This is a genomic window from Pseudomonas sp. PvP100, from assembly GCF_017833055.1.
Lineage (GTDB): Bacteria > Pseudomonadota > Gammaproteobacteria > Pseudomonadales > Pseudomonadaceae > Aquipseudomonas > Aquipseudomonas syringae.
This window is the reverse complement of the sequence record NZ_JAFIBO010000001.1, coordinates 4,154,837-4,212,507: the sequence shown is the minus strand read 5'-3', so window position 1 is coordinate 4,212,507 and position 57,671 is coordinate 4,154,837. Positions and strand designations below refer to the sequence as shown.

General features: G+C 58.1%; 48 protein-coding genes and 2 pseudogenes (2 of these 50 running past the window's edge). 18 read left to right on the top strand and 32 right to left on the bottom strand.

Translation table 11 applies throughout. The features are described from left to right. Positions 1–355, top strand: partial view of a sulfonate ABC transporter substrate-binding protein gene (locus tag JOE39_RS18080; protein ID WP_032623924.1) — the 3' end only. 581 nt of this gene lie to the left of the window's left edge; 355 of the gene's 936 nt are visible here — the last part of the coding sequence; its start codon lies off the left edge, out of view; the stop codon is at positions 353–355. An 81-nt stretch (positions 356–436) separates the two neighbouring features. After that, a complete protein-coding gene (mgrA, locus tag JOE39_RS18075) occupies positions 437–1,474 on the top strand; it encodes an L-glyceraldehyde 3-phosphate reductase (RefSeq protein WP_003426913.1) in 1,038 nt (345 codons plus the stop codon). A gap of 147 nt (positions 1,475–1,621) precedes the next feature. Here mgrA and JOE39_RS18070 read toward each other — a convergent pair whose 3' ends face one another. The 7 genes from JOE39_RS18070 to glnA form a co-directional block, all read right to left on the bottom strand. Next, complete coding sequence (locus JOE39_RS18070) at positions 1,622–3,415, bottom strand: amidase (protein WP_210078526.1); 1,794 nt, start codon at positions 3,413–3,415, stop codon at positions 1,622–1,624. A gap of 105 nt (positions 3,416–3,520) precedes the next feature. Further along, positions 3,521–4,957: a nitrogen regulation protein NR(I) gene (gene ntrC, locus JOE39_RS18065; protein WP_003413458.1), complete on the bottom strand. Its 1,437-nt coding sequence runs from the start codon at positions 4,955–4,957 to the stop codon at positions 3,521–3,523. After that, positions 4,954–6,039, bottom strand: coding sequence for a nitrogen regulation protein NR(II) (gene glnL / locus JOE39_RS18060; RefSeq protein WP_002555720.1), 1,086 nt, complete (start codon positions 6,037–6,039; stop codon positions 4,954–4,956). The genes ntrC and glnL overlap by 4 nt, the downstream gene beginning before the upstream one ends. Positions 6,040–6,321: 282 nt before the next feature. After that, on the bottom strand, positions 6,322–6,954 hold the full coding sequence (locus JOE39_RS18055) for a DUF4124 domain-containing protein (RefSeq protein ID WP_017278277.1): 633 nt from the start codon (positions 6,952–6,954) through the stop codon (positions 6,322–6,324). Continuing rightward, positions 6,951–7,487, bottom strand: coding sequence for a DUF4124 domain-containing protein (locus JOE39_RS18050; RefSeq protein ID WP_003343821.1), 537 nt, complete (start codon positions 7,485–7,487; stop codon positions 6,951–6,953). Before JOE39_RS18050 ends, JOE39_RS18055 begins: the two co-directional genes overlap by 4 nt. Before the next feature lie 77 nt (positions 7,488–7,564). Beyond that, positions 7,565–8,122, bottom strand: a complete 558-nt coding sequence (locus JOE39_RS18045) for a chorismate mutase (RefSeq protein ID WP_003343819.1) — start codon at positions 8,120–8,122, stop codon at positions 7,565–7,567. A 164-nt stretch (positions 8,123–8,286) separates the two neighbouring features. Continuing rightward, a complete protein-coding gene (gene glnA / locus JOE39_RS18040) occupies positions 8,287–9,693 on the bottom strand; it encodes a glutamate--ammonia ligase (protein WP_003343817.1) in 1,407 nt (468 codons plus the stop codon). A gap of 336 nt (positions 9,694–10,029) precedes the next feature. Here glnA and thiI point away from each other — a divergent pair, with 336 nt between their 5' ends. Next, positions 10,030–11,484, top strand: coding sequence for a tRNA uracil 4-sulfurtransferase ThiI (gene thiI / locus JOE39_RS18035; protein WP_003396871.1), 1,455 nt, complete (start codon positions 10,030–10,032; stop codon positions 11,482–11,484). Between the two features lie 142 nt (positions 11,485–11,626). Continuing rightward, a complete protein-coding gene (gene typA / locus JOE39_RS18030) occupies positions 11,627–13,447 on the top strand; it encodes a translational GTPase TypA (protein ID WP_003316380.1) in 1,821 nt (606 codons plus the stop codon). A 98-nt stretch (positions 13,448–13,545) separates the two neighbouring features. Here typA and JOE39_RS18025 read toward each other — a convergent pair whose 3' ends face one another. The 3 genes from JOE39_RS18025 to JOE39_RS18015 form a co-directional block, all read right to left on the bottom strand. Next, positions 13,546–14,370 (bottom strand): DeoR/GlpR family DNA-binding transcription regulator, encoded by an 825-nt coding sequence (locus JOE39_RS18025; RefSeq protein WP_003316379.1) that lies wholly within the window; start codon positions 14,368–14,370, stop codon positions 13,546–13,548. Between the two features lie 130 nt (positions 14,371–14,500). Further along, entirely contained in the window at positions 14,501–15,274 is a 774-nt protein-coding gene (locus JOE39_RS18020) for an L-iditol 2-dehydrogenase (RefSeq protein ID WP_024664979.1), read from the bottom strand. A gap of 39 nt (positions 15,275–15,313) precedes the next feature. Continuing rightward, positions 15,314–16,630 carry a sugar ABC transporter substrate-binding protein gene (locus JOE39_RS18015; RefSeq protein WP_024664978.1) on the bottom strand — a complete coding sequence of 439 codons (1,317 nt, stop codon included), beginning with the start codon at positions 16,628–16,630 and terminating at the stop codon, positions 15,314–15,316. Between the two features lie 282 nt (positions 16,631–16,912). Here JOE39_RS18015 and JOE39_RS18010 point away from each other — a divergent pair, with 282 nt between their 5' ends. Continuing rightward, positions 16,913–17,812, top strand: a complete 900-nt coding sequence (locus JOE39_RS18010) for an AraC family transcriptional regulator (protein ID WP_024664977.1) — start codon at positions 16,913–16,915, stop codon at positions 17,810–17,812. Here the strand turns inward: JOE39_RS18010 and JOE39_RS18005 are convergent, their stop codons facing one another. Together JOE39_RS18005 and JOE39_RS18000 are read right to left on the bottom strand one after the other, a co-directional pair. After that, positions 17,813–19,072: a sodium:proton antiporter gene (locus JOE39_RS18005; RefSeq protein WP_003396859.1), complete on the bottom strand. Its 1,260-nt coding sequence runs from the start codon at positions 19,070–19,072 to the stop codon at positions 17,813–17,815. 279 nt (positions 19,073–19,351) lie between these two features. Beyond that, on the bottom strand, positions 19,352–19,681 hold the full coding sequence (locus JOE39_RS18000) for a DUF2790 domain-containing protein (RefSeq protein ID WP_003343803.1): 330 nt from the start codon (positions 19,679–19,681) through the stop codon (positions 19,352–19,354). A 218-nt stretch (positions 19,682–19,899) separates the two neighbouring features. Here JOE39_RS18000 and JOE39_RS17995 point away from each other — a divergent pair, with 218 nt between their 5' ends. Together JOE39_RS17995 and JOE39_RS17990 are read left to right on the top strand one after the other, a co-directional pair. Continuing rightward, the gene (locus tag JOE39_RS17995; RefSeq protein ID WP_003343801.1) at positions 19,900–20,121 is read left to right on the top strand and encodes a hypothetical protein; all 222 of its coding nucleotides are present in this window, start codon (positions 19,900–19,902) and stop codon (positions 20,119–20,121) included. A gap of 472 nt (positions 20,122–20,593) precedes the next feature. Beyond that, positions 20,594–21,919, top strand: a complete 1,326-nt coding sequence (locus JOE39_RS17990) for an OprD family porin (protein ID WP_024664976.1) — start codon at positions 20,594–20,596, stop codon at positions 21,917–21,919. A 63-nt stretch (positions 21,920–21,982) separates the two neighbouring features. Here the strand turns inward: JOE39_RS17990 and JOE39_RS17985 are convergent. The 13 genes and pseudogenes from JOE39_RS17985 to JOE39_RS17920 all read right to left on the bottom strand — a co-directional run. Continuing rightward, positions 21,983–22,601 (bottom strand): annotated as a pseudogene (locus JOE39_RS17985) (type IV secretion protein Rhs); the annotation flags it as partial. A gap of 210 nt (positions 22,602–22,811) precedes the next feature. Continuing rightward, complete coding sequence (locus JOE39_RS17980) at positions 22,812–23,180, bottom strand: hypothetical protein (RefSeq protein ID WP_210078527.1); 369 nt, start codon at positions 23,178–23,180, stop codon at positions 22,812–22,814. An 8-nt stretch (positions 23,181–23,188) separates the two neighbouring features. Further along, positions 23,189–23,596, bottom strand: a complete 408-nt coding sequence (locus JOE39_RS26570; RefSeq protein ID WP_348635361.1) for a hypothetical protein — start codon at positions 23,594–23,596, stop codon at positions 23,189–23,191. 350 nt (positions 23,597–23,946) lie between these two features. Next, entirely contained in the window at positions 23,947–24,378 is a 432-nt protein-coding gene (locus tag JOE39_RS17970) for an NTF2 fold immunity protein (protein ID WP_210078528.1), read from the bottom strand. Position 24,379: 1 nt separating this feature from the next. Beyond that, positions 24,380–24,706 carry a DNA/RNA non-specific endonuclease gene (locus tag JOE39_RS17965; protein ID WP_348635360.1) on the bottom strand — a complete coding sequence of 109 codons (327 nt, stop codon included), beginning with the start codon at positions 24,704–24,706 and terminating at the stop codon, positions 24,380–24,382. A gap of 97 nt (positions 24,707–24,803) precedes the next feature. Continuing rightward, positions 24,804–25,181 (bottom strand): hypothetical protein, encoded by a 378-nt coding sequence (locus JOE39_RS17960; protein WP_024664553.1) that lies wholly within the window; start codon positions 25,179–25,181, stop codon positions 24,804–24,806. Between the two features lie 340 nt (positions 25,182–25,521). Continuing rightward, positions 25,522–27,204 (bottom strand): annotated as a pseudogene (locus JOE39_RS26375) (RHS repeat-associated core domain-containing protein); the annotation flags it as partial. Between the two features lie 462 nt (positions 27,205–27,666). Then, positions 27,667–28,110 (bottom strand): DUF6386 family protein, encoded by a 444-nt coding sequence (locus JOE39_RS17945; RefSeq protein ID WP_016569225.1) that lies wholly within the window; start codon positions 28,108–28,110, stop codon positions 27,667–27,669. A gap of 11 nt (positions 28,111–28,121) precedes the next feature. Continuing rightward, positions 28,122–32,369, bottom strand: a complete 4,248-nt coding sequence (locus tag JOE39_RS17940) for an RHS repeat-associated core domain-containing protein (RefSeq protein ID WP_210078529.1) — start codon at positions 32,367–32,369, stop codon at positions 28,122–28,124. 112 nt (positions 32,370–32,481) lie between these two features. Continuing rightward, a complete protein-coding gene (locus JOE39_RS17935) occupies positions 32,482–33,069 on the bottom strand; it encodes a hypothetical protein (protein ID WP_044312474.1) in 588 nt (195 codons plus the stop codon). A gap of 290 nt (positions 33,070–33,359) precedes the next feature. Then, a complete protein-coding gene (locus JOE39_RS17930; RefSeq protein ID WP_210078530.1) occupies positions 33,360–36,512 on the bottom strand; it encodes a CusA/CzcA family heavy metal efflux RND transporter in 3,153 nt (1,050 codons plus the stop codon). Positions 36,513–36,536: 24 nt separating this feature from the next. Beyond that, entirely contained in the window at positions 36,537–37,790 is a 1,254-nt protein-coding gene (locus JOE39_RS17925) for an efflux RND transporter periplasmic adaptor subunit (RefSeq protein WP_210078531.1), read from the bottom strand. Between the two features lie 67 nt (positions 37,791–37,857). After that, entirely contained in the window at positions 37,858–39,084 is a 1,227-nt protein-coding gene (locus tag JOE39_RS17920) for a TolC family protein (RefSeq protein ID WP_017279666.1), read from the bottom strand. Positions 39,085–39,335: 251 nt separating this feature from the next. Between JOE39_RS17920 and JOE39_RS17915 the strand changes: the two genes are divergently transcribed. From JOE39_RS17915 to JOE39_RS17905, 3 genes are all read left to right on the top strand, one after another. After that, positions 39,336–40,010: a heavy metal response regulator transcription factor gene (locus JOE39_RS17915; protein WP_003420115.1), complete on the top strand. Its 675-nt coding sequence runs from the start codon at positions 39,336–39,338 to the stop codon at positions 40,008–40,010. After that, the gene (locus JOE39_RS17910) at positions 40,007–41,398 is read left to right on the top strand and encodes a heavy metal sensor histidine kinase (protein WP_210078532.1); all 1,392 of its coding nucleotides are present in this window, start codon (positions 40,007–40,009) and stop codon (positions 41,396–41,398) included. The genes JOE39_RS17915 and JOE39_RS17910 overlap by 4 nt, the downstream gene beginning before the upstream one ends. 115 nt (positions 41,399–41,513) lie before the next feature. Beyond that, positions 41,514–41,915 carry an MAPEG family protein gene (locus JOE39_RS17905; RefSeq protein WP_003316365.1) on the top strand — a complete coding sequence of 134 codons (402 nt, stop codon included), beginning with the start codon at positions 41,514–41,516 and terminating at the stop codon, positions 41,913–41,915. A 46-nt stretch (positions 41,916–41,961) separates the two neighbouring features. Here the strand turns inward: JOE39_RS17905 and JOE39_RS17900 are convergent, their stop codons facing one another. The 4 genes from JOE39_RS17900 to JOE39_RS17885 form a co-directional block, all read right to left on the bottom strand. Next, a complete protein-coding gene (locus JOE39_RS17900) occupies positions 41,962–42,378 on the bottom strand; it encodes a DUF1090 domain-containing protein (protein WP_003316364.1) in 417 nt (138 codons plus the stop codon). Positions 42,379–42,418: 40 nt separating this feature from the next. Beyond that, complete coding sequence (gene ligB / locus JOE39_RS17895) at positions 42,419–44,104, bottom strand: NAD-dependent DNA ligase LigB (RefSeq protein ID WP_210078533.1); 1,686 nt, start codon at positions 44,102–44,104, stop codon at positions 42,419–42,421. Positions 44,105–44,563: 459 nt separating this feature from the next. After that, the gene (gene metK, locus JOE39_RS17890) at positions 44,564–45,754 is read right to left on the bottom strand and encodes a methionine adenosyltransferase (protein WP_003372639.1); all 1,191 of its coding nucleotides are present in this window, start codon (positions 45,752–45,754) and stop codon (positions 44,564–44,566) included. A 20-nt stretch (positions 45,755–45,774) separates the two neighbouring features. Continuing rightward, on the bottom strand, positions 45,775–46,770 hold the full coding sequence (locus JOE39_RS17885) for a metalloregulator ArsR/SmtB family transcription factor (protein ID WP_024665666.1): 996 nt from the start codon (positions 46,768–46,770) through the stop codon (positions 45,775–45,777). A 258-nt stretch (positions 46,771–47,028) separates the two neighbouring features. On the opposite strand from JOE39_RS17885, the gene tkt reads away from it, so the two are divergent. The 7 genes from tkt (at position 47,029) to fba (ending at position 53,472) form a co-directional block, all read left to right on the top strand. Then, positions 47,029–49,026 carry a transketolase gene (gene tkt / locus JOE39_RS17880; protein WP_003427014.1) on the top strand — a complete coding sequence of 666 codons (1,998 nt, stop codon included), beginning with the start codon at positions 47,029–47,031 and terminating at the stop codon, positions 49,024–49,026. Between the two features lie 119 nt (positions 49,027–49,145). Then, complete coding sequence (gene epd / locus JOE39_RS17875; RefSeq protein ID WP_003316356.1) at positions 49,146–50,189, top strand: erythrose-4-phosphate dehydrogenase; 1,044 nt, start codon at positions 49,146–49,148, stop codon at positions 50,187–50,189. 22 nt (positions 50,190–50,211) lie between these two features. After that, entirely contained in the window at positions 50,212–51,375 is a 1,164-nt protein-coding gene (locus JOE39_RS17870) for a phosphoglycerate kinase (RefSeq protein ID WP_096134005.1), read from the top strand. A gap of 27 nt (positions 51,376–51,402) precedes the next feature. Further along, positions 51,403–51,633 carry a lipoprotein gene (locus tag JOE39_RS17865; protein WP_003316354.1) on the top strand — a complete coding sequence of 77 codons (231 nt, stop codon included), beginning with the start codon at positions 51,403–51,405 and terminating at the stop codon, positions 51,631–51,633. An 84-nt stretch (positions 51,634–51,717) separates the two neighbouring features. Then, a complete protein-coding gene (locus tag JOE39_RS17860) occupies positions 51,718–51,915 on the top strand; it encodes a hypothetical protein (RefSeq protein WP_003316353.1) in 198 nt (65 codons plus the stop codon). A 52-nt stretch (positions 51,916–51,967) separates the two neighbouring features. Next, positions 51,968–52,294 (top strand): MliC family protein, encoded by a 327-nt coding sequence (locus JOE39_RS17855; RefSeq protein ID WP_003320832.1) that lies wholly within the window; start codon positions 51,968–51,970, stop codon positions 52,292–52,294. A gap of 113 nt (positions 52,295–52,407) precedes the next feature. Further along, on the top strand, positions 52,408–53,472 hold the full coding sequence (fba, locus tag JOE39_RS17850) for a class II fructose-bisphosphate aldolase (protein WP_003316351.1): 1,065 nt from the start codon (positions 52,408–52,410) through the stop codon (positions 53,470–53,472). A 385-nt stretch (positions 53,473–53,857) separates the two neighbouring features. On the opposite strand, the gene JOE39_RS17845 is transcribed toward fba, so the two are convergent. The 3 genes from JOE39_RS17845 to JOE39_RS17835 all read right to left on the bottom strand — a co-directional run bounded on the left by JOE39_RS17845 (position 53,858) and on the right by JOE39_RS17835 (position 56,541). Beyond that, a complete protein-coding gene (locus tag JOE39_RS17845) occupies positions 53,858–54,805 on the bottom strand; it encodes an IS110 family transposase (RefSeq protein ID WP_024648092.1) in 948 nt (315 codons plus the stop codon). 850 nt (positions 54,806–55,655) lie between these two features. Further along, a complete protein-coding gene (locus tag JOE39_RS17840; protein ID WP_003316349.1) occupies positions 55,656–56,075 on the bottom strand; it encodes a DUF3010 family protein in 420 nt (139 codons plus the stop codon). A gap of 55 nt (positions 56,076–56,130) precedes the next feature. Next, positions 56,131–56,541, bottom strand: a complete 411-nt coding sequence (locus JOE39_RS17835; RefSeq protein ID WP_024665614.1) for a lysozyme inhibitor LprI family protein — start codon at positions 56,539–56,541, stop codon at positions 56,131–56,133. 227 nt (positions 56,542–56,768) lie between these two features. Between JOE39_RS17835 and JOE39_RS17830 the strand changes: the two genes are divergently transcribed. Then, positions 56,769–57,671 carry the 5' portion of a dipeptidase gene (locus JOE39_RS17830; RefSeq protein WP_003316346.1) on the top strand. It continues 75 nt past the right edge of the window, so the window shows 903 of its 978 coding nt (coding positions 1–903); the start codon lies at positions 56,769–56,771; the stop codon falls past the right edge of the window.

Genomic DNA, 57,671 nt, shown 5'->3' with positions numbered 1-57,671 from the left:
CACTCGCCTGCTGGCCAACGGCGAGGGGCTTGGATTGTCCGGGCCGTTCTATACCGCACGGCGAGCGTTTGCCGAGGAAAATGCAGCGCTCGTGCAGCAGGTGCTCGACGAACTGACAATTGCCGATGGGCTGTCGCGCTCGCAGCGTGCCGAGAGTATTCAGATACTGGCGCGCAGCATGGGCTTGTCCGAAGCGGTCATGACTCAGTATCTTGACCATCGGCCTGTATCACCCAGCCTGCCGATCACGCCGGAGATCGTACGCGCGCAGCAGGCGACCGCTGATCTGTTTTACGACAACCACTTGATACCCAAGCGGGTCGACATTCAGCAGGTTGTCTGGCAAAAGCCATGATTCCGGCGTTGCGAACAGGCGTCGCCTGTTCGCAAACGCAATCAAGACGCCTCGAATATCCCCCAGACAAGAGAGGATTCAATGACCTACATCGCTGCCGAAAATCGTTACGAAGACATGCCTTATCGCCGTACCGGCCGCAGCGGGCTGGTGCTTCCGGCACTGTCTTTGGGCTTGTGGCACAACTTCGGTGACAGCACGCCGATCGACACCCAGCGCGCCATGCTGCGCACGGCGTTCGATCTGGGCATCAATCATTTCGACCTGGCCAACAACTATGGCCCGCCGTACGGCAGCGCCGAGATCAACTTCGGCCGTCTGCTGCGCGAAGACTTCAAGCACTACCGTGATGAATTGATCATCTCCAGCAAGGCCGGCTGGGACATGTGGCCAGGGCCGTACGGGCAGGGCGGTGGTTCACGTAAATACGTGCTCGCCAGCCTTGATCAGAGCCTGCAACGTATGGGCCTCGATTACGTCGACATCTTCTATTCCCACCGTTTCGACCCGGACACTCCGCTGGAGGAAACCGCCAGCGCGTTGGCCACCGCGGTTCAGCAGGGCAAGGCGTTGTACATCGGTATCTCGTCGTATTCCGGGGCCAAGACCCGCGAAATAGCTGCGTTACTCAAAGAGTGGAAAGTACCGCTGCTGATTCATCAGCCTGCCTACAACCTGCTTAACCGCTGGGTCGAGAAAGACTTGCTCGACGCTACCGAAGAGCTGGGCGCTGGCGTGATCGCGTTTACTGCGTTGGCCCAAGGGCTGCTGTCGGACAAGTACCTGAACGGCGTGCCCAAGGATGCGCGGGTCAATCGTCCGGGGGGCGGCTCGCTGCAGGCTTCGCACCTGTCCGAGCAGAACATCGCCCACGTGCGCGCGCTCAACGAAATCGCCCAGCGTCGCGGTCAGAGCCTGGCACAAATGGCCCTGGCCTGGACGTTGCGCGATCCGCGCGTGACCTCAGCGTTGATCGGTGCGAGCCGTCCCGAGCAGATCATTGAAAACGTCGGCGCGCTGAAGAACCTCGCGTTCAGCCCCGAAGAACTGACCGAGATCGACAGCTTTGCGGTGGAAGGCGGGATCAACCTGTGGGAAAAGCCGTCGCTGGCTGAGTAAGCACAGCCGTTTCCGGGTAATAACTCAGACCTTGCGTGGGCCGCCATCGGACGTTGAAAAATGCGTCTGGCGGCTCACTCGCCTGCGCGGGCAGCAACGCCGGGTTGTTCAGTGGCTTCCACTGAATAACAAAGAAAGAGGTCTGACTCATGATTTTTTCCTTCTGCCCTCGGCAATGACCAGCGGATCGGCTGAGTATTGCCAAGGAATCTCGTCCAGTGTCCAGAGATGAAACGCTACAGGCGAGGTGAAATCCGGGTCTGGCGGCGCTTTGGTGTGATACTCGGAATAGTGCGTCTGAAAGTCGATGGCGGCTTGCACGAGCAGTGGTTCACTGAAGCGCCTGCCCCAGAACGCCGCCGTAACGGGTAATTGCTTTGGGACGCCGGTCGCGCCATGGCCGATGGGCAGTGTCAGCATGGGCCAGGCCAGCGCGTTGGGCATATCGAAGTACGTGCGCTGTACCGGTAGTGTCCTCACCAGTGCGTCTGCCCGCTCGCCGACGTGAGCACCGAGCGGCAGCACCATCATGAAGTCAATCTGATAGTCATTCAGGGCCTTTTCAAAATGCCCCTGCTGTAGACGGCGTCTGTTCTCTGCTTCGAGTCTGATCCCCACTGGAATCAGTGAGGCAACCTGATCGAATAACTCCGGGTATCTTCGTAGCAAATAGTCTCTGTCGTCTTGATTCTCCAACACGTCTGCAAAGTCACGTACGGCCGACCAGTGCCGGGTTTCCAGTTGGTTGGCGTAACTGGTCACGGCTTGGGCGTTGACTCTCATCAGAATGCTGCCGTCACTGTCCAGCACGTCATGAATGGGTTCTGGCGAGGAGTAAGGAATGTTTTCAAGAATTTCAGCATCCAGCCAAGGAAAGTCGATGACCCGTGCACCCAGCGTCTCAAGCTGATCCTTGAACCTGATAAACGCTGCGCTGTAGTCCTCGTCGTAAGACTGCGCAGGGGGTTGACCGGACGACGACATCCAGTCCGTCTGCGGAATGCCGATGGTCAGCCCTTCCAGAGGAAGAGAACCGGGGGTCGGGGTAATGGAAAGCTGCTCGCCTATTGATGGGGCCGACAGACTTTGCGGGTCGTTTTCTCCATCAGGGCCGGCAATTATGGACAGTATCAGCGACGCATCGCGGATCGAACGGGCCATGGGGCCGACCACGTCCCAGCCGCTTCGCAGGGGCATCACACCGGCGCCAGACACCAGTCCCAGAGATGGTTTTATTGCGCTGGCGCCATTCGCAGCCGCAGGAATGATAATCGAGCCGGCCGTCTCTTCGCCCAGCGCTGCGGCGCACAGCCGTGCAATCGGGGCGACCCCCGAGCCCTGACTGGACCCGCCCGGCGTACGTATCGGGTCCCACGCGTTCCCGGCAAACTGGCCGACCGTGTGGGTCGAGAGTTCGGAGCAGATGGTATGACCGATAATAAGAGCGCCCTGAGCCCTCAGCCGGGCTACGCATGTCGCATCACGTAATGCCAGGTTGCCGGAAAAGGCCTGAGTGCCGTTTTTGCTTTCAAGGCCCTGAATGGCGAAAGAGTCTTTTATACCGAAGGGAATTCCGCACAACGGAGGCGCCGGGCCGCGTTGATCGTCTGGAGTCGTCAGCCATTGATCGGCGAGTCTTGCCTGCTCCAACAGTGTCGAGAAATCTTCCAGCCGCACAAAAGCGTTGTATTTACCGTTATCGCCGTAGGTTTCTTGCGGGCCGTTGAACCGAGTGATGCGGCTCCAGTATTCGACCAGCACCTGCTCGGCGGTCAGTCTTTGCGGGTTGCCTTCGCGCAGCAGTGCGGCGAGTTCGACGATTTCGTAGTCAACAATCCGCTCGCGTCGTTCAATGCCTGCACCACGCGGCAGTGCCGCAAGCAAACGTAAATTGTTGGCGTGCTGTCGGGCGTCAGGTTCGCCGAGTAATGCACTTTCCATATTGATCAGCTCCTTATGACTCCTCGAGTGGAGTCAAAAGAAGCTAATCATTAACGGGCGTTGCGGGTAACTGTCAGAAATGGCAGTGAATGTCTTGAGGACGGCTCAGCCTTCGTCAGCCTCGTCGTCATCCCCGCCATCGATCTTCATGCCCAGTTCCTTGATCTTGCGGGTCAGGGTATTGCGGCCCCAGCCCAGCAGCACGGCGGCATCGCGGCGGCGGCCAGCGGTGTGCTTGAGGGCGGTTTCGATCATGATCCGCTCGAAGGTCGGCACGGCGCTGTCCAGCAGGCTGGACTGACCGCGAGACAATGCCTGGTCGGCCCACTGGCGCAGCGCCTGTTCCCAGTTGGTGACCGGCGCGGCGTCCTGCGGCAGGCTCAGCAGCTCCGGCGGCAGGTCGCTGATGTGCACTTCACGACCCGACGCCATGACCGTGATCCAGCGGCAGGTGTTTTCCAGCTGACGCACGTTGCCAGGCCACGGCAGATGCTTGAGGTATTCCTCGGTCTCGGCCTTGAGTAGCTTGGGTTCGACCGCCAGTTCCTGAGCCGCGCGGCTGAGGAAGTGCTTGGCCAGGGTCGGGATGTCTTCGCGACGGTCTGACATGCGCGGAATGTGGATGCGGATCACGTTCAGGCGGTGAAACAAGTCCTCGCGGAACTTGCCGGCCTGCACCAGGGTTTCCAGATTCTGGTGGGTGGCGGCAATGATGCGCACGTCGACCTTGACCGGCGTGTGACCGCCGACCCGGTAGAATTCGCCATCCGCCAGGACACGCAACAGACGAGTCTGGGTGTCGGCGGGCATGTCACCGATTTCATCGAGAAACAGCGTGCCGCCGTCGGCCTGTTCGAAGCGCCCACGACGCAGGTTGGCCGCGCCGGTGAAGGCGCCTTTTTCATGCCCGAACAGCTCGGACTCCATCAGGTCCTTGGGGATCGCCGCCATGTTCAGCGCAATGAACGGCGAGGCCGAACGCGGGCTGTGGCGATGCAATGCGTGAGCGACCAATTCCTTACCAGTACCCGACTCACCGTTGATCAACACCGTGATGTTGGAGTGACTCAGACGGCCGATGGCGCGAAACACTTCCTGCATCGCTGGCGCTTCGCCAATGATTTCAGGGGTGCGGGTCAGCGTCGGTGCAACGTCCAGGCCCTGTTGTTCCTGAGCGTGCTGATTGGCGCGCTTGACCAGCGACACGGCTTCATCGACGTCGAACGGCTTTGGCAGGTACTCGAACGCGCCGCCCTGATAGGACGCCACGGCGCTGTCCAGGTCCGAGTGGGCGGTCATGATGATCACCGGCAGACGCGGATGCTGCTCGCGAATCCGCGCCAGCAGGTCCAGACCGCTGGCACCCGGCATGCGGATGTCGGAAATGATCACGTCCGGTTGCTGACGGGCCAGACGGCTCATCACCCCGTCGGCGCTGTCGAAGCTTTGCGTGGTCATGCCTTCCTGTTGCAAGGCTTTTTCCAGTACCCAGCGGATAGAACGATCGTCGTCTACGATCCAGACAGTTTCACTACGGCTCATGTCGAAGCTGCTCCTTGTTCCAGCGGCAGGAAGATCGAGAACGTGGTGTGGCCGGGATGGCTGTCACACTCGATCAGACCCTGGTGCTGGCTGATGATGTTCTGGGTAATGGCAAGACCTAATCCCGTACCGTCCGGGCGGCCACTGACCATGGGGTAGAAAATGGTTTCCTGAAGCTCGGCCGGAATACCGGGACCGTTGTCGATGATTTCGATCTTGCTCACCAGTCGATGGCGAACGTGGCCGATGGTGAACTGGCGCATGGCGCGGGTACGCAGGGTGATCCGGCCAAGGCGCAATTCGTTCTGGCCGCTGATGGCCTGCATGGCGTTGCGCACGATATTGAGCACGGCCTGGATCATTTGCTCGCGGTCGATCAACACGTCGGGAATGCTTGGGTCGTAGTCGCGCACCAAGGTGATGCAGCCCTGGCTTTCGGCCTCGACCAGGCTGCACACGCGCTCGAGCACTTCGTGCACGTTGGTCATCGCCAGCGATGGCAGCTTGTTGGAGCCGAGCATGCGGTCGACCAGATTACGCAGGCGGTCGGCCTCTTCGATGATGACGTTGGTGTAGTCCTTGAGGCTTTCTTCAGGCAGCTCGCGGGCCAGCAATTGTGCGGCCCCGCGAATGCCGCCCAGCGGATTCTTGATTTCGTGAGCCAGGCCACGCACCAGCATTTTGGTGGTTTCCTGCTTGGACAGCTGGGCTTCTTCCTTGGTGATGCGCAACAGCCGGTCACGCGGGTGTACTTCAAGCAACAGCAGGGTATCGCCCTTGCTGAGGATAGGCGTCACCGCATAGTCGACCGTCAGAGTCTGACCGGTCAGTGCGGTGAGCATCGCTTCGCGTTTGGTAAAAGGATGAGCCTGCTCGACTGCCTGACGCAGCGAACTCAATGCTTCGGCCGACTCGGTGAACAGCTCGCTGATGAATTGCCCATGGCTGCGCTGCCCGCTGATGGCCAGCAGCATTTCCGCCGCCGGGTTCATGTACTCAAGTCGCAGGTCAGCGTTGAGCAGAATGGTGGCAGTGGTCAGGTTATCCAGTAACAGTCTGTGCAGCGCATCGCTGATAGTCATGAATCGTGTTGACCTCTTTTGGCACATTGCAGTCGCGCAATGCGGGTGCTGGTTGGTCTGCACCAGCAGGAGCAAGGCCACCAATACGGTGCTATGTCAGTGAAGTTGCAAAAAACAAACCAAGGCTCCGAAAAGAAGCGCTTTATCTGCAAAATCGGGCCGTTTTTGTAAAGAGTGCCCGCATACGGCGCTACCCGGCCAGGCTTCCTGAACCAGATTGGGCTGTATTGTTGCGCAAGCAGACATTGAGCGCACCAAAAAGGTGCTGACGATTTGGCGAGGTCAGAAGAAGGGCAGGATGCTGCTTTTTGGTTCGGGCTTGTCCTTGAGCGGACACTCCGGACGCACGCCGTAGTCATCCTCCTTGCAGGGATGAGTCGCGCGCTTTTGCGCCAGGGAAATGCGCTGTACGTGAAACGGCTGGTTCGGGGTTTTTTCCAGAACACGGCCGAGCTCGTCGAAAATCTCTACCGACAGTTGATGCGTGCCGCGATCCACATTGCTCAACGGAAACACCGGACTGCGGCCGGCCTGGCCCACGGCAACGCCATCCAGCATCAGCCGGTAGCTGTGGCCCGCCTGTAACACCGGTTCGCTGGTGACGGTAACGATCAGGTCGCCGCTGGGATTGACCAGGGTGGCGTCCGGTTCGGGCACCAGGATTCTCAGCAACTGGTAATGAAACATCGGTTGTACTGCCGGTTTGGCAGGGTGGGCCTTCAAGGTGCGGGTCGGCGGTGTGCCGGTCATGTTGTTGCTGGGGGCGATGTCGACGCGGGTGGCGTTCTTGCGCGGCTGGTCGGTAAACACCCGATTACCCTGCGCGTCGATATAGGTGTAGACGTCGGCCACTGCGGGCAGCGTCAAGAGCAGCAACAGGCAGCTCAGCAGACGGCGCATCGTGTATCTGCTCATGGCTTGCCGAGGTGTACGCGCTGTACGGTCAGGGTGATGGTTTCGCTCTGCTGAATGATCCGCTCGCCGTCTTTCACGACCACCGCGAAACTGTGTTCACCGCGATCTACGTTGACCACCTGAAAGCGCGGCAGGTTGGAGGGCTGCCCGTACAGGTTGCCGTCCAGCAGCAATTGCAGGCTGTGAGTCGGTTGCAGGCGTGGCTGGATCTTCACACCGATGATGAACGTGCCATTGTTGGCGCGTAACGCTTCGTCGGTGGGCAGGTCTTTCAGTTCCAGCACGTCGTAGGTCGTTTGTGGCTGCGATTGTGGCGCCGCAGGGGTCGGCTGCGGCGCACTGTTGACGACCGGTCGGGAAGGCGTCTGCGTTTCGATGCTGTTGAGTGGCGGCAACTCGACCACTTCGGTCTTGGCCCCGTTGGGCGGCTGGTTGCTGAACGCAGTGTTACCGTTTGCATCGGTGTACTTATAGATCTGCGCCAGCGCGGGCAGGCTGATCAACAGCAGCAGGCAAATCAGACTTTGACGCATGAGACTCTCGACGGCAGGGCAAGATTGGCCGTCAGCATAGAACACATCGTCCTATGCTGCGCTATCCGCCTGATGTGTCAGAGTTTCGCAGGGCAAAGGTCGGCTGTGGCCAGTACCAGCGCCTGATCGTGAATCGGGTCGGTCTGATAACGCTTCAGCGCCGCATCCAGTTGCATCTGGCAGGTTTCCGCCTTGCGCAGTGGCTGGAAGTCCGCGTAGGCCTGGAGCAACTGGGTTTGCAGGCGATCCAGCTTCGGACGTATGTCATCGACCAGGCTGAGCCTGACCGTGTCGGGCGCCTTGCCTGCCGCGTGCCACTGGGCGAGCAGGGCGTTCTGCACCTGTTTATTGGCTTCGATCTGGGCGCGGAACAGGCGTTGAACGTCATCGGGGTTGAGCTTGAACTCGGCAGCGCGGGCCTGGGCGGCGCTGATCACTTGCAGCTCGCGCGGCGGGTCCTCGACGGCCTTGCCGCTGTCCCACTTGCTCAGGGCAACTTGATCGGCGATGGTCAGGCGCTCGCTGATCGCTTGCAGCAGAGGTTCAAGTGCAGAAGGCTTCTGCTCGGCAGTGAAGGCGAAACAGGTAGACATGAACGTCATCGTCAGCAGGGAAGTGGCCAGAATAAGGCGCATGGCAGTTCCATCTCGGTTCGGTTGGGAGGTGCAGATTTAACTCCAGGCGACCGGGCAGAGCCAGTGTTGCAGGGTGAACAAAAGTTCACGCGGTAAAATCCGGGCAAAAAAAAGACCTCCCGAAGGAGGTCTCCTGTAACGCCAACAATGCTGGCGTTGCTGGATCAGCAGCTGTAGTACAGCTCGTATTCCAGTGGGTGTACGAAGGTGCGAACCTTGATTTCTTCTTCGCTTTTCAACTCGATGTAGGCATCGATGAAGTCGTCGCTGAAGACGCCGCCCTTGGTCAGGAACGCGCGGCCCTTGTCCAGTTCTTCCAGGGCTTCTTTCAGGCTGCCGCAAACTTGTGGGATCTCTTTGGCCTCTTCAGGCGGCAGGTCATACAGGTTTTTGTCAGCTGCGTCGCCAGGGTGGATCTTGTTCTGGATGCCGTCCAGGCCAGCCATCAACAGAGCAGCGAATGCCAGGTACGGGTTGGCTGCCGGATCCGGGAAGCGTGCTTCGATACGACGGCCGCGTGGGCTGTTGACGTAAGGAATACGGATCGATGCGGAGCGGTTACGCGCCGAGTAGGCCAGCATGACCGGAGCTTCGAAACCTGGGACCAGACGCTTGTAGGAGTTGGTCGACGGGTTGGTGAAGCCGTTCAGAGCCTTGCCGTGCTTGATGATGCCGCCGATGAAGTACAGGGCGGTATCGGACAGACCGGCATAGCCTTCGCCTGCGAAGGTGTTCTTGCCATCCTTGGAGATGGACATGTGTACGTGCATACCCGAGCCGTTGTCACCGTACAGTGGCTTGGGCATGAAAGTAGCGGTACGGCCGTAAGCGTCGGCAACGTTGTGTACACAGTACTTGAGGGTCTGAACTTCGTCAGCCTTCTTGACCAGCGTGTTGAATTTCACGCCGATTTCGTTCTGGCCGGCAGTCGCCACTTCGTGGTGGTGAACTTCAACGGTCTGGCCCATTTCTTCCAGAGCGTTGCACATCGCGGTGCGGATTTCGTGGTCGTGGTCGACCGGTGGCAGCGGGAAGTAACCCCCTTTGACGCCCGGACGGTGGCCCTTGTTGCCGCCATCGACGTCGCCGTCGGTCATCCAGGAAGCCTGTTCGGAGAAGATCTTGAACATGGAACCGGAGATGTCGGACTTGAACTTCACTTCGTCGAAGATGAAGAACTCTGGCTCCGGACCTACGAATACGGTGTCGCCGATACCGGTCGACTTCAGGTATTCCTCGGCGCGGTGGGCAATGGCGCGCGGGTCGCGGTCGTAGCCTTGCATGGTCGAAGGTTCGATCACGTCGCACACCAGAACCAGGGTCGGCTCTTCGGTGAACGGATCGAGCAGGGCAGTTTCGTCATCCGGCAGGAGAATCATGTCGGACGCTTCGATGCCTTTCCAGCCAGCGATGGAGGAACCGTCGAACATTTTGCCGACTTCGAAGAAGTCGTCTTCCAGTGCATCGCGCGCAGGCATGGTGACGTGCTGCTGCTTGCCCTTGGTGTCTGTGAAGCGCAGATCAATCCATTTAACGTCATGATCTTTGATGAGTTGAACCGACTTCGACATGGTGTCCTCCGGGTGGCTAGAGACCGACTTGATAGAGTTATGGTCCCTTGAATTTGGGTGATGCCGGCGCAGATACTCTGCCAAGGCAACCTGCCTCACAAGGGAGCAATTTGCATGCCAGTGCCCCGTGTTGGGTTTTTTGCCTCAAACGCAGGTTTTCAGGGGGCGAAAACGCACCACACGGGAAAAACACGCACCTTTATGGCGCTACAATTTGGTGCGACGACTCTTTTTGGTGCGTCGTTGATTGCGTGTACGATAACTGGTTAAACCTTGAGCAATTTCCGCTATAATCCGCGCCCCCCTTTTTTGGTCGGCACCTCACGCTCCGTTTCCATGAAACTAATCGTTAAAGTTTTCCCAGAAATCACCATCAAAAGCCCGCCGGTGCGCAAGAAGTTCATCCGGCAACTGGGCAAGAACATTCGTACCGTGCTCCGTGAACTGGACGCGGACATTGTCGTGGGTGGCGTATGGGACAACCTTGAGGTCGAAACCCGGCTGACCGACCCTAAAGTGCTGCAGGGCATCAGGGAACGGCTGAGCTGCATGCCGGGCATCGCCAACTTTCTGCAGGTCGCCGAGTACCCGCTGGGCGATCTGGATGACGTGGTTGCCAAGTGCAAACTGCACTACGCCGACCTGTTGCCTGGCAAGATGTTTTCAGTGCGTTGCAAGCGCGCCGGCCGACACGACTTCAGCTCCATGGACGTCGAGAAATACGTCGGCAGCAAGCTGCGCATGCAGTGCGGCGCCGCCGGAATCGAGCTGAAAAAGCCCGATCTGGTCGTGCGCATGGAAATTCGCGACCAACGGTTGTTTGTGGTTCATGACCAACATCAGGGCATGGGCGGTTACCCGCTGGGCGCGCTGGAGCAGACCCTGGTATTGATGTCCGGCGGGTTCGATTCGACCGTTGCGGCCTACCAGATCATGCGCCGCGGCCTGATGGCGCACTTCTGCTTCTTCAATCTGGGCGGACGAGCCCATGAGCTGGGCGTGATGGAAGTCGCGCACTTCATCTGGAAGAAGTACGGCAGTTCACAGCGCGTGCTGTTCGTCAGCGTACCGTTCGAGGAAGTTCTCGGAGAAATTCTGCAGAAAGTCGATAACAGTCATATGGGTGTAGTTTTGAAGCGTATGATGTTACGCGCTGCATCTGCCGTGGCTGATCGTCTTGAAATCGATGTGCTGGTCACCGGCGAAGCGATTTCACAGGTTGCCAGCCAGACGCTGCCCAACCTGTCGCTGATTGACGCGGCAACCGAAAAGCTGGTCCTGCGGCCGCTGGTTGCCACCCACAAGCAGGACATCGTGGACCTGGCGACTGAAATCGGCACCGCTGATTTTGCCCGGCACATGCCTGAGTATTGCGGGGTGATTTCGGTCAACCCAAAGACCAACGCCAAGCGAAATCGCGTTGAGTACGAAGAAAAACAGTTCGACATGGCGATTCTCGAGCAGGCGCTCGAACGCGCGAAGCTGGTTTCGATCGATCGGGTCATCGACGATCTGAGCCGCAATGTCGATATAGAAGAAGTCAGCCAGGCGCTGGCCGGTCAGGTGATCCTCGACATCCGTCACCCGGATGCCCAGGAAGACCAGCCGCTGCAAGTCCCTGGCGTGGAGATACAGACGTTGCCGTTCTACGCATTGAACAGCCGTTTCAAGGCACTGGATGACACGCGCCAGTACCTGCTGTATTGCGACAAAGGCGTCATGAGTCGCCTGCATGCCCACCATTTGCTCAGTGAGGGACATGCCAATGTGCGCGTATATCGACCGAGCTAAGTGCCCGGGGCTGTTTGCCTGTGGCTTGCGTCACCGGCCCCCCGACACCTGTCGTCATGCCGTTACGGCTTTTGCCGACTCAAAATAGTAATCGCTGTCCTTAACCAGTCAGCAGACCGAATCCTCTGATCGAGATACACAAGTGATCGAAAATCTACGTAACATCGCCATCATTGCTCACGTTGACCATGGTAAGACCACCCTGGTAGACAAACTCCTGCGTCAATCCGGCACTCTGGAGCGCGGCGAGCTCAACGATGAGCGCGTGATGGACTCCAACGACCAGGAAAAAGAGCGCGGTATTACCATTCTCGCGAAGAACACCGCGATCAACTGGAATGGCTACCACATCAACATCGTGGACACCCCGGGCCACGCCGACTTCGGTGGTGAAGTAGAGCGCGTGATGTCGATGGTCGACTCCGTACTGCTGCTGGTCGATGCCCAGGACGGCCCTATGCCGCAAACCCGTTTCGTGACCAAGAAGGCTTTCGAAGCCGGCCTGCGTCCAATCGTGGTCATCAACAAGGTTGACCGTCCAGGCGCGCGTCCGGACTGGGTTCTGGACCAGATCTTCGACCTGTTCGACAACCTGGGTGCTACCGAAGAGCAGCTGGACTTCAAAGTCGTCTACGCCTCGGCCCTGAACGGCATTGCCGGTCTGGAACACACCGACATGGCTGAAGACATGACCCCGCTGTACCAGGCGATTGTCGATCACGTCCCTGCACCAAAGGTTGACCGTGACGGTCCGTTCCAGATGCAGATTTCCGCACTGGACTACAACAGCTTCCTGGGCGTCATCGGTGTTGGCCGTATCGCTCGTGGTCGCGTCAAGCCGAACACCCCGGTGGTTGCCATCGACGTCAACGGCAAGAAGCGTAACGGCCGTATCCTGAAACTGATGGGTCACCACGGTCTGCACCGCATCGACGTTGAAGAAGCAGCTGCCGGCGACATCGTCTGCATCAGCGGCTTCGACCAGCTGTTCATCTCCGACACTCTGTGCGACCCACTGAACGTCGAAGCGATGAAGCCGCTGACCGTCGACGAACCTACCGTTTCGATGACCTTCCAGGTTAACGATTCGCCGTTCTGCGGTAAGGAAGGCAAGTTCGTCACCAGCCGTAACATCAAGGAGCGTCTGGACAAGGAACTGCTCTACAACGTTGCCCTGCGCGTTGAAGAAGGCGACACCGCCGACAAGTTCAAGGTCTCCGGCCGTGGTGAGCTGCACCTCTCGGTACTGATCGAAACCATGCGTCGCGAAGGCTTCGAAATGGGTGTTGGTCGTCCTGAAGTGATCATCCGCATGGTTGACGGCGTCAAGCACGAACCGTACGAAAACGTCACCATCGACCTGCCTGAAGAAGCGCAGGGCGCGATCATGGAGCAAATGGGTAACCGTAAAGGCGACCTGACCAACATGGTTCCGGATGGCAAGGGCCGTGTACGCCTCGAGTACAACATCCCGGCACGTGGCCTGATCGGTTTCCGTAACGAGTTCCTGACCCTGACTTCCGGCGCAGGCATCCTGACCAGCATCTTCGACCGTTACGACGTGATGAAGTCTGGCGATATGTCCGGCCGTCAGAACGGCGTTCTGGTTTCGGTTGCTACCGGCAAGGCGCTGACCTACTCCCTGGAAACACTGCAAGCCCGTGGCAAGCTGTTCCTGGGTCATGGCGAAGACGTGTACGAAGGTCAGATCGTCGGCATCAACAGCCGCGACAACGACCTGGGTGTAAACCCAACCAAAGGTAAGAAGCTCGACAACATGCGTGCTTCCGGTAAAGACGAAACCATCGCTCTGGTTCCGCCTATCCGTTTCACTCTGGAACAAGCGCTGGAATTCGTACAAGAAGACGAACTCTGCGAAGTGACTCCAAAGTCGATCCGCCTGCGTAAGAAAATCCTTGGCGAAAGCGAGCGTACTCGTGCTGCCAAGAAGTCGGGCAACTGAGTAATCGGTTAGTCGGCTAGACACAAAAAACCCGGTCGCGAGACCGGGTTTTTTTATGCCTGCTATTTGCCTCTGGTATCAGCCAGCCTTGAGGCAAACTACTTCGAACGGCCGCCCACTGGTGCCAGCAGCAACTCGATACGCTGCTTGCGAATCCCGTCGGCAGCCGCTTCGGCCAGGGCCGCGTCGGTGATGATGGTATCGAACTGCTCGAGCCCGGCGACCTTGTACATACCGAAGGTGCCGTATTTGGAACTGGTGGCGATCAGCACGGTTTGCGAGGCGGATTGCATGGCGGCCTGCTTGACCTCGACCTTCAGCGCCGACGGTGTGGTGGTGCCGCGTTGCAGGTCCCACGAGCTGGTGGACATGAAGGCCACATCGGTCGCCAGCTGGCGCAAGGTTGCCGCTGCCAGGCCGCCAACGCTGGAGCGGTTCGGATGATCGAGCAGCCCACCGGTGTGAATCACATCCACATGCGCAGCATCGGCCAACGCGTTGACCACGCCGAAATCATTGGTGACCACGGTCATGCCCGACAGCGCGATGATGTGCGGGACGATTTCGAGTGTGCTGGTGCCTGCGTCCAGATAGATCGTCATGTCCGGGTGCAACAACCCCGCTGCGAGCCGCGCCATGCCCTGCTTGTGCGGCAACTCCACCACCGCCTTGGACTGGTGGCTGGGTTCGCTGTGGACCTGGCTGGCGATGCGCACGCCTCCGGTGACCGAGTAGGCACGACCTTCCTGCTCCAGCAGGGCGATGTCGCGGCGGATGGTCATGTGCGAGCAATCGAACATCTCCATCAACTGATGCACGCTGAGCACCTGATGCTTGCGTAACTGACGCAGCATCAGCTCCCGGCGCTGATCAGGGATCATAGGTGTACCGCCGGAAATGGCGATCTCCTCTTCAGTGGACATTCGTACTCCTGTACATCAATGAGCCGTCTCAGGCAGCAGACGGTCCGCGCATCTTAGCCAATCGCTTCGGCAATGGAAGCGGTTGCAGGCTTTTTTGCGCGGTTCGGCTCATCTTTACCGCCGTCGCACGTCAACTCATCCAGTTGCCACCGTCGACGTTATAGGTCTGGGCGACCACGTACTCGCTGTCCGCTGAAGCCAGGAAAATGGCCATGCCGGTCAAATCGTCCGCTGTGCCCATGCGCCCGAAAGGCACTTGCTCGCCTACCAGCTTTTTCTTTTCGCCCAACGGCCGGTTTTCGTGGCGGGCGAACAGCGCATCGACGCCGTCCCAGTGTTCGCCATCGACCACACCCGGCGCGATGGCGTTGACATTGATGCCGTGCCTGATGAGGTCCAGCCCGGCCGATTGGGTCAGGCTGATTACCGCAGCCTTGGTCGCGCAATACACCGCCACCAGCGCCTCGCCCCGGCGCCCGGCCTGGCTGGCCATGTTGATGATCTTGCCGCCGTGCCCTTGGGCGATCATTTGCCTGGCTGCTGTCTGCAAGGTGAACAGCGTGCCGCCGACATTGATCGAAAACAGCCGCTCGTAGCTGTCGCGGGTGATGTCGACGATCGGCGCCAAGTCGAACAGCGCGGCGTTGTTGATCAGGATATCCAGCTTGCCGGCCTGGGCGACCACTGCGGCGATGGCCTGATCGATGGACGACTGATCCGTGACGTCCATCCGCACCGCATACGCGTTGGGTCCCAGTTCTGTCGCTGTCGCCTGTGCGCGTTGCAGGTCGATATCGGCAATCGCCACACGAGCGCCTTCGTGAATGTACGCCTGCGCAAACGCCCGCCCGATGCCTCGCGCCGATCCGGTGATCAGCGCGCTTTTACCTTCAAGTCGTTTCATGGGTTCATCGTCCGTTCAATACAGTTGAGGGCTGGCGGTCTATTTCGGATAGCCGGCACGTTTCATCTCGCGTTCGGTCACCGCCTGCGCGGCTGTGAGCGCCTGTTCAGTGGTGGTTTGCCCGGTCACCGCGGCAGAAAACAGCTTGCCGACCGAGGTGCCGATGGCCTGAAACTCGGGAATGGTCACGTACTGGATACCAACGTAGGGCATGGGTTTGGCCGACGGGTGCGCCGGGTCGGCGTGTTGCATCATCTGCAGCGTGACCTTGGCGAACGGCGCAGCTTTCAGGTAAGCCTCGCTGTAGGTGGAGGTGCGGGTGCCAGGCGGTACGTTGCTGATGCCGTCTGTCTCGGCGACCAGCTGGATATACGCCTTGGACGTTGCCCAGGTGATGAACGCCTTGGCTGCATCCTTGTGTTTCGAGGTAGTCGGTATCGCCAGCGACCAGGCGTAAAGCCATGACGAGCCCTTGTCGGTCACTTCAACCGGCGCAGGTGCAAACCCGACGCTGTCGACGACCTTGCTCTGCGCCTTGTCGGTGGTGAACGAGCCGGCCACGCTGGCATCCACCCACACCGCGCATTTGCCGCTGTTGAACAGCGCGAGGGTTTCGTTGAAACCGTTGCTCGACACGCCCGGCGGGCCATAGTTTTTCAGGGTGTTGACGTAGAAATTCGCAGCCTTGCTCCATTCCGGGCTGGTCAATTGCGATTTCCATTGCTCATCGAACCAGCGCGCGCCGAATGCGTTGGCCATGGTGCTGAGCAGGGCGATGTTCTCGCCCCAACCGGCCTTGCCGCGCAGGCACATGCCGTAAACGCCCTTGTCGGGCTGATGCAGCTTCGCGGCGAATTCGCCCAGCTGCGTCCAGGTCGGGTGTTCGGGCATGCTCAAGCCAGCCTGCTTGAACAAATCGGTGCGGTAATAAGTGATGGTGCTTTCGCCGTAAAAGGGCAGGGCATAGAGCGTGTCCTTGACTGACAAGCCTTGGCGCACGGAGGGAAAGATGTCCTGCAGATCGTAGTCCGGCGCAAGATCGGTGACTGGCTCCAGCCACTGTTTGGCACCCCATAGCGGGGTCTCGTAGGTGCCGATGGTCAACACGTCGAACTGGCCACCCTGCGTGGCGATATCGGTGGTCAGGCGCTGACGCAGGACGTTTTCTTCGAGCACTACCCAGTTGAGTTTGATGTCCGGATGCTGCTGCTCAAAGGTTTTCGACAGGCGCTGCATGCGGATCATGTCGCCGTTGTTCACCGTGGCGATGGTCACGGTTTCGGCAGCCTGAACGGTCAGGTTGAAAAGGGCGGCGGACACGCCTGCGGACAGGAAAAGCGTTTTCCGAATGTTCATCGTAGTGCTCTCCACCCCGCGCCTCGTCTGGCGGGAGTCATTGTTTTTGTTGTTGGCCACGGTTGAGTCACCCTGGTGGACGGCTCGATTACAGCAGCCCTCAGAGGGCTGAACAAACGCAGCGCGGATCATCGACTGATACTTTTTTAACCGAGCGCGCTCCGGCGGTCCGAAAGCAAAAAAGTATCAGTGCCGGTTTGATCGCGGGCTAGCCTTGGCTGGGCGCGAGGGCGTATGTTCAAGCGTCCACAGCGCATTCATAACGATAAAAAGGGGCATCCCGTGCCTGACAGCCGAGCCGCCTTGCTCGAGCAGCGCCCTGCCGAGCTTGAGGTTATCCTCCCGCAGCCCGACCATTGCTTTCGCTGGTACGAGCACGACTATCCCTACGCACTGGCGCGCTGGAACCATCATCCGGAATTCGAAATTCATCTGATCCGCCAGGGCAGCGGCAAGCTGGTGGCCGGTGATTACATCGGTGAGTTCGCAGCAGGGCATGTGGCCCTGATCGGTCCGGATCTGCCGCATGACTGGATTGGCGATCTGGCCCCCGGTGAGCATCTGCCCGGGCGGGACGTGGTGCTGCAGTTCGACGGTGCAGCGTTGCTCGCCTTGCGCGGCACGCTGCCGGAAATGGGTGACTTGCAGCGTCTGTTCGAGCAGGCGCGACGCGGCCTGGAGTTCACCGGTGCGACAGCGGTGCAGGCTGCACGCCTACTTGAAAAGATTGGCCCTGCTCAGGGGCTGGAGCGGCTGATTCTGTTCCTGCAACTGGTCAACACGCTGATGAAAGCGCCTGCGCAGGAGGTTCGCCTGCTGGCCAGCACCTGGTATGCACCGACCCTGGATGCGCGCAGCTCCGAACGGATCAACAAGGCGTTCGACTATCTGCTGACCGAATTGACCAGCGATATTCGCCTGTCCGTCATCGCGCAGCGACTGGACATGAGCGATCCGGGGTTTTCACGCTTCTTCAAGCGCACCACGGGCCATTGTTTTATCGATCTGATGCGCAAACTGCGGGTCCAGCGGGCCTGCCGGTTGCTGCTGCACAGCGAGATGTCGGTGTCGGACATCTGCTTTGAAGTCGGCTATGCCAACCTGTCCAACTTCAACCGACACTTCCGCGTGGAGATGCAGCAGACGCCCAGTGAATACCGGCGCGCCGCCGCATCGGTCTGATCAATGCTCTGCCGGCTCTTTCGCCTGCGGGGCGCGGGTAACGGCATTCACCAGCTTGCCGATGGTCAGGCCCTGCAGAAGGATCGACAGCAACACCACGATGTAGGTGATGCTCAGCAGCAGATCGCGTTCCGGCCCGGTCGGCAGGGCCAACGCCAGCGCAACCGAGACACCGCCGCGCAAGCCGCCCCAGGTGAGGATGCGGATCGTGCCGTGCGGCACCTTGCGCCAGCGACGCAGGAGCAGGATGGCCGGGGCGACGGTGACAAAGCGCGACAGCAGAATCGCCACGGCCAGCAGGCTGGCCGCAATCAGGTGCTGCCACGAGAACGGCAACAGCAACAGCTCCATGCCGATCAGCGCGAACAGCAGCGCGTTGAGCATGTCATCCAGCAATTCCCAGAAACCGTCCATGTAACGACGGGTCATGTCGTTCATCGCCAGATTGCGTCCCAGGTTGCCGATGATCAGGCCGGCCACGACCATCGCGATAGGACCGGACACATGCAGTTCAGACGCCATCGCCGAGCCGCCGATCACCAGCGCCAGCGTGAGCATGACCTCGATCTGATACTGCTCGATGCTCTTGATCATCAGGTACACGGCGTAACCGATCAGGCCGCCGAACAGCACACCGCCCACCGCTTCGTGGACGAACAGCAGAGCGGTTTCGCCAACCGTCGGCGTCTCGCCCAGCTGCGCGATACCCAGCAGCACGGTGAACACCACCACCGCGGTGCCGTCGTTGAACAGGCTTTCGCCGACGATCGTGGTCTTCAGCGGTTTCGAGGCGTTGGCGGTACGCAACACACCGAGTACCGCGATCGGGTCGGTGGGCGAGATCAGTGCACCAAACAGCAGGCAGTACAACGGGCTGACGTGCCAGCCGAACAGGGCAAAGATCCAGTAGGCCAGTGCGCCGATCACCGTGGTGGCAATCAGCACCCCGAAGGTCGCCAACAGGCCGATGGGCCAACGGTAGCTTCTCAAGTCGCCCAAGTTGACGTGCAGCGCCCCGGCGAACAGCAGAAAGGACAGCATCCAGTTCATCAGCAGGTCGCCGAAGTCGATCTGGCCGATCAATTGTTGAACGCGATCTTCCAGGCCGGGATAGCCCAGAAAGCTCAGCCCTTGCAGCAGCAACGAAAACATCAGCGCGGTGACCATCACGCCGATGGTGGGCGGCAGGCCGATGAAACGGTAGTTCACGTAGGTCAGCAGCGCAGTGAGGCAGATAAAACCAGCAGCGAGTTCAAGCATCGGTCATTCCAGAATCCGTAAGTGCAGTGTCTCGATCACCGTAACCGAGCCTGTGTTTGATGGACCGGAACTACGTCCAGACACATCTCGACACGCCACAGTGGGGTTTGCGTTGACCACGCAGAGGCGGTGATGTTGCAAAAAATGCCGGAATCACCAAACGAAGCTGGATTTGAGATGGGGGAGGGAGGGCATTGCAGACGCAAAAAAGTCAGCCCGAATGACTGTCCGGGCTGACGGGGGATGTAACGCTGAGTGGCCTTCCTGGCAGGTTCAGAATCATTGGCTGTTTCTGCACCCGCTGAGGACCTGGTACTGAACCGTGTTCAGCTTGCCCTTGGAGTCTTCGTAGGTCATCAGTTTTGGCATCACGCTACAGGTTTGCAGATCCGGGGACTTGCGGACCAGCTTGGCAACGTCCAGCTTCATGCCGTAGGTGTACTCCTTGATCTCCGGCATCGGCTTGTTATGGAGGGCGGCATACTTCTGCACGCTGGCCTGGTGTTCCTTGATCACCGTAGTGGCTTTGACTTCATCAGAGGTGTAGGCGAAAGCACTGATGGGCGAAAGGATAACCAGAGCAAGTAACAACGATTTGGCTGTGCGCATTTTCTTTTGTCTCCGTTTGAATGTGGCTTAACCCTAACCAATGCGCACTAACCGGAAGGTTGCTGAAACATTACAAATCGGTCATCTCGAAGATGTCAGCTTCCTAACAGTATTGTCATTGTTCGCTCACCTTCCTGTTAGCTCCCCCTCCGTAAGCTTGTTTCATCCCTGACGAGCGCCGAGCGCTGCGCAGGTCCGACATTCAACCGAGAAAGGTAATGATGATGAAACTGGTCAAATCGATGGTCTTCGCCGTAGCTGCCTTGTCCGCCACTGCAGCCTTTGCCGACGACGGTAACGAGTACGCAAGCCCCGCTGCCGACAAGATGCGCCTGGCGCAAGAGATGCGTTTCAAGGAACAGAACAGCAGCAAAGCCGAGCGGTACGTCAATGCCGACGAGAAAGCCGAGGCTGAACGGTCGACCAAGTCCGAAGGCTGATGCCTTTGCTACCCGACCCGCTGCACCCCTATTCGCCCTTTGTAGCAGCTCCCTGCTCCTTTGGTCGGGGCGAATCTTTAAGCGTCCTTCGGGGCGCTTTTTTTATTCCTGGCAGAAACGTCGGCGATAAGCGTTTTTCATGCATCTGCCCGAAGGGCGTAGGAGCGAACTTGTTCGCGAAGAGGCCGGCATGCTCGCTGCAAATGCACCATCTTAGCTAACCAGCGAAACGTCGCCCGGCCTGCTCCTACGGCCTTCGGCGAGAATAAAAACAGACGTATCCGTTCAATGCCTGTTTCACCGTATTGAACTAACGCAGGCGGTACTTCACTTCCTTTCATATTTGTAATCCCGCCGTCACCTCGACGTTATCTTCGCCACTTCAAGATGGTGCCCCGCTGGCAGCTCTCGTACCTATAAAAAGAGCCAGGTCGACACGTTTAAAACAATCTGCCGATCCATCGGAGCACATATGACCCAACTCAGAACATTGTCCCTTGCCCTGTGCTCGACACTGGCAGGTGTAACACCGATTACAGCACTCGCCGAAGAACAGAAAGACGGCTTCATCGAAGGCAGCACGCTGACGGTGCTCAACCGCAACTTCTACATGAACCGCGACCACCGCAATGGCGAGTCCAGCCCGACCGGCAATGGCTATTCAGAAGCATGGGCGCAGGGCATCATCGGCCGATTCCAGTCAGGTTTCACTCAAGGCACATTCGGCGTCGGCGTCGATGCATTTGCCATGATCGGCATCAAGCTCGACACGGGGGATGGCAGAAACGGTGGGCGCAGCGCTTTCGATGTACTGCCGGTCGATGAGCAAGGCAACGCCCGGGACGAGTACACCAAAGTCGGCGGCTCGCTGAAGGCCAGGGCTTTCGACACCGTCGTGAACGTCGGCGATGTCTTCCCGTCCACGCCGGTGGTTGCCTTCGGCGACTCCCGCCTGCTGCCGGAGAGCTTCCGCGGCGTTACCGCGGTCAACAACAGCATCAGCGGCCTGACCGTGCAGGGCGGTCGCCTGCACTCCATGAGCCAGCCCGTCTCCAGCAACCTGCGCGACGGTTTCGCCACCTTCTACGGCGGCGCGGTCGACGCACCATGGGTCGCCTACTTCGGCGGCGACTACCAGGCCACCGACGCGCTGAGCCTTGGCCTCTACACCAGCCGACTCAAAGATGTCTGGGATCAGAAATACGCCTCGGCGTCTTATGTGCTGCCACTTTCCGATCAACTCGCACTGACCGGCAGCCTGAACTACTACAACGCCACCGATGAAGGCAAAAAACTGCTCGGCGAATTCGACAACGACATCTGGAGCGCAAAACTCGCCCTGCAATACGGCGCACACACCCTGTCGCTTTCGCACCAGCGCAACGAAGGTGATGATGATTTCGACTACCTCAGGCAGTCCGACTCCATCTACCTGGCCAACTCCATCCAGTACAGCGACTTCAACTCACCCAAGGAGCGCTCGTGGATGGTCACCTACAACCTCGACATGTCCACCTTCGGCGTACCCGGCCTGTCATTCATGACCCGCTACGGCAAAGGCACCGACGCCGACTACTCCAACGCCAACAGCACCTACATGCGCCGCGACGCACAAGGCAACCCGCTGACCGATCAAAAACGCTGGGAGCGCGATATCGAAGCGAAATACATCGTGCAGACCGGATCACTGAAAGACCTATCACTGCGCGTGCGCCAGGCAACGACCCGGGCTACGGCGTTCGAATCGGATCTGGATGAGGTGAGGGTGATTGTGGAGTATCCGTTGAGTGTGCTTTGAGGGGGGATGATTGAGTGAAGCGTCCTTTGGGGCGCTTTTTTTGATGAGGCGTGAATATTCTCACAATAGTCGATGGTCGGTCTTACCCTTGATCTCCCACTGTTTGCCAACACGCCTACCCAGGCTGTCGTATTGATAGCTGCTGGTGCTTTCCACCTGACTGTTGGCCATGGTCTCGGTTTTGACCAGGCGGTTTTCGCTGTAGTAGGTGAAGGTCTGCCAACGCACGATGCCGACGATTTTCTCGACCAAGTTGCCCCACGCGTCGTATTTGTATTCGTGGTTGCTCCATTGCTTGAGGCGGTTGTCTTTGACGCGGTCGAAGCGGCTGGTGTTGAAGTTCAGGCGGTTGCCAGCGGCGTCGTAGCGGAATTCTTCACCGTCGAAGCGTTTTTCGGGGTTGTGTTCAAGCAGGCGGCCGTTGGCTTCGTACTCGTAGGTGACCTCGCCGCGCAGTTTGTCGAGGGTGCGGCTCAGCTCGCCGGCCGGGTTGTATTCGTAGCGGCGGTGGAGCGGGTTGTAGGCGTGCTCGACGTAGCGCTCTGGCTTTATGAGCGGGTTCTGGATCTGCGACAGTTTTTCCGCGGGTAGGGTGGTTGCGTATTGCCAGGTCTTGCGTCTCATAATCGCTGATCAACTGGCTATCGAGGTTCAGTTGGTGCAAGTGACCGCTGCCGTAGTAAAAATCATCCGGATGATTGATGCTAAGCAATTGCCGCCGGTTTTGCATTCCAGTGTGGTGATGTGTAGTTTTTTTTAAAGAACTGACTTTTAGTATTAGGGATCAATATTTAAACTTTCAATATCAACAATCAGCATAGGCTCAATTAATGTTGCCTCGTTGGAAGTTGCTACAGTTTAGCATGCAGTTGAGGTGGCGCATTTTTACATGCTAATAAGTGACAGCCATTTTTATTGCCTTACCATTAACTATAACTTTTCCCCAGTCACCTGATAGGGTGTAGCCGTCGTTGCTGCTCGAAAAACTGTCTATATTCCCATAATCAGTTTCGCCAGAAGAATCTGAGAACGCTATGAACCTTCTGTCGATCCATTCAAAAGAGTCCACATTTAGAAAGCATAGCGAAATCTTTCGGTAGCAATACTGCTCGCTAGTTACAGGCTTTTCATACATCGGGTGACTTTCTAAAACAACGGCTTCCAACGTGAAGGTCAATGATCGAATACCTTCTTCAATTGCTAAGACGTAGCTATCCCCGAAGTAAAAATTCGAAAGCTCCTGAATTTCGTGGTAATTCATACAGTCCCTTATATATCAAAGTCAATCGGGGTGTGAACATTTGGGCTTTTTCTAGTTACAGAATTGCCAAAAGCATCTGTTCTTTGGCCCGTTGCGTTTTTAAATTCAACATGCGGATCAGCACTTCCTGGAGCTCGTGAGCTACCTTGTTTTATTGTTACACGAGGAATACCATTTTCATCAATGTATTTGAGAGGTCCTCCGTCGGTTTTAGAAGGTTTCCAACCCTGAGCTTCTGCATACTTTTTTAGTTCACTTGCTTTAGGCATTCGCCCTGCATCAAAAATCTCATCAATTCCCTTTGCACCACTTGCAGAGCTTTTGCATAAACCGAACGGATCAACCCACTCATAAGGATTAGGCGCATACAGATAGAGATTATCCCCACCACTCAACCCAATCGGATCCTGCGTAATAAACCGCCCAATCTCCTGATCGTGATACCGAAACGTGTTGTAGTGAAGCCTGTCTCTACATCGAAATACTGTCCTTGAAACCTCAGATTATGCTCGACTTAGTTCACCATAAACTTTTCTATCATTCCCGCAAGTCCGATATTGTCTGCCAGGCGACTTGCTCGCCAGCCCCTCCCATGCTTCGACCATCTTCAATAGTTTGCCAATTTGGTCAGCGTGAAGTGATATGGAAGTGCTTTCTTCGCTTCCAACTTCGCGTTGATTGACTATGACGAGCGCGTACAGAGGCCGTGCTTTCAGTTTGTAAATACTCTGTTATGTGAGTAAGAGTTACATTCTGGTTCAGTAATTTATAATGGGGCGCGCCGCCATTTATCATCATGGCTTAAGATCTCTTTTTTCTTTATCAACCATTCGTTGTTTTGTAGTTTTAGTGTTATTTTAGATAAGGTTTCTGCTCCAACAGTTTGCTGGGCTTTTATAGTGGCAGAGTTCTTTTCGCTAGCTATTGTTTCCAATACATCGCTGTCGGGGTCGTATGTGGGTGGGTTCGTAGAGCCTAAGTCTATTAGTCTGCCAAAGTTGCTTTTGTCTTCTATAGCATATTTTTTTAGTATTTCTCCTAGTTTGTTTCTGTAAACTTCTTTTAAGGAAAAATTGTCTTTACCCTCTGTTATTTCTTTTTTTCTTAGTCTGAAAAATTCCGTTTCCCATACGTTCATTTCTTTCATGAAATTTTCAATGGTTTCCAGTATTTGGCTTGAAAATTCTTTATCGTTCATATTAATTCTCAAATATACCTTCTAGTATTTTATTGCCTTGTCGATAGACGTCATAGGTTATAGATGTAGGCCTCGTACCGCCGCTGCCATATATAAAATTAAGCTCAACGTCAACCGGCCCTCTTTTGTTTACAGTGCTAGCGATAGTCGATTCAAAAGCTCTAAATTGACCACGGTTTATTCCTTTTAATTGCGGAAACACCCCATCCTTACCACCCGATCCACCAAGAAGCTTAGCGATTATGTGACCAGCATCATCGTCCGGATTGCCAAGACTTCTCGCCCAACTCCGGGACGACGCGTTTGTCGCAGTTCCGCCTTTTTTGATGTCGGCTTTGGTAATCGTAGCCGTTGTTTCATACTACGCCAACTTCAAATCAGTAGCTATTTTAACGAGGTCTTTATTGGGCTCTATATACCTAATGTTAAGTGCTTTTAGTAGCGGTTGACATTGCATGTATAACGCTGTTGGATTTGCGGTCGATTATTAAAACTAGAATATTGTTTTTCACTTTTTTAGCGATCCAGCTGACCGGGTGGTCTGGTGCTAATTTGTCTAACTTGAGCGTGCATTCTTTTGCTCCGTAGAAAGTTCTGCCGCTTTTCTCAATAGTGCCTATTCTGTAATCTATAATTTGTCTCATGCTTGAGCTGCTATCCATATTATAGATGTCAAGATTTAACCCGCTTATGAATTCAATACATGCCTTGGCCTGCTCTAGGACTTTGGCTGTGTGCATATCTATGTCGTCAGATTTTAATATATTTTCAATAGTTTCTTGGTTGATTGTTTTAAAGTTCATTTGGGTTAAAAACCTCTAGTTTAGACCGGACTCCTTTAAGCAGTAGCTCTGATTCACCCCATTCGTCTGGAGATAGCTCCCAATGCCAGTTATCTCCTGGCTTGGGCGCGCCTGTAGGTGTGCCGAGAATCACACCACCTGGGCCATCTTTATTTGCCCACCATTTAGCGATTTCTAAATCCCTTGTCCATGAAGTGTAAGGGCTGACGTCTGATACGGCACCATAGTTGTGTTCCGATGGAGTGATTGTGCTATCAGTTTTTGCAGGTTTAGCTATGCCTTTCCGAGCATCATCAATAGCTGGATGGTTGGCGCTCACTCCCCGGAACAGTTCGCAAGCCCAACCGAGAGCATCAGTCCACCGAATTGGATTAGGAGCATACTGATATAGATTCAATCCCCCAGCCAACCCAATCGGATCCTGCGTGATAAACCGCCCAATCTCCGGATCGTAATACCGAAACGTGTTGTAGTGAAGCCCCGTCTCCACATCGAAATACTGACCCTGAAACCTCAGGTTCTGCTCGACCTCGTTCACCACCAGCTTCTCAATCGCCCCCCACGGCCGATATTTGGCCTGCCAGACGATCTGCCCTTCGGCGTCGGTCATCTCCAGCGGTGTACCGATCTGGTCGGTGTGGAAGTAATAAATCCTGTTCTCCGCCTCACCTTCGCGCTGATCAACACGGGCGAGTGGCGCATAACTGCCTGGCTCGTAGAGGTACAGGCTGCTCTGCTCAGGACCCTCTTCACGCAACATCCGCAATCCCTGCCAGAGAAAGCGCTTCTGGTCGGTCTGCCCCTTGATCTCCCACTGTTTGCCAACGCGTCTCCCCAGGCTGTCGTATTGATAGCTGCTGGTGCTTTCCACCTGACTGTTGGCCATGGTCTCGGTTTTGACCAGGCGGTTTTCGCTGTCTTAGGTGAAGGTCTGCCAGCGGACGATGCCGACGATTTTCTCGACCAGGTTGCCCCACGCGTCGTACTTGTATTCGTGGTTGCTCCACTTTTTGAGGCGGTTGTCTTTGACGCGGTCGAAGCGGCTGGTGTTGAAGTTCAGGCGGTTGCCGGCAGCGTCGTAGCGGAACTCTTCACCGTAGAAGCGTTTTTCGGGGTTGTGTTCAAGCAGGCGGCCGTTGGCTTCGTACTCGTAGGTGACCTCGCCACGCATTTTGTCAAGGGTGCGGCTCAGCTCGCCGGCCGGGTCGTATTCGTAGCGGCGGTGGACCGGGTTGTAGGCGTGCTCGACGTAGCGCTCTGGCTTTATGAGCGGGTTCTGGATCTGTGACAGTTTTTCCGCGGGCAGGGTGGTTGCGTACTGCCAGGTCTTGCGCCCCAGTGCGTCATAGCCGAAGCAACTGGTGAGTTTGCCCTGCGTGCGATAGATCTCGCGGTGCAGGTCATCGCGCTCCATGTCGCTGATCAGTTGGCCATCCAGGTTCAACTGGTGCAGGTGACCGCTGCCGTAATACAAATGGTTGAGGTGCTGACCGGTGGGAAGGGTCAGTGTGGTCAGGTTGCTGAGTGGATCGTAGTCGTAGGTCAGCGCGCCCTGTGGCGACGATTCCTGTGTCAGGCGGCCCAGAATGTCGTAAGCGAATTCCAGTTTTTCAGCCGTGACACCGATCTTTCTGCCACCGTCGGTGGGCGTGCGCTGAATGGACAGCAGGCGGTCGCTGTCGTCGTAGGTGAAATCCTGACGGGCGTCGTCGTTGAGTCTGGCCAGCAATCGGCCGATCGGGTCGCGCTCGAAATGCGTGCTGCGCTGTGGTCGCTCACCTTTCTCGCTGTAGCCGATTTCCTCGACCTGAGTCAGATGTCCGCCGAGGTTGTAGCTGAAACGGCGGGTCAGTTGGTCGATGCGCTTTTCTTCGATCAGCCGGTCGGAGTCGTCGTAGGCGAACGTGTAGGTGGCGTCGTTTTCATTGATTAGCGCGGCAAGGCGCAGGGCCTTGTCGTACTGGTAGCCCACGATAAAACCCTTGGGGTCCTGGCGTCTGATCGGCAGGCCACGGGCGTTGCGGTACAGCGGGATGATCTGGCCTTGCGCAGCACTTCTCCGTTGGGTTTACGTTGCAGTGCATAGGGTGTCGATGAGGTAGACAGAACTTCCTATTAGGGTAAAAAAACATTGTCTTTGTGCAATAAGCCAGGGCAATATTAACATTGCCTCGATCTAAATTGGATTTTTAAAGATCATATTCCGCAGATAATAGGAGCTATATCGTTGCGCTGGGAGATATAAAGACTATCGTCAAAGGGTGCATCAAATAAGATGTCCTAAAATTTCTCTTGGGCTAATCATGGCTTCTGCTTTTCTAAGTTGATGTGGTATTTATCAGGGCAAAAGGTTGGTAAAATCCCGCGTGCCTAAAACCCCAATAAATCTCTTTGCCATGGCTGCTTTTTGATTTGATGCTTTCACTCTCTCCCTATTCCTGAAGTCTGAATTTATTTATATTTTAGGCTTCGTGCTTTGATAGTTTTATATTCGTATAGGCTCTTTTATAGAGTTGTATTTTTCTAGTGTCGGGGTAAAGCAGAGCTCTATTGTATTGCCTGCTCTAGCGAACTTCATGCTGTAGTCGCCAGGAGCGAATTTTAAAGTTTTTCCTTGTATAACATCAGATCCATCTGGCTCAAGATCTCCCCCTGACGTATCCTCTCCGGCTCCAATAAAAACTTGGCCCGACGGGAAGTGTAGATTTAATGCGCCTGTTTCATTCTCGATGTTATCCAACAATTTAATAGTGTAGTCGCCGTCATCTCCTAAACCAAGAAAGGCGATGTTACCTTTGTTTGTCTCAAGAATCTCATCCTCCACAATGCTCCACCAGTCAGGAGAATCAGAGACTCTATGCTTAATAGCATCAATGTCAAATATTGAAATAGTTGCAGTGTCTGTAAATATAGAAAACTCTTTTGACATATAGGTACACCTCAATTAAAAATGATTGAACTGATTTTATCACCAGGCTTTAATCCTGCTTTTCGGCCTGCGTTTTTCAAAGAGCTACCAACACTTTTATTGATTGATTCATCAAGCATCTGCAGTCGTTGCGTTGAAGAACCGCCTACTATCAAATCTATAGGGTGATCAGCATTAATTTTTGATAAGTTTGGAGGCTGCCCGTACATTCTCTCAAAGCGTGCAGTCACCGCTTTTCTGTATGATCCCTGGAGAGAGGATATTCTAACATCATGAGTGCCAGGCGACCATACAAGGTCTCCTCTGGCAGCTGCCCTAGTTAATGCATTTTGCTTTTTCGCAAATTGACGCTCAAGAAAGCTTCGCTCAGCGACAGATAGACTTGGACTGTTCAAAATCTTCGGTTTATTAACATTTAGGGCGGTCGAACATGACCAGCCTAACGGATCAACCCACCCATTAGGATTAGGCGCATATTGATACAGGTTATCCCCACCACTCAACCCAATCGGATCCTGCGTAATAAACCGCCCAATCTCCGGATCGTAATACCGAAACGTGTTGTAGTGAAGCCCCGTCTCCACATCGAAATACTGCCCCTGAAACCTGAGGTTCTGTTCGACCTCGTTCACCACCAGCTTCTCAATCGCCCCCCACGGCCGATACTTGGCCTGCCAGACGATCTGCCCTTCGGCGTCGGTCATCTCTAGCGGCGTACCAATCTGGTCGGTGTGGAAGTAGTAGACCTTGTTCTCTACCTCGCCCTCTTTCTCATCAACGCGGGCCAGCGGCGCATAACTGCCGGGCTCGTACAGATACAAGCTGCTCTGCCCAGGGCTTTCTTCACGCAGCAAGCGAAGGCCTTGCCAGAGAAATAGTCGATGGTCGGTCTGGCCCTTAATGTCGGACTGTTTGGCGACGCGCCTGCCCAGGCTGTCGTATTGATAGCTGCTGGTGCTTTCCACCTGACTGTTGGCCATGGTCTCGGTTTTGACCAGGCGGTTTTCGCTGTCGTAGGTGAAGGTTTGCCAACGCACGATGCCGACGATTTTCTCGACCAGGTTGCCCCACGCGTCGTACTTGTATTCGTGGTTGCTCCATTGCTTGAGGCGGTTGTCTTTGACGCGGTCGAAGCGGCTGGTGTTGAAGTTGAGGCGGTTGCCGGCAGCGTCGTAGCGGAACTCTTCGCCGTCGAAACGTTTTTTGGGGTTGTGTTCAAGCAGGCGGCCGTTGGCTTCGTACTCGTAGGTGACCTCGCCGCGCAGTTTGTCGAGGGTGCGGCTCAGCTCGCCGGCCGGGTCGTATTCGTAGCGGCGGTGGAGCGGGTTGTAGGCGTGCTCGACGTAGCGCTCTGGCTTTATGAGCGGGTTCTGGATCTGTGACAGTTTTTCCGCGGGCAGGGTGGTTGCGTACTGCCAGGTCTTGCGCCCCAGTGCGTCATAGCCAAAGCAACTGGTGAGTTTGCCCTGCGTGCGATAGATCTCGCGGTGCAGGTCATCGCGCTCCATGTCGCTGATCAGTTGGCCATCCAGGTTCAACTGGTGCAGGTGACCGCTGCCGTAATACAGGTGGTTCAGGTGCTGACCGGTGGGAAGGGTCAGTGTGGTCAGGTTGCTGAGTGGATCGTAGTCGTAGGCCAGCGCGCCCTGTGGCGAAGTCTCTTGGGTCAGTCGGCCCAGAATATCGTAGGCGAATTCCAGTTTTTCAGCCGTGACACCGAGTTTTCTGCCGCCGTCGGTGGGCGTGCGCTGAATGGACAGCAGGCGGTCGCTGTCGTCGTAGGTGAAATCCTGACGGGCGTCGTCGTTGAGTCTGGCCAGCAAGCGGCCAATCGGGTCGCGCTCGAAATGCGTGCTGCGCTGTGGTCGCTCACCTTTCTCGCTGTAGCCGATTTCCTCGACCTGAGTCAGATGTCCGCCGAGGTTGTAGCTGAAACGGCGGGTCAGTTGGTCGATGCGCTTTTCTTCGATCAGCCGGTCGGAGTCGTCGTAGGCGAACGTGTAGGTGGCGTCGTTTTCATTGATTAGCGCGGCAAGGCGCAGGGCCTTGTCGTACTGGTAGCCCACGATAAAACCCTTGGGGTCCTGGCGTCTGATCGGCAGGCCACGGGCGTTGCGCGCCAGGTGCGTGGTCTGGTCCTTGCCGTTGGTGTGCGTCAGCACCTGACCGTGGGCGTTGTAGGTGAAGCTCTCGCGGGTGCCGTCCGGATGGTTGATGCTCAGCACTTCGCCGCCGGGTTTGCGTTCCAGTGTGGTGGTGTTGTTCAGGGCATCAGTGACGGCGACCAGTTGATCGCGTTCGTCGTAACGGTACCAGGTGCTCTTGCCCGAGCAGTCCTGGAAGCGCTCGACCTGCGCCAAGTTGTTCCACCACAGGTATTTGGATTTGTAGGTGGCATCGATGATGGTGTGCGGCAGGCCATCTTCGCTGTTGAGGTATTCGGTCTTTTGACCCAGCGCATCGATCTCGGCAACCAGATTGCCTTTCGAATCGTAGCGGGCCTTCCAGATGCTGCCGTCGGGGTAGGTGATCTGTTTGACCAGTGTGGTCTTGTAGTGATGCTGATAACGCGTGGTTCGGCCCAGCGGGTCGGTTTCTGCGGTCAGGCGTGACAGATCGTCGTACTCGAAGCCCAACTGGTTACCATCGGGCAGCGTCAGGCCGGTGATATTGCCGGTGTTGTCCAGCGCGATACGGTACTGCTCACCGCCGAAATCAGTGCTGGCGATGACGCGACGGTCCTTGTTGTAGGTCACCTCGGCACGACGCCCCAACACATCGGTTACGCGCGTCTGGCGCGCCTCGAAATCATAATCGAAATGAAACTGCTCGCCGTCGCTGGTCCAGTGTTCGACCACGCGCGGCTTGCCGTCAAGAACCTCCCAGCGGTATTCGCAACTGAGCCCCAGCGCATTGGCGTGGCGGGTCATCAGGCCATCGGTGTAGCTGAAGTTACGCACCGAGTCGCCATTGCGGTTGTACACACTATTCAACTGGCCATTGTTGTCGTAGCCATAGCGCACCAGTGTCTCGACGGCCTGGTCGCCGACGATTCGCTTGACGGTGCTCAGACGGTTGGTCACCTCGTCGTAGTGCAGGTGCACGCGATGCCCGCCGGTGGAGCAAATGTCGGTCAGAACGCCGTCTTCGCTGCGTACAAAATGCAGAAAATGACCGAGGGCGTTTTCGACGCGTTGCAGGGGAACTGGCTGGTTGTCGTCGGGCACTTCACCGAAGTAGTAAAAGACGTTATCCAGTGTTTGCAGCAGGTAATGACCACCCTCGGTACGCACCAGGTACAGCTGTTCCTGTGCGTTATAGATGCGCTGGTTGTAGTCCAGTGTCACGAACGGCACGCTGCGGCCCTGATTGTCGCTGAGGTATAGAAAGCTGCCCTTGCGCCTCAGGCTTTGCTCCCACGGCAACACCCAGCCTTTGCCCAGCGCGCTGTCGATATCAAGGTCGCTGGCGTAGAAGCGTGTCCACTCGATCGGCATTAGGCCGGGCAGGCTGAAATCGGACTCGTCGATCAGCAGTTTGCGTCCGGTGGTGGTGTCGACCGGGTTGCCGTGCAGGCCGCCCAGCACTTTTTCGGCCACGGGGGCGACGCCGAAGCGAAAAATGGCGTCCCCGAGAAAGACACCGCCCATGAACTGCAGCGCGCAAGGGCCTGCCGCTTTCAGACCGGCCTGCATGCCCAACTTGGCAATGCTGAGCACGGCCTTGGCGCCGCCGGCCACGACTAACAGAATGTCCACGGTGTAGCGGGCCATCGCCGAGACTTCGTCGTCCACCGGCAGGTAGCGTTGGGTACCGCCGCCGATGAAGACGTTGGGCGAGCCGGTGCCGATCTTCGCGCCGCAGGTCAGCTTGTCGCCTTTGCGCGCGGCGGGCTGGCCGTTGATGAAGACGTTGCTGGAGCCTTCGGCCACCTTGACGATCGGCGAGTGCTTGTCACACACGGCGGTGCTTTCGATGGCAAAGGCAGCGGGACGGCCATTGATGAACACGTTGGGCGAGGCAGATTCGATCTGCCCCGCGGGGGAGCTAAAGGCGCTGCCGATACTCTCCCCGATACTGGCGATAGCATTACCGGCCAGGCCGACTGCCATGGCCAGTAAAAAACCGCCGAACCCGCACGTGGCGACGGTGAGCGAGACATACGCCACTGCCGCGATGCCCACAATCGCTCCGAGCACAAAGCCCGCCATTGCCCCGGTGTGTTCGATATCATCCAGTAACCGCGCTGCCTCGAACATCGCCGTTACTCCTGCGGGCTGCGAGTAGTGGAGGTGCGATCACCTGGCGTGACGCTGATGTTCTGCAACGGATAGTCCATTAAAGCGTGTCCTGTCAGCGATGTAGTAGAGTTCAGGGGGCGGTCAGGCCTTCAAGCATGCTGTCGAAATCCAGCAACCAGGTTTTCAGCGCGGGCTTTTCGGAGTCAATCACGCAGCCCACGCTCAGCCATTGGCTTTGGTTGTGATCGGCACACGGCACGATGGCACCGATCAGGCGTCCATGCCGCTCTTCGAGGCCTGCGCGAAAATGAAAATCCAGCGCCAGCGCTGCATTGCCCGCCAACAGCGTTTCATAGTGGCGAATGATCTGGACTTCGCCATGCACGGGCTGCAGCGCCTTGACGGCTTCGGCGAATACTTCGGCAAGCGTTGCCTCTTCAGGTACATCGCGACGCTGAATGGAGACGACCACAGGCTCTCCGCCCACTTGAACGGTGGCTTCAATCGCGTTGCACTGGAAACCTTCCGGGAAGCCGAAGTGGAACCCGCCGAAATTGAAACTGCAGGGCGCGTCGAGCAACGGCTTTGGAACAGGGATGAGCGCTTCGACACGTTCAAGTGCCTGCTGCGCGGCAGCATGTTCGGCTGCCTCGCGCGCCAGGGCTTCGTCAGCCAGTCGGCGCTCGGAGATGCGGTCGTAAATACTGGTGCGCGTCATATGGCCGGAACCTTGTTCGTCAACATCTACATGTCCTTCTGCACAGCGGCCCCAATGACTGCCATTTGCAAGTTGACGATAAGCACTTGCGCGCGTGATTTATATGTCCTGCGGTTACCCGCTTGCCTGGAAATGTCTGAAACCCCCGTGCGAAGAAGGCTACGGACACAGTCTACTGTCGAAGGCTGAATCGTTCGACCTTTTCCCAAATGAAAGTTCACTGTGGGCAGGGCAAAGCTCCAGAAGGCTGTGTGCCGAGCGTTCTGGAGCTTGGGCGGTTGCTTTGAACCCTATTTCAACGCCTCAACCGCCTCCTCATCCTCCCGCCGATGCGCCCACTGATACAACGCTGGCAACACCAGCAACGTCAGCGCTGTCGACGACAGAATCCCGCCGATCACCACCGTCGCCAGCGGTCGCTGTACTTCGGCGCCAGTCCCGGTAGCGAGTGCCATGGGGATGAAGCCCAGCGATGCGACCAGTGCAGTCATCAGCACCGGGCGCAGGCGGGTGAGGGCGCCTTCGTTGATGGCGTTGTGCAGCGAGTGGCCTTGTTCGCGCAGGCTGCGGATGAAGGCGATCATCACCAGGCCGTTCAGCACCGCCACACCCGACAGGGCGATGAAGCCCACGCCTGCGGAGATCGACAGGGGAATGTCGCGCAGCCACAGGGCCATGACGCCGCCGGTCAGGGCGAACGGGATGCCGGTGAAGACCAACAGGCCGTCCTTGAGGTTGTTGAACATCATGAACAGCAGCGCCAGTACCAGCAGCAGCGCCACCGGCACGACGATCTGCAGGCGTTTGGCGGCCGATTGCAGTTGTTCGAATTGCCCGCCCCAACTGGTCCAGTAGCCGGCCGGGATCTGCACGCCGTTGTCGATGGTGGTGCCCGCTTCTTCGACAAACGAGCCGAGATCCCGACCGCGCACGTTGGCGCTGACGATGACCACGCGTTTGCCGTTCTCGCGGCTGATCTGGTTCGGGCCGAGTACCAGGTCGAGGCTAGCGACCTGAGACAGGGCGATGAAGCTGATCTGCTGATTGCCAGCGCTTGCAGGCACCGGAATGAGCAGGCTGGAGAGCCCGTCCACGTCGGTGCGCAGTTGCTCGGAGAGGCGCACCACCATGTCGAAGCGGCGGTCGCCCTCATACAGCGTGCCCGCCTGACGACCGCCCAGCGCAATGGCGATGGCGTCCTGCACGTCGGCCACGTTGAGGCCGTAACGCGCGGCCTTTTCGCGGTCGATGTTGATGGTCAGCACCGGCAGCCCGGTGGTCTGCTCGACTTTGACTTCCGAGGCGCCCGGCACTTTTTGCAGGGTGGCGGCGATTTTTGTGGCGGTCTGATTCAGCACGTTCATGTCGTCGCCGAAGACCTTCACTGCCACATCGCTACGCACCCCCGAAACCAGTTCGTTGAAGCGCAACTGGATCGGTTGGGACAGTTCGTAGTTGCTGCCCGGCACACTGGCGGCGGCTTTTTGCAGGTCGGCGATCAGCGTTTCACGGGACTTGTCCGGGTCAGGCCATTCGCTTTGCGGTTTGAGCATCACGTAGCTGTCGGAGATGTTGGGCGGCATCGGGTCGGCGGCGATCTCGGCGGTGCCGGTGCGGGCGAACACGCGCTGCACTTCCGGGACCTTGTCGATGATGGCTTTTTCCAGACGCTGCTGCATGTCAACCGACTGGGTCAGGCTGGTGCCGGGCACCCGCAGCGCCTGCAGGGCGAAGTCGCCCTCGCTCAGGCTGGGGATGAACTCGCTGCCCATGCGGCTGGCGGTGAAGCCGGACAGCACGATCAGCACCAAGGCCATGCCGAACGCTATCGAGCGATGCCCCAGTACCCAGCTCAGGATCGGCGCGTAGCGCTGGCGGGCGGTGCGCATCACAAAGCCTTCTTCTTCCTTGACCTTGCCGGTCACGAACATGGCGATGGCGGCAGGCACGAAGGTCACCGAAAGAATCATGGCGCCGAGCAGGGCGATGACCACGGTGAAGGCCATCGGGTGGAACATTTTGCCTTCCACACCGGTGAGGGCGAAGATCGGCAGGTACACGACCATGATGATCAACTGACCAAAGATCAACGGTCGACGGGCTTCTCTGGCGGCGGCGAAGACCTCATGGAAACGCTCGCTGCGGGTCAGCATGCGGCCGTGCTTTTGCTGGGCATGCGCCAGCCTGCGTATCGCGTTTTCGACGATCACCACCGCGCCATCGACAATGATGCCGAAGTCCAGCGCGCCCAGGCTCATCAGGTTGGCGCTGACCTTGTTGGTGAACATGCCGGTGAAGGTGAACAGCATGGCCAGCGGAATCACCATGGCGGTGATCAGCGCAGCACGGATGTTGCCGAGGAACAGAAACAGAATCACGATGACCAGAATCGCGCCTTCGATCAGGTTCTTCTTGACCGTCGCGATGGCTTTTTCCACCAGCGTGGTGCGGTCATAAACCGTTACGGCTTCCACACCTGCAGGCAGTGTGCGGTTGATCTCGGCGAGTTTGGCGGCCACCGCCTGCGAGACGGTCCGGCTGTTTTTACCGATCAGCATGAACACCGTGCCGAGCACCACTTCACGGCCATTTTCGGTGGCTGCGCCGGAGCGCATTTCCTTGCCGATGCCGACCTCGGCCACGCTGCTGATTCTGATCGGCGTGCCCTGCACATTGGCGATGACGATGTTGGCGATGTCATCCACGGTGCCCAGCTGACCCGGTGCGCGAATCAGTAACTGCTCGCCGCCGCGTTCTATATAGCCTGCGCCGACGTTGGCGTTGTTGCGCTCCAGCGCTGCCACCAGATCGTTGAGCGTCAGCTTGTAGGCGGCCAGTTTTTTCGGATCAGGCGCAATCTGGTACTGCTTGGCGAAACCGCCGATGGTGTTGATCTCGGCCACACCCGGCACGTTGCGCAACTGTGGCTTGATGATCCAGTCCTGAATTACCCGCAGGTCGGTCGGCGTGTACGGCGTGCCGTCCTCCTTCAGCGCGCCCTCGCGGGCCTCGACTGTCCACAGGAAGATCTCGCCAAGGCCGGTGGAGATCGGCCCCATCATCGCATCGACGCCTTCCGGCAACTGGTCCTTGGCGATCTGCAGGCGCTCGTTTACCAGTTGGCGGGCGAAGAACAGGTCAGTGCCGTCCTCGAAAATCACCGTGACCTGCGACAGGCCCGAGCGCGACAGCGAGCGCGTCTGTTGCAGACCGGGCAGCCCCGCCATGTTGGTCTCGATAGCGAAGGTGATGCGCTGCTCGGTTTCCAGCGGCGAGAAGCCGGGCGCAGAGGTGTTGATCTGCACCTGTACGTTGGTGATGTCGGGGACCGCATCGATGGGCAGTTTCTGGTAACTGGCGATGCCCAGCCCAGCCATGAGCAGCACAGCAAGCATCACGACGATGCGCTGTTCAATCGCGAATTGAATCAACCGTTCAAACATGTGGGTGTACTCGTGGGACGCAGATCAATGGGCGTGCTCGGCGGAGCCTTTGCCCAGCTCCGACTTGAGGATGAAACTGCCGGCGGTGGCCACTTGTGTGCCGGCCTCCAGGCCCTTGACGATTTCCACGTGGCCACCATCGCGGCGGCCCAGTGTCACCGGCGTCAGTTGAAAACCTTCAGCGTTGCGCACGAAGACCGAGGGCTTGTCCTCGACCGACTGGATCGCCGATTCGGGAAGACTCACCGCCACACTGGACTGCTCGGCGGCGACTTCCACCGAAACGAACAGGCCGGGACGCCACGCGCCCTGCGGGTTGGCCAGCGTCACGCGCACGGCCGCAGCGCGGGTCTGCTCGCCCAGCAGGCTGCCGACGTAGCCGACTCGTCCTTCGACCCGGGCATTCAGGTCGGGCGCACTGACGATGACCGGACGACCGACCACCACCTTGTCCAGATCCCTGGGCGCTACGCCGAAGGTGGCCCAGACACGCGACAGGTCGGACAGCGTGAAGGCGTTGCTGGCCTCGCTGACCATCTCGCCGATGCCCAGGTGCTTTTCCACGACCACGGCATCAAACGGTGCGATCAGCTCGTAGCGGCTTCCCGCCGAAGGATGGGTGCTGGCACCGATGGCGCTGATCTTCTGCCGCGCGTTGGCCAGGTTGATGTCGGCTTCCTGAAAGTCCTGACGCGCCTGCAAGTAATCCTGCTCGGCCGAGATTCTGTCTTCCCAGAGTTTCTTTTCGCGTTGCAAGGTCAGGCGCGCCAGTTCCTGACGTCGCTGTGCAGCGTTCAATTCGCTGCGCTGATCGGAAATCTGCTGGCTGGCAATCACTGCCAGCACCTGGCCCTTTTTCACTGACTGACCCAGATCGACCTTCACCGCTTCGACCACGCCGCTGACCCGCGGCACGACATGCGCAGTGCGGTCTTCATCGAAGCGGATTTCACCGGGGAAGGTCACGGTCGTGCTCATCTGCCGGGGTTCGGCGCTGGCCAGCTCGATGCCTGCTGCCTTGATCTGCTCGGCAGTCAGCTCGATGTGTCCCTCTTCCTCTTCGTGAGAAGCTTCCGAGGCTGCGGCGTCCGGTTTTTTCTCTTCGTTGCCGTGCTCCTGCTCGTCGGCGTGGCCCTGCCCGGATTCATGCGCGTGCTCATCGGCTGACGGTTCTGGTCCTGCTGCGAACGGCAGCATCTGCCGGTTCAGGGTCAGACTGCCCAGACCAATGATGACCACCACCGCCAGCGCGATGGCAATGCTTCGTTTGTTGTTCATGAAGGCTCCCGGCGATCAGGTGCGTGCAGCACCTTTCGATACACTCGATACAGGCGGAAAAGGAAAGTCAGGGGTTGAGGCTGAAGCGGTTGAGGTCACCGTGGATTCGCTCGATGGCGACTCTGGCCTCGGTGGCGGTGGCCAGCGATTCGAGGTACTGGCTGCGCGCCGAGATCAGCGTTCGTTGCGCGTCCAGCACTTCGAGAAAGCCGAACTTGCCCATCTCGAAACCGCGCGTTGCCGTGTCGACGGCACGTTGCGCGGCGGGCAGGATCACGCGGTCGAAGGACTCGACTTCCTGCGCGGCGGTGTTCCATTGATCGAGGGCGGACTGCGTCTGGGTGCGCAGCCTCAGTTCGACGGCGTTGCGCAGGTCACGCGACTGGTCGGCACGGCGTGATGCCGCGAGCACGTTGCCTTGATTGCGGTCGAACAGCGGCAGTGGCATCGACAGGCCCACGACGTTGACTCGCTCGCGCTCTTCGCGGCTGTACTGGCTGCCGACGCTGACGGTTAGGTCCGGGATGCGCTTGGCGCGCTCCGACCCCAGCGCCGCTTCGCGCTGCTCGATCTGGGTCTGCGCCAGGCGCAGCTCGGCGGACTGATTGAGGGCGGTCAGTAGCTTTGCGCTCGGTGGCAGCTTGCCTGGCGACAGGTCGCTATAGTCCAGACGCTCGAAAGAGGCGAGCGGCGAACCGGTGGTGCGCGCCAGCTCGCGGTTGCTGTTGATTTTCAGGGTCTCGGCGCGGCGGACCAGCAGGTCGGTTTCGGCCAGTTGCACCTGGGCGCGTGTGGCTTCCACCGGCGATACCTTGCCCGCCCGGACTCGCCCTTCGGCAACCTCAAGGCCGCGCTCGGCCAGTGTCCTGGATTGACGGGCCAGCTCCAGACCTGCCTGTGCCCGCGCCGCTGCGTAGAACGCCTGAACCACCTCGGCACGCAGCTCGTTGCCGCGACGCTCCAGCTCCAGACGCGCAGCGTCCTGACCCTTGCTGGCGGCCTCTATCCGCGCTCCACGTTTGCCGCCCAGTTCCAGGGCCTGGCTGAGCATCACGGTGGTGGTGCTGGTCTCGCGGTGGGTGTCTTCCACTTCCCATGACACCGTCGGGTTGGGGATCAGCCCGGCCTGCTGTCGATCGCCTTCGGCGACGCCGATCTCCCACTGGGCTGCGGCCAGTTCCGGGTTACGGGCGAAGGCTGCCTCCAGTGCCTGAGCCAGGCTGATGCCCTGGGCTGCGGCAATGCCAGGGGCAACAAGCGGTAACAACACCAGGCAAAGTGCGGCGACTCTCATAGCGCACTCCCTGCCAATCGATCTGTACGCTGAGCGCGCACGTTATTCTCCAGTCGCATGACTCACCCCATCGAAAGCAAAAAACAAACAGGCACCAGGGCGCTGAAGTTGGCTGAGGGGACTGTATGCAACCGGAGTTATCAGAGGGATTGCTGCAAAATTACGATTTTGTTATCCAGCGGGATGGGCGTTTCTTTTCAGTACACTGCACAACATCGTCATCCACCGTTCATCAAACAGGAAGCCTGGTTATGCGAATCCTTGTCGTCGAGGACGAGCCGAAAACTGCCGAATACATGCATCAGGGTCTGACCGAAAGCGGCTATATCGTCGATATCGCGGCAACGGGTCTCGATGGGCTCTATCTCGCGCAGCATCAGGCTTACGATGTGGTGATACTGGACGTGAACCTGCCGGAGATGGACGGCTGGGAGGTGTTGAGCCGCCTGAGGAAGACCGTCAGTACGCGCATCATGATGGTCACTGCACGCGGGCGTCTCGAAGAGAAGGTCAAGGGCCTGGAAATGGGCGCTGATGACTATCTGGTCAAGCCGTTCGAGTTTCCCGAATTGCTGGCTCGGGTCCGCACGCTGATGCGCCGCAGCGAGCAGACCAGCACTTCCAAGGTGTTGCAGGTCGGCGATCTGGAGCTGGATCAGGGGCGCCACAGAGCGTTTCGCGGCAGCCAGCGCATCGACCTGACGACCAAGGAATTCGCGCTGTTGCACCTGTTGATGCGGCACAGCGGCGAAGTCATGTCGCGCACCCAGATCATCTCTCTGGTCTGGGACATGAACTTCGATTGCGACACCAATGTGGTGGAGGTGTCGATCCGCCGTCTGCGCGCGAAGATCGACGATCCGTTCGAGACCAAGCTGATTCACACGTTGCGTGGCGTCGGATACGTACTGGAAGTGCGTGAATGAAGCTGACCCGTCTCTCGACCCGTCTCGGATTGACGGTCGCGGCGCTCATCGGGTGCCTGGTGCTGATGATGGAAATGCTTGCCTATGCGGCGATTTCCCGTCAGCTCGATATACGTGCCGAAGACGCGTTGAACGAGAAGTTCAGGCAGATCGAACACAGCATGAGCGAGGGTTTTTTGGGGGTCGTCGACATCGTCCAGTACCCCCACACGCTGCGTGACCAGATCGTCGGGCATGACAGCTTCTCGCTGACCATTTTCGACGTGGGCAACCCTCGGCAAGAGTTGATGAGCGTCGGTAGCCAAGAAGGACGAAGTCTGCCGGTTCCTGATACCGATTCGCTGCCGCAAGGCTTTCAGGAACTGAGATCCGAGCAGGGCCATAAGATTCTGCTGGGTTACAGGACCGTACGCCTCAAGACCGGTCAGGACGTGCTGGTCAGGCTGTCCATGGACAGGGAAAGCGACACCGTGCTGCTGCACGCTTACGTCAGATCGACGTGTTTGGCCTTGCCGGTGATTCTGCTGCTGGTCGGCTTTGGCGTCTGGTGGGTGGTGCGTCGCGGGCTCAGGCCGCTGGGGGCGTTCAGGAAAGTCACTGCGCTGGTCTCGGCCCGCGACCTGTCTCATCGGATGAAAGTGAAGGGCCTGCCTGACGAGTTGCGCGACCTGGCACATGCGGTCAACTTCATGTTGCACAGGCTGGACGGTGATGTGCAGCAACTGGCGCAGTTCTCGGACGACCTTGCGCATGAGCTGCGCTCACCAATGAACAACCTGATGGGCAGGGCGCAGGTCACGCTGTCCAGACCGCGCCCGTCGGAGGAATACAAGCAGGCACTCGAATCCTGCACCGAAGAGCTGGAGCGCATGTCGCGCATGATCAGTCAGATGCTGTTTCTGGCCAGCGTCAGCCAGCCCGCAGCGCCCTTGCCGGTCGAGGTCATCGATCTTCGTGAGGAGGCAGACAAGGTCGCCGAACTGTTTTCCTCCTCGGCGGAGGATCGCGACATTACCTTGCAGGTTCAGGGGCACGCCAGGGCGACCGGTGACCGGCTGATGATCCAGCGAGCGATTTCCAATCTGCTGTCCAACGCCATTCGTCATGGTCTGTCGGGCAGCGTCATTACCCTCACGCTTGCCACGCATGAGGATGAAGTGTCACTGGCAGTGCGCAATGCGGGGGATGGCATCGATGCCGAACACCTGCCACGCCTGTTCGATCGTTTCTATCGGGTGCATGTCAGCCGCGCGCGACAGCAGGGCGGGACCGGGCTTGGGCTGGCAATTGTGCGTTCCATCATGAGCCTGCACGAAGGGCAGGTTACGGTGCAGAGCGAGCCAGGCCAATTCACCACGTTCAGCCTGATCTTTCCTAAACTGGTGTAATGCGTCAGGTTGGTGGTCGTTCTTCAAGAACCTTTCGCTGACCCCCGGCTCATAGCTTGTGAGCGGGTATTGCCCGGATGCTTCCGATGAAGCTGAACCCTATAAGGATGGACGTATGACAGTTGCTTTCTGGTGCGTGCTGGTCGCGATCTTGCTGCCGATTATCTGTGCCGGTATCGCCAAGTTCGGCAGCGGCAAATTTGGCAGCGGGCATAACCATGACCCGCGGGCCTTTCTCGACAAGCTGGAAGGGTTTCCGCGCCGCGCGCATGCTGCCCAGATGAACAGCTTTGAAGTAACCCCGGCATTTGCTGCGGCGGTGATCATTGCGCACATTGCCGGTAACGCGCAGTTGGTGACCATTGATGTGCTGGCGGTGTTGTTTATCACCAGCCGCCTGCTGTACATCATTTTCTACCTGGCTGATCTGGCCGCACTGCGCTCGCTTGTCTGGCTGGTGGGCATGGGCCTGATCATCGCGCTGTTCGGGGTGTCGGCTTTCCCGGCCGTGTCCTGACAGGCTGTTCGCGACGCTGCCTATCATGGGCAGCGTCGCGACCTGATCAGTCGTCTGACTGGACTTTCTCGAGTTCGGTCTGGGCTTCCTGCAATTCCTTGCGAGAATCGGCGAGCTTGTCCTTGCGCTTGTTGATCTTCTCCGGATCGCCCTTTTCCATGGCCTTGTTCAAGTCGGTCTGACGGCGGCTGACTTCCTGCTTGGCGTCGAGCACTTTCTGCTTGCGCTGTTTGATCAATGACGTTTCGGTGCAGTTGGCATTGACCTCGGCCAGTGCCTTTTCAAGGTCGGACTGTTCCGCTTTATTACCCTCGGTCTTGGCATACTGAATCTTGCTGCTGATTTCCTGGCTTTTGATCTGGCATTCGGACTGCACGGGGGAGGGCGCCTGTGCGTCTGCGAACACGGTTGTAGCGAGCAGCGTGCAGCTGGTGAAAAGAATCAGTGGCGATAAAAACTGCATATGAACTCCGTTTGAATACGGACAGAAAAATGAACGTCCGCTACTTAAAACCTGAAATGCTCTGTGCCTGCAATTGCTGGCTCAGTGCCTGTACCTGTGGGTCCTGAAAAAAAGCCCTCAGTCTGGCCGCACGACCAGGACCAATGCCTGGCTCTGCTTGCCATTGCTCAACGCTACGGTCAGCCAGTTCGTGCCAGTTGTCGGGCAGTCTGGCGCCTCCCGTGGGCGGCAGTCCGATGGCCTTGAGCCATGTCTGAAACGGCCGTTCGCGTGCGGTTTGTAGGCTGTCGAGCAGTTTAGCGCTACTGCGTTCAGCGAAGCCGGGAATGTTAACAAGCTCAGCATGATTCAGGGTCATCCAATCGAGTAAGCCCATTATTTGGCCGTTCTCGATAAGCGTGTTCCAGGTCCCCGGACCAACGCCGGGCAACGCCAGGCCTTTCTTGCCGCTGAGCCGTGCCAGTCTGGCGCGGAACTGGCTTTCACAGCCTGGTGTGGCTTGCCAGCAGCTCAGTTCATGAAAGTCGTCGGCTCGTGGAATGATCATGTCAGCTCGTTCAGCAGCACGGGACACCACGCCATCGAGTCGTGGAATCGTCAGTCCGGCCAGGCTCACGGCGACCTGATCGCCAGGCCTGATATCCAGCGTTTGCCAGCGCTGCAGCGAGCCCGTGCTGATGCGGCTGACGGTACGATCATCGAGACGTACCGGGGTCAGCTCCAGCACCGGCGTAATCCTGCCACTGCGGCCGATCTTGAAGTTGACCTTGCGCACCTCGGCCAGCGCCTGGGCGTAGGGATGTTTCCAGGCGGCAATCCAGTAAGGCGCACTGGCTTGCCAGCGTTGCGCGGGTGGGCGTTGACCCTGGCGCATGATCACGCCATCCGTGGCGAACGGCAGGGGATTGCGATACCAATGCTCGCGCCATCGTGCGGCCTGGCCGTAGTTTTGCAGTGGATGCGTATAGGCCGCGCTGTCCTCAAAACCCATGGCTTGCAGGCCTGCGAGACGTTGCGCCATATCGGCCGGCCCGTTCGGCCAGTCCCAGACGAACAGCCCGATGGCGTCGGCCTGCTGCGGGCTGATCGTCTGCCGCGCCAGTAATCCTGCGACCTTGCTGCGCGCGTTGACGCTGCCGGACGCGGCCTGAATGTGGTCGTCCAGCCGCCAGTACAGCTCGCCTTGCAGTACTGGGGATTCAGCCTGGGGCAGTTGTTGAGGAATGGTTTTGATCAGTCGCGCCTGCGAGGTCCAGTCCTGCCCCTTGCGCCCGTCACCACGACTGATCGCCTGCACAAGCTGGCCTTGTTCGTAGATCAGCGTGACGGCTACGCCATCGACCTTGGGTTGAATCCACAGATCGTTGCGGCCCTTGAGCCAGTCCTTGACGCTACCTTCGTCGGCCAGCTTGTTGACCCCCGTGTGCGGAACGGGATGAGGCAACGGGCCGACTGCTGTCTTCAGCGGATTGGACTCGGGGCTGGAAACGGCAAGGCACGAGCGCCACAGGCTCAGCTTCTGCCGCGCCTGATCGTAGAGCTCATCCGGGATTTGCGAAATGCCCTGCCGGTGGTAGCTGTCATCCCAATCAGCAATCTGCTGTTGCAAGGCCGTAACCTCGCTGTGCGCCTTGGCTGCAGGCCAGTCAGGGCATTGACTGGAATGGCCGAGGCCGGGTAGAAGAGACACAAGAGCGCACGTCATCAGGCGAAAGGTTGGCAGCATCGAAGCATCCTTGCTTTAGGAATGGGCCCGATGAGGCTAGTCGTTGTCGCGTGGTGATGGGTAGGGCTTGGTTACCGGGTTTTGCCATTGCGCAGGGCGGTATGTCTACGCAGAGTGATCAGTGACTGTACCGGCGTCTTCGTGAGCAAGCTCACTCCCACAGGAGTTTGGTACGCATTGCTCTTGCCGAACGGCATGTCCACGCAGGGTGCTCAGTGACTGCGCCGGCCTTTTCGTGAGTAAGACTTGTGTATAGCGATGAGCGCGGAGCCTGGGCACGACAGTGTTCTCCCGCCTGGCTCTCATTCCTCACGCTCCAGCGTGGTAATGCCTTGGGTGACGCTCTGCGTCACAAGCCTGTCGCGCGCCGCATTTTATTGATCGGCTCGGAGCGTCCATATCTCCAGACGAAAAAAAGCCCCGAAACGACCAGGTCGTCCGGGGCTTTTTTCTGGGTTTTTACAGGCCGGCAGCTGCGCGCAGGGCGTCGGCGCGGTCGGTTTTTTCCCAAGTGAAGGCGGTGAAGGTGTCATCGCCAACGGTCATTTCGACCGGGATACGACCGAAGTGGCCGTAGGCTGCAGTGGCCTGGTACATCGGGTGCAGCAGGTCGAGCATGGTGGTGATTGCGTAAGGACGCAGGTCGAAGTTGTCGCGGACCAGCTTGATGATCTTGTCATCGGACAGCTTGCCGGTGCCGAACGTGTTCAGCGAGATTGAGGTCGGTTGAGCGACGCCGATGGCGTAGGACACCTGGATTTCGCAACGCTCGGCCAGGCCGGCAGCGACGATGTTCTTGGCCACGTAACGACCGGCGTAGGCGGCCGAACGGTCAACTTTCGATGGGTCCTTGCCGGAGAATGCCCCGCCACCGTGACGGGCCATGCCGCCGTAGGTGTCGACGATGATCTTGCGGCCGGTCAGACCGCAGTCGCCTACCGGGCCACCGATGATGAAGTTGCCGGTCGGGTTGATGTGGAACTGGGTGTCCTTGTGCAGCAGGTGCGCAGGGATGACGTGCTTGACGATCAGCTCCATCACGCCTTCGCGCAGGTCCTTGTACGACACATCCGGGTTGTGCTGGGTCGACAGGACGATGGCGTCGACGCCGACCACCTTGCCATTTTCGTAACGGCAGGTAACCTGGGATTTGGCATCCGGGCGCAGCCACGGCAGCAGGCCGGATTTACGCGCTTCGGCCTGACGCTGCACCAACTGGTGGGAGAAGGTGATCGGCGCTGGCATCAGCACGTCGGTCTCGTTGCTGGCATAGCCGAACATCAGGCCCTGGTCGCCAGCACCCTGATCTTCAGGTTTGCTGCGGTCAACGCCCTGGGCGATGTCTACCGACTGCTTGCCGATGATGTTCATCACGCCACAGGTGGCGCCGTCGAAACCGACGTCGGAGCTGTTGTAGCCGATGTCGAGGATGACGTTACGCACGATGTCTTCCAGATCGACCCAGGCCGAAGTCGACACTTCGCCAGCGATGATCGCCACACCGGTCTTGACCAGTGTTTCGCACGCCACACGGGCGTATTTGTCTTCAGCGATGATGGCGTCCAGAACCGCGTCGGAAATCTGGTCGGCGATCTTGTCCGGATGCCCTTCGGACACGGACTCGGAGGTGAAAAGTGAGTATTCGCTCATCTCTACGGGTTTCCTTCATTTTACCGATGGTGAGTGTCGCCAGCCGGTCGCTGAAAATGGCGAACCTGGATCTGGAAACCATTACGTAAGCCTACATAGAGGCTTTCCCCGGGAACTAGCCCCGCAGCGATGGCCCAACGGGCCAAGTCTTCATGCTCGAAACCTAACCAGAGATCGCCACAGGCCTCCCTGGCCCAACTCTGGTCATGACTACACAATTCTGTTACCAGCAGGCTACCGCCGGGTTTTACATGTTCGGCCAGTTGCTTCAAGGCTTCGGCCGGTACCGCGAAATGATGCAGCACCATGTTGAGGACGACGCAATCGGCGCTGACTTTAGCGTCGGTCAGTGCGTCGGCCAGCCTCAGCTCAACGTTAGCCAGTGCCTTGCGCTCGCAGACGCCACGCGCCAGGTCGAGCATGACCGGGCTGTTGTCCATCGCGATGACCTGAGCGAAGCGTCGCGCCAGCTCAGGGAGGAAGCCGCCGTCACCGGGGCCTACTTCCAGAGCGGTTGCCTGGGCGCCGAAGCTCAGTTTGTCGAGCAAGGTCAGCAGGCTTTCGCTGTACTGCGCCAAACCGGCGATCAGGTCCTGCTGGGCACGAAACTTTTCTGCGGTACGGGCGAAAAAATCCTGGCTGGCCAATGCCCGTTGCCGATGCACCAGGCCGATACGGCTCTGTACGTCGTCCGGCAACTCCAGCGTATCCACTTCATCCAGCAGCGCCGCATGCAGCCTGCCACCCGGCAACTCGGTATGGGGCAGGGCGCGCCGGTAGAAAATCGCGTTGCCTTCACGCCGTGTCGCCACCAGATCAGCCTGCGCCAGCACCTTGAGGTGGTGGCTCATGCCCGACTGGCCGATGGCGAAAATCTGCGCCAGTTCCAGTACGCCGAACGAGTCGTTGGTCAGCACACGCAGCACGTTCAGCCGCAAGGGATCGCCGCCGGCCTTGCACAATGCAGAGAGGTCGTCGCATGCATCGTGGCGAATGGCAGGTACACGCAGGTTCATAGCTGCGCAGTCTAGAGAGCGATTCGGAGTGTCGCAAGGGCAATATCAAAAAGTTTTGATATTGCTGGGTGGGTGGCACCGGTCAGCCGTTGTGAACTTGTCGAGCAGGCGGGTGATCCAGTCTTTGCGTACCAAATAATGTCCGCAACCCCGGAAAAAAGCCTATGGTCGTCTATCTGTGATTGCCCCCGGCCTGTCCGTGAGGGAAAATAGCCTTCTTTTTCTCAATCCTATTTCTTAATTCCCAGGAGATCAGCGATGCCAAGCCGTCGTGAGCGTGCCAACGCTATTCGTGCCCTCAGCATGGATGCCGTGCAAAAAGCCAACAGCGGCCATCCGGGTGCCCCCATGGGCATGGCGGATATCGCCGAGGTTCTTTGGCGCGATTATATGAAGCACAACCCGGCAAACCCTTCGTTCGCCGACCGTGACCGTTTCATCATGTCCAACGGCCACGGCTCGATGCTGGTCTACTCGTTGCTGCACCTGACCGGCTACGACCTGTCCATCGACGACCTGAAAAACTTTCGTCAATTGCACAGCCGTACTCCCGGCCACCCGGAATACGGTTACACGCCTGGCGTCGAGACCACCACCGGTCCGCTGGGTCAAGGCTTTGCCAACGCCGTCGGTTTCGCTGCTGCCGAGAAAACGCTTGCCGCGCAGTTCAACCGTCCAGGCCACTCCATCGTCGATCACCATACCTACGTGTTCATGGGCGATGGCTGCATGATGGAAGGTATTTCCCACGAAGCGGCCTCGCTGGCCGGTACGTTGCAACTGAACAAGCTGATCGCGTTCTACGACGACAACGGCATCTCCATCGATGGCGAAGTGGAAGGCTGGTTCACCGACGATACGCCGAAGCGTTTCGAGTCCTACGGCTGGTTGGTGATTCGCAATGTCGACGGTCATGACCCTGAAGAAATCAAGACGGCCATCGAAACCGCTCGCAAGAGCGATCAGCCAACGCTGATCTGCTGCAAGACCACCATCGGTTTCGGTTCGCCGAACAAGCAGGGCAAGGAAGAGTCCCACGGTGCGCCGCTGGGTGCTGACGAAATCGCCCTGACCCGTGCTGCACTGAAGTGGAACTACGGTCCTTTCGAAATCCCGGCTGACATCTATGCCGAGTGGAACGGGAAGGAAAAAGGCCTGGCTGCCGAAGCCGAGTGGGATCAGCGTTTTGCTGATTATTCCGCCGCCTTCCCGGAGCTGGCCAACGATTTCATTCGCCGCATGAGTGGGCAGTTGCCTGCTGATTTCGCCGAAAAATCAGCGGCTTATGTCGCCGAAGTCAACGCCAAGGGCGAAACCATCGCCAGCCGCAAGGCCAGCCAGAACGCGCTGGGAGCACTGGGCCCGTTGCTGCCTGAAATTCTGGGTGGTTCGGCTGACCTTGCCGGGTCCAACCTGACCATCTGGAAAGGCTGCAAGAGCATCACCGGCGAAGACCCTAACGGCAACTACCTGCATTACGGTGTTCGCGAGTTCGGCATGGGCGCCATGATGAACGGCATCGCCCTGCACGGCGGCTTCGTGCCTTACGGCGCAACCTTCCTGATCTTCATGGAATATGCGCGCAACGCGGTGCGTATGGCCTCGTTGATGAAGAAGCGCGTGATCTATGTATTCACCCACGACTCCATCGGTCTGGGCGAAGACGGCCCGACTCACCAGCCGATCGAGCAGTTGACCAGCCTGCGTACCACGCCGAACCTGGACACCTGGCGCCCTGCGGATGCGGTGGAATCGGCCGTGGCCTGGAAGCACGCTATCGAGCGTGACGATGGCCCGTCGGCACTGATCTTCTCCCGTCAGAACCTGACTCACCAGGCGCGTGACGAGAAGCAACTGTCGTACATCGCGCGTGGCGGCTACGTGCTGCGTGATTGCGCGGCCGAGCCTGAGCTGATCCTGATCGCAACCGGTTCGGAAGTCGGTCTGGCTGTGCAGGCTTACGACAAGCTGACCGAGCAGGGTCGCAACGTGCGCGTGGTGTCCATGCCATGCACCAGCATTTTCGAAGCTCAGGATGCTGCGTACAAGCAGGCAGTGCTGCCGTTGCAGGTCAGCGCGCGTATTGCGATCGAAGCGGCTCATGCCGACTACTGGTACAAATACGTCGGCCTGGAAGGGCGCGTGATCGGCATGACCACCTTCGGCGAGTCGGCCCCTGCGCCAGCGCTGTTCGAAGAGTTCGGGTTCACGCTGGAAAACGTCCTGAGCACTGCTGAAGAACTGCTGGAAGACTGATCAACTGCCTCATGGTTGGTAGTTGATTTTGTGGGAGCGACCGGGGCGGATCGCCGCACCGGCCGCTCCCACAGGCTTTATCGTTTGCGCAATCAGATCCAGCCCCTGGCGAAAATTTCATGCCCCAGCCCCGCCCCTACAAAGTTGCTCTGAACGGTTACGGCCGTATTGGTCGTTGCGTCGTTCGCGCGCTGTGCGAGCGAGGGGCCAAGGCCGGGTTTGAAGTGGTTGCCATCAACGATCTGGCCGACATGGCCAGTCTTGAATACCTCACGCGCTTTGACTCCACACACGGCCGGTTCCCCGGCGAAGTGAGGGTTGAAGGGCAATACCTGCACATCAATGACCACCGGATCAAGGTGCTGCGCAGTGCGACGCCGGAAGGCATAGACTGGGCCGGTCTGGAAGTCGATCTGGTGCTTGAGTGCTCCGGCGTCTACAACACTCGCGAAGACGGCCTGCGCTTTCTGGAGGCCGGTGCGCCGCGGGTGCTGTTTTCCCAGCCGATGGCCAGTGAGCGTGATGTCGATGCCACCGTGGTGTTCGGCATCAACCAGCACAAGCTGACTGGCCGCGAGCTGCTGGTCTCGGCCGCCTCGTGTACCACCAACTGCAGTGTGCCGCTGCTGCGCTTGCTGGACCAGGCCATCGGCCTGGAATACATGACCATCACCACCATCCACTCGGCGATGAACGATCAACCGGTGATCGACGCTTATCATCACGAGGATCTGCGCCGTACCCGCTCGGCCTTCCAGTCGATCATTCCGGTATCCACCGGTCTGGCGCGCGGAATCGAGCGGCTGCTTCCGGAACTTGCCGGCCGAATTCAGGCCAAAGCTGTTCGCGTGCCGACGGTGAATGTGTCCTGTCTGGACATTACCTTGCAGATGTCGCGAGACACCGATGCCGTGGAGATCAACCGTATCCTGCGTGAGGCCGCCACCAGCGGCCCGCTCAAGGGGCTGCTGGCTTACACTGAATTGCCGCACGCCAGTTGCGATTTCAACCATGACCCGCATTCGGCCATTGTCGATGCGAGTCAGACCCGCGTTTCCGGACCCCGGCTGGTCAATCTGCTGGCCTGGTTCGACAACGAGTGGGGCTTTGCCAATCGAATGCTCGACGTCGCCGATCACTTTCTGCGCGTCGCTGACCAATAACAGTAAAAAAACAGGAATGCTCATGACCGTCTTGAAGATGACCGACCTCGATCTGCAAGGTAAACGTTTACTGATCCGCGAAGACCTCAACGTGCCGGTAAAGGACGGCGTGGTCAGCAGTGATGCACGTATCCTCGCTTCGCTGCCGACCATCAGGCTGGCGTTGGAAAAGGGCGCGGCCGTCATGGTCTGCTCGCACCTTGGCCGCCCGACAGAGGGTGAGTTTTCTGCCGAGAACAGCCTCAAGCCGGTTGCCGACTACCTGAGCAAGGCGCTGGGTCGTGACGTTCCTCTGGTTGCCGATTACCTGAACGGCGTCGACGTGAAGGCCGGTGATGTCGTCCTGTTCGAGAACGTTCGCTTCAACAAGGGCGAGAAAAAGAACACTGACGAGCTGGCGCAGCAATACGCAGCGCTGTGCGACGTGTTCGTGATGGATGCCTTCGGCACCGCGCACCGTGCCGAGGGTTCTACTCACGGCGTGGCCAAATTCGCCAAGGTGGCCGCCGCAGGTCCGCTGCTGGCCGCCGAACTCGAAGCACTGGGCAAGGCCCTGGGCGCTCCGGCCCAGCCGATGACCGCCATCGTTGCCGGCTCCAAGGTCTCCACCAAGCTGGACGTGCTCAACAGCCTGAGCGGCATCTGCAATCAGTTGATCGTCGGCGGCGGCATAGCCAACACCTTCCTGGCTGCGGCCGGTCACAAGGTCGGTAAATCGCTGTACGAACCTGATCTGCTCGACACCGCACGCGCCATCGCCGCCAAAGTCAGCGTGCCGTTGCCGACTGACGTGGTGGTTGCCAAGGAATTCGCCGAAAGCGCTACCGCTACCGTCAAACTGATCGGTGAGGTCGCCGATGACGACATGATTCTCGATATTGGCCCGCAGACTGCTGCGCATTTCGCCGAATTACTGAAATCTTCCGGGACTATCCTGTGGAACGGTCCGGTCGGCGTGTTTGAGTTCGATCAGTTCGGTGAAGGCACTAAAACGCTGGCCAAGGCCATCGCTGAAAGCCAGGCGTTCTCCATCGCGGGCGGCGGCGACACGCTGGCAGCCATCGACAAGTATGGTGTTGCGCAAAAGATTTCCTACATTTCGACCGGTGGCGGTGCGTTCCTCGAGTTCGTGGAAGGCAAGGTTCTGCCAGCGGTGGAAGTGCTCGAACAACGCGCCAAGGCTTGAGTGAAAGCTTTGGACAAGGAGTGGTCAATGGTCAGGGCGTTACCGTGGTTTCTTATCGCAGGTTTACTGGCCGGTTGCGCGGGCAAGCCTGCGGCTGAAGAGGTGGAGAGCGACTCCCCGACTCAACCGCTCCAGCTAAGCTGCTATCAGGCGGGCTGGCAGGCAGAAACGGTGCCGGTGGTCTACAAGCGTGGCGGTCCGGAGGTTTGGGATCGTTATGAATTCATGCCGCGGACCGGCAATGTAGGCTGTCTGTGAGCCAGGTCTGAAACCCGTTGGCAACATTGACGGGCTTCAGCGGTCTTTAAAGGGTGGATATTTTTCCGCGAAAGGAGTTTCGCCATGAAGATCGCTGCCCTGGCTCTGATGAGCTGCATTGTACTGGCTGGTTGTACCGGTTCTGGCTCGCGTGCCAAGACCTGTCAGATATTCAGCCCGGCCGCCGTGAATGTGCCGACGACTGAAAACAGTCAACGGGTCGAGGCACATGTCACCGGTGAGCCGGCCGATGACCGAAATCAGGAACAGAACTGCCCCTGACAGTTGAAACGACCGGCACGTGCCGCGTTTCGCAGGGCAGCCAGGAGACGTAATGAAAGGCGTGATTGCCCTTGGGGTTTTGGCAGTGCTTGGCGGTTGTTCGAGCATGAGTTCACCGCAGCAGAATGACCCCTGGAATCGCTGGGTATGCGACAGCAATGCAGAGGTCAACTGGCGCTACATCGACTCGGCCAAGAAGGAAGTCGATGTGCGTCTGAATCAGAGCGATCAGGTGTTCAGGCTCAAGGCCGAACCCGGCGCTGCCAGCGGTACGCTGTACAGCAACAATGTGTTGGCATTCGTCAACAAGGGTAGCGAGGGCCTGATTTACTGGGACGCTACCAACGATCTGATCGGTCGCGGCTGCAAGGCCAGATAAGTCGGATCTCGGGCACACACGCACGGCCTCGCGGCTGAGCTTATAACTTGAATGGCAGCCGCCACTACGGCAGGCTTGCTCGACTAACGACCCTACCGGGAGAGAAACAGACAATGGCACTTATCAGCATGCGCCAGATGTTGGACCACGCAGCCGAATTCGGCTACGGCGTTCCAGCTTTCAACGTAAACAACCTGGAACAGATGCGCGCCATTATGGAAGCGGCCGACAAGACCGACTCCCCGGTGATCGTTCAGGCTTCTGCCGGTGCCCGCAAATACGCCGGTGCGCCGTTTCTGCGTCACCTGATCCTCGCCGCGATCGAAGAATTTCCGCACATCCCGGTGGTTATGCACCAGGACCACGGCACCAGCCCTGACATCTGCCAGCGCTCGATCCAGCTGGGTTTCAGCTCGGTCATGATGGACGGCTCGCTGCGTGAAGACGGCAAGTCCCCAGCCGATTACGACTACAACGTCGACGTTACCCGTCGCGTGGTGTCTTTCGCTCACGCCTGCGGCGTTTCGGTGGAAGGCGAGCTGGGCGTGCTGGGTTCGCTGGAAACCGGCATGGCCGGTGAAGAAGACGGGGTTGGCGCGGAAGGCGTTCTGGATCACAGCCAGATGCTGACCGACCCGGAAGAGGCCGCTGACTTCGTCAAGCGCACTCAGGTCGATGCCCTGGCCATCGCCATCGGCACCAGCCACGGCGCTTATAAGTTCACCAAGCCGCCTACCGGCGACATCCTGGCGATCGAGCGTATCAAAGAGATCCACAAGCGCATCCCCAACACTCACCTGGTGATGCACGGTTCTTCGTCCGTTCCACAGGAATGGCTGAAGATCATCAACGAGTTCGGCGGCGACATCAAAGAAACCTACGGTGTGCCGGTCGAAGAAATCGTTGAAGGCATCAAGCACGGCGTGCGCAAGGTCAACATCGACACCGACCTGCGTCTGGCGTCCACTGGTGCCATCCGCGAATTCATGGCCAAAAACCCGAGCGAGTTCGACCCGCGCAAGTACCTGGCCAAGACTGTTTCGGCCATGCGTGACGTCTGTATCGCCCGTTACGAAGCATTCGGCACCGCTGGCAACGCCTCGAAGATCAAGCCGATCTCCCTGGACGCCATGTTCGAACGCTACGCGCGTGGCGAACTGGATGCCAAGGTCAACTGAGTTGACTGAGCATTGAAAAAACCCGCAGAAATGCGGGTTTTTTTATGTCCGGCCAAAAGCACCTGCCAGGCGAATGAATGCTCCGCGCTCATGGTTAGACACAAGTACTGAAGAGCCTGAACAATCTCGCTTCTGCCCGGCGGGCGTAGGAGCGAACTTGTTCGCGAAAAGGCCGGTACATTCTCCGAAAATGCATTTTCTGAACGACCGTCTTCGCGAACAAGTTCGCTCCCACGGCCTCCGGCCAGAATCAAAAGCGGACTTGTGCGTAACGATGGGTACTCCGCGTGGGCATGCGGTTCCGGAAGCTCTTGAAGCTGAAGAGCCTGAACAATCTCGCTTCTGCCCGGCGGGCGTAGGAGATTCTATGGTTTTGGGAAAGCCCTCAAGCCACTTTTGTTTGATATTCGCTCTGGTTCTTTAACAGAGCGAAGACTACTCGAGCCAACTTTCGGGAGAGCATGACCAGCGCTTGAGTTGTACTAAAGCCACGCTTTCTCTGCTCTTCATAAAAAGGCTTCCAGGCCGGCGTACGGCTCCCGGACATAGCCGCGTTGTGCAGCAACCGTCGGGCTTCTGGATCGCCGCGTTTGGTCAATCGACGAGGTCCATCACTTTGCCCTGATTTGGATACTCTCAGGTCCAGCCCAAGAAACGCGATAAAGGCGTTCGCTGCGCTGAACTCGCCTCGCTGAAAAGAAGTGACCAAACGAGCTGCAGTCAGAAAGCCGATCCCCTCTACTTTCATACAGCGGTTGACCTGCCTCATCAGCCCGGCTTCCTGCAGTACATCGCGAATCTTCTTTTCAACGAGCGCCTCAAATCGTTTCATCGAGTTGACCTGATTGGCGAACGCTGTTCTCAGAAAAGGCTCGTTGGTCCAGCTTTGTACCAGGCCAGTACGAGCCTGAACCAAGGCTGCACGACGTCGGAACAGGCTCAGAAGCTGCCGATAAAGCGGGCTCGCAGGTATCCAGGGCCGCAACTCATCAAGCTCGTTTTTCAGGTATCGGGCCAACAAACGAGCATCTTGGGCATCGGTTTTGGCGCGTATGTTGACGCCTTTACGGTAATGACTGAGCTGATAGCCATCCACCATATAAACGTCACAGCCTGCTTCGTGGGCCGCATCCGCGAACAGGACGTGATAGACGTTAGTGGCTTCGATGGCGATGGCGCAGCTGCTCGCCAAGGCCTTCAGCCATTGGGTGATGGCGACTTTGGTATTGGGGATTGCCTCAAGTCGATCATATTGATCGTGGTAGATCACCAGCTCATTCTTGGCGACATCTACACCGATGATCGGTTTTTCCAGAGTAACCCGCATTGCCATAACGCCTCCTCGGGGATAAGGTTTACAGACTTGAAGGGGCCACCCAGAGGCGCAGGCTTGTTTCTATCGTAGGTTGTGAGCCTTAAGCATTCTTTATCGGCGCTTGGGTGAAAGGAGGAGGGGTGAAATCTCCTACGGGTCTGTACTGCGCGAACAGTCAGAAGCGAACTAAGTCCCTCCTCCTCCCTTCAAGTCTTACCATACAAGCGAACTTGTTCGCGAACTGCCGGGGACCGGCAGCAAAACCAGCGACCTCGGTTGTGCCTGATGTACCGTACGTGACGGTTTCACTGTCGGTTCCCGACAGTTCGCGAGCAAGCTCGCTCCCACGCCCTCCGGGCAGAAGCGCCATCTCCGGGCCCGCGCAGAGAGTATCGCTAAGCCCCCGGCACCAGCTGTAAAACCCTTGGAAGCAGCCTGATCATGCGCGATACACAAGCCCGCTCTTGATCCTGCCCGTAGGGCGTAGGAGCGAACTTGTTCGCGAAAAGGCCGGTACATTCTCCGAAAATGCATTTTCTGAACGACCGTCTTCGCGAACAAGTTCGCTCCCACGGCCTCCGGTCAGAATCAAAAGCGGACTTGTGCGTAACGATGGGTACTCCGCGTGGGTATGCGGTTCCGGAAGCTCTTGAAGCTGAAGAGCCTGAACAATCTCGCTTCTGCCCGGCGGGCGTAGGAGCGAACTTGTTCGCGAAAGGGCCGGTATATTCTCCGAAAATGCATTTTCTGAACGACCGTCTTCGCGAACAAGCTCGCTCCCACGGCCTTCGGCCAGAATCAAAAGCGGACTTGTGCGTACCGATGGGTACTCCGCGTGGGCACGCGGTTCCGGAAGCTCTTGAAGCGTCTAAACGCTCTTCATCACCCCCGCACACGCCGCCTTGTACGCTTCGTGCTGATACTTGTTCAGGGTGTCGGGCAGGGCGAAGGTGTGTTTCTTGTTCTGCGCATTGATGGTCTGCGGTGAGATCAGCACCACGTTGCAATCGGACATCAGTTGAAAGATGGTTTCGATCTTGAAAGTGGTCGGGCCGCCAGCGAATTCGCCTTTCTTGCTGCGCTTCTTGATGACCACATGGCTGATGCCGTTTTCACGCACGAAACCGGCAAGTTGCGTGGAGAAGGCTTTGACGTTGGCGGCCTCGTCATCGTCCTCCAGTGCAAGCTTCTTCGTGGCGAGCGGCAAGTGCTCGATGTCGCCATTACGTCGAGTGGCGAGGGCGAAGATGGCTTCGCTGCCTTTGATTTCTACACCGCAAATAATCATGAGAAAACCTGATGAGCTCGTTCATATAAAGAGGCAGGTTATCTCATCGTAGACGTTATTCCTGAGCTATCGACTCCAGATACTCCGAGCGCTCGTCACTCATGCGTGCAACGCAATCGTTTTCACTGATGATGAAGGCCTTGCTACCTGCTGCAGAAGGAAAGACTTCAACCGCGCAGTCGGCGTCACGCAGCTTCTCCCAGGCTTGCTGAGCGGTCTTGAGCTTGCTGGTAAAGTCGTTGAACTGCGTCTTGTTGGCAACGAACTGCGACTGAACGCGCTTGAGCAGGTTGTCGAAGTTCTCCTTGAGCAACTGTTCGGCAGTGGTGCGGCTGTAGGCCGAGCATTCAAGGGTCTGCTTGTCGTCCTCGACACCGTCGCACGGCGACGCGTCAGGGTTCTGAGCGGCGTGTACGCCAGTCACAGCCGTCGTCATAAGGGCCAGGGTCAGCAAAAACGTTTTCATCGAGTCGCTCCGATCCATTGATAGGCTCGATTCTGTCTCAAGCGCGAGACATTGAACAGGTTTACGACATCGCACGACGACACGCCGTCCCCCTTTGTCGCATCTTGACGCTTTCGGCAAACCCCCTGTCGTTTTTGCACCCGGTTCCCCTGACCCTCCGGCATATGCTGACCCCATTAGCGCCGACAGCCGATTCAGCGCACCGGAATCAAAAAGGGGACAGCCTGATGAGCCCAGCCGAATTACACGCCGACAGCATCGTTATTGACGGGCTGATCATCGCCAAGTGGAACCGCGAGCTGTTTGAAGACATGCGCAAGGGCGGCCTGACCATGGCCAACTGCACCGTGTCGGTGTGGGAGGGCTTTCAGGCGACCATCAACAGCATCTGCACCAGCCAGAAACTGATGCGCGAAAACAGCGACCTGGTCATGCCCGTTCATACCACTGCCGACATCCGCAAGGCCAAGGAACTGGGCAAGACCGGGATCCTGTTCGGCTTCCAGAACGCGCACGCCTATGAAGACCAGATCGGCTACGTTGAGATCTTCAAGAAGCTCGGCGTGGGCATCGTGCAGATGTGCTACAACACCCAGAATCTGGTGGGCACGGGCTGCTACGAGCGCGACGGCGGGCTGTCGGGTTTCGGTCGTGAGATCGTCGCTGAAATGAACCGCGTCGGAGTGATGTGCGACCTGTCCCACGTCGGCTCGAAAACCTCGGAAGAAGTCATTCTCGAATCGAAAAAGCCGGTCTGCTATTCCCACTGCCTGCCGTCCGGCCTCAAGGAACACCCGCGCAACAAGTCCGACGTCGAACTGAAGTTCATCGCCGACCATGGAGGTTTTGTCGGCGTGACCATGTTCGCGCCGTTCCTGGCCAAGGGCATCGAGTCGACCATCGACGATTACGCCGAAGCCATCGAATACGTGATGAACATCGTCGGCGAAGACGCCATCGGCATCGGTACTGACTTCACCCAGGGGCACGGCCAGGAATTTTTCGAGTACCTGACACACGACAAAGGTTACGCCCGCCGCCTGACCAACTTCGGCAAGATCATCAACCCGCTGGGCATTCGCACCGTGGGGGAGTTTCCCAATCTGACTGAAACGTTGCTCAAGCGCGGT

Excerpts from the sequence above, each read along its gene's own strand:
- JOE39_RS17865 (WP_003316354.1), top strand. The coding sequence starts at position 51,403 with ATGGTCAGGGCGTTACCGTGGTTTCTTATCGCAGGTTTACTGGCCGGT.
- JOE39_RS17995 (WP_003343801.1), top strand. The coding sequence starts at position 19,900 with ATGATGATGAAACTGGTCAAATCGATGGTCTTCGCCGTAGCTGCCTTG.
- thiI (WP_003396871.1), top strand. The coding sequence starts at position 10,030 with ATGAAACTAATCGTTAAAGTTTTCCCAGAAATCACCATCAAAAGCCCG.
- metK (WP_003372639.1), bottom strand. The coding sequence starts at position 45,754 with ATGAGCGAATACTCACTTTTCACCTCCGAGTCCGTGTCCGAAGGGCAT.
- ligB (WP_210078533.1), bottom strand. The coding sequence starts at position 44,104 with ATGCTGCCAACCTTTCGCCTGATGACGTGCGCTCTTGTGTCTCTTCTA.
- JOE39_RS17905 (WP_003316365.1), top strand. The coding sequence starts at position 41,514 with ATGACAGTTGCTTTCTGGTGCGTGCTGGTCGCGATCTTGCTGCCGATT.
- JOE39_RS17930 (WP_210078530.1), bottom strand. The coding sequence starts at position 36,512 with ATGTTTGAACGGTTGATTCAATTCGCGATTGAACAGCGCATCGTCGTG.
- JOE39_RS17900 (WP_003316364.1), bottom strand. The coding sequence starts at position 42,378 with ATGCAGTTTTTATCGCCACTGATTCTTTTCACCAGCTGCACGCTGCTC.
- JOE39_RS17915 (WP_003420115.1), top strand. The coding sequence starts at position 39,336 with ATGCGAATCCTTGTCGTCGAGGACGAGCCGAAAACTGCCGAATACATG.
- JOE39_RS18025 (WP_003316379.1), bottom strand. The coding sequence starts at position 14,370 with ATGTCCACTGAAGAGGAGATCGCCATTTCCGGCGGTACACCTATGATC.
- JOE39_RS17920 (WP_017279666.1), bottom strand. The coding sequence starts at position 39,084 with ATGAGAGTCGCCGCACTTTGCCTGGTGTTGTTACCGCTTGTTGCCCCT.
- JOE39_RS18000 (WP_003343803.1), bottom strand. The coding sequence starts at position 19,681 with ATGCGCACAGCCAAATCGTTGTTACTTGCTCTGGTTATCCTTTCGCCC.
- mgrA (WP_003426913.1), top strand. The coding sequence starts at position 437 with ATGACCTACATCGCTGCCGAAAATCGTTACGAAGACATGCCTTATCGC.
- JOE39_RS17840 (WP_003316349.1), bottom strand. The coding sequence starts at position 56,075 with ATGATTATTTGCGGTGTAGAAATCAAAGGCAGCGAAGCCATCTTCGCC.
- JOE39_RS18055 (WP_017278277.1), bottom strand. The coding sequence starts at position 6,954 with ATGAGCAGATACACGATGCGCCGTCTGCTGAGCTGCCTGTTGCTGCTC.
- JOE39_RS17980 (WP_210078527.1), bottom strand. The coding sequence starts at position 23,180 with ATGAATTACCACGAAATTCAGGAGCTTTCGAATTTTTACTTCGGGGAT.
- JOE39_RS17910 (WP_210078532.1), top strand. The coding sequence starts at position 40,007 with ATGAAGCTGACCCGTCTCTCGACCCGTCTCGGATTGACGGTCGCGGCG.
- JOE39_RS18070 (WP_210078526.1), bottom strand. The coding sequence starts at position 3,415 with ATGGAAAGTGCATTACTCGGCGAACCTGACGCCCGACAGCACGCCAAC.
- JOE39_RS17990 (WP_024664976.1), top strand. The coding sequence starts at position 20,594 with ATGACCCAACTCAGAACATTGTCCCTTGCCCTGTGCTCGACACTGGCA.
- epd (WP_003316356.1), top strand. The coding sequence starts at position 49,146 with ATGCCCCAGCCCCGCCCCTACAAAGTTGCTCTGAACGGTTACGGCCGT.
- glnL (WP_002555720.1), bottom strand. The coding sequence starts at position 6,039 with ATGACTATCAGCGATGCGCTGCACAGACTGTTACTGGATAACCTGACC.
- JOE39_RS17940 (WP_210078529.1), bottom strand. The coding sequence starts at position 32,369 with ATGTTCGAGGCAGCGCGGTTACTGGATGATATCGAACACACCGGGGCA.
- JOE39_RS18005 (WP_003396859.1), bottom strand. The coding sequence starts at position 19,072 with ATGCTTGAACTCGCTGCTGGTTTTATCTGCCTCACTGCGCTGCTGACC.
- JOE39_RS17960 (WP_024664553.1), bottom strand. The coding sequence starts at position 25,181 with ATGAACTTTAAAACAATCAACCAAGAAACTATTGAAAATATATTAAAA.
- JOE39_RS17870 (WP_096134005.1), top strand. The coding sequence starts at position 50,212 with ATGACCGTCTTGAAGATGACCGACCTCGATCTGCAAGGTAAACGTTTA.
- fba (WP_003316351.1), top strand. The coding sequence starts at position 52,408 with ATGGCACTTATCAGCATGCGCCAGATGTTGGACCACGCAGCCGAATTC.
- JOE39_RS18045 (WP_003343819.1), bottom strand. The coding sequence starts at position 8,122 with ATGCGCCTTATTCTGGCCACTTCCCTGCTGACGATGACGTTCATGTCT.
- JOE39_RS17925 (WP_210078531.1), bottom strand. The coding sequence starts at position 37,790 with ATGAACAACAAACGAAGCATTGCCATCGCGCTGGCGGTGGTGGTCATC.
- JOE39_RS18020 (WP_024664979.1), bottom strand. The coding sequence starts at position 15,274 with ATGAAACGACTTGAAGGTAAAAGCGCGCTGATCACCGGATCGGCGCGA.
- JOE39_RS17860 (WP_003316353.1), top strand. The coding sequence starts at position 51,718 with ATGAAGATCGCTGCCCTGGCTCTGATGAGCTGCATTGTACTGGCTGGT.
- glnA (WP_003343817.1), bottom strand. The coding sequence starts at position 9,693 with ATGTCGAAGTCGGTTCAACTCATCAAAGATCATGACGTTAAATGGATT.
- JOE39_RS17885 (WP_024665666.1), bottom strand. The coding sequence starts at position 46,770 with ATGAACCTGCGTGTACCTGCCATTCGCCACGATGCATGCGACGACCTC.
- JOE39_RS17935 (WP_044312474.1), bottom strand. The coding sequence starts at position 33,069 with ATGACGCGCACCAGTATTTACGACCGCATCTCCGAGCGCCGACTGGCT.
- JOE39_RS17855 (WP_003320832.1), top strand. The coding sequence starts at position 51,968 with ATGAAAGGCGTGATTGCCCTTGGGGTTTTGGCAGTGCTTGGCGGTTGT.
- JOE39_RS18015 (WP_024664978.1), bottom strand. The coding sequence starts at position 16,630 with ATGAACATTCGGAAAACGCTTTTCCTGTCCGCAGGCGTGTCCGCCGCC.
- JOE39_RS17945 (WP_016569225.1), bottom strand. The coding sequence starts at position 28,110 with ATGTCAAAAGAGTTTTCTATATTTACAGACACTGCAACTATTTCAATA.
- JOE39_RS18050 (WP_003343821.1), bottom strand. The coding sequence starts at position 7,487 with ATGCGTCAAAGTCTGATTTGCCTGCTGCTGTTGATCAGCCTGCCCGCG.
- JOE39_RS17970 (WP_210078528.1), bottom strand. The coding sequence starts at position 24,378 with ATGAACGATAAAGAATTTTCAAGCCAAATACTGGAAACCATTGAAAAT.
- JOE39_RS17845 (WP_024648092.1), bottom strand. The coding sequence starts at position 54,805 with ATGGCAATGCGGGTTACTCTGGAAAAACCGATCATCGGTGTAGATGTC.
- tkt (WP_003427014.1), top strand. The coding sequence starts at position 47,029 with ATGCCAAGCCGTCGTGAGCGTGCCAACGCTATTCGTGCCCTCAGCATG.
- JOE39_RS17835 (WP_024665614.1), bottom strand. The coding sequence starts at position 56,541 with ATGAAAACGTTTTTGCTGACCCTGGCCCTTATGACGACGGCTGTGACT.
- ntrC (WP_003413458.1), bottom strand. The coding sequence starts at position 4,957 with ATGAGCCGTAGTGAAACTGTCTGGATCGTAGACGACGATCGTTCTATC.